This is a genomic window from Streptomyces sp. NPDC014882, from assembly GCF_043081325.1.
In the GTDB taxonomy this organism is placed as follows: domain Bacteria; phylum Actinomycetota; class Actinomycetes; order Streptomycetales; family Streptomycetaceae; genus Streptomyces.
The window spans coordinates 1-56,954 of record NZ_JBIBWL010000019.1 but is presented as its reverse complement, the minus strand read 5'-3'; the positions used below and the strand labels follow the sequence as shown (position 1 = coordinate 56,954).

Genomic DNA, 56,954 nt, shown 5'->3' with positions numbered 1-56,954 from the left:
CGTGCTGCTCGCCGTGCTGGCGCCGTTGCAGGGTTGGCTGCTGCCGGGGCTGCGGGAATCTGTGCCTTCGATGGACGGCATGTGAGCATCTGCGGCAAGCTGGAGGCAAGAGGCCGCCTCGCGATCCGCGTGCGGGCTCGGGAAGCGCGGTCTCGCCACTCCGACAGAACTCCCTCGGGCTCGAGGGGAGGGAAGCGAGATGACGGAACAAGTCACCACCGGGACCCGCTGGCATCTGAGCGGCGACTGGTTCGACGTGTGCAAGTGCGCCATACCGTGCCCTTGCACGTTCGCGCAGCCCCCGACCTACGGCGACTGCGAGGGCGTGCTGGTCTGGCACATCCGTGAGGGCGACTACGGCGACATACAGCTCGACGATCTCAACGTCCTGATGCTCGGCTCCTTCGAGGGCAACCCGTGGGCCGGCACACACACCGACCCCTACGCCGCGGTCTTCCTCGACGAACGCGCAGATGACCAGCAGCGTGCCGCACTCGGGACCGTCTTCGGCGGTGAGGCGGGCGGCTGGCCGGCACGGTTCGGGGAGATGTTCCGGCCCGAGATGCGCGGCATGGACGTCGCTCCGATCCGGGTGGAGATCGACGAGGACCTCGCCACCTGGCGCGCCGAGATCCCCGGCCGGGTCACGGCTACCGCCGAGGCACTCACCGGCCCCACGACACCGACGGGCGCACGCGTCCAGGTCCACAACGCCCCCGGCGCCGAGGTCGGACCGGGCCAGATCGCCACCTGGGGCCGGGCCACCACCGACCGCGCCGACGCGTTCGGCTTCTCCTGGGAACGCTCGGGAAAGTCGAGCAAGTACTTCCCCTTCAACTGGACGGGACCCGACTGACCGCGAGGACGAGAGAGCGCCGGTAGCAAGATCCGGAAACAGCGGTCCCAGCACCGCACCTGAGATGACGATCACGTACCCGACAGCCGCGGGCGGTGTGCCGTGTGATCCAGCGGCTTGGTCTGCTGCTGGCGCTCGAGCCCGTCTCCCGCCCGTCCGATGCGGCGGACCGGTTGTGGATCGTGGACGGCACCCTGGTCCCGGTCCGCGACCGGCATGTCTGTTCATCGTCACGCACCTACCGGTTCTCCGCGAACGTGCAGGTCATCGTCGATGCCGACACCCGCCTTGTGATCGCCGCCGCCCGCCCGGTGCCGGGCACCACCGCGGACGCGCACGCTTGGCGGGCCTCGGGGTCGGCCGAGCACTGCCAGGGCGTCACCGTCCTGGGTGACGGCGCCTACCTCAACTGCCAGATGGTGGTGCCGCACCGCAAACGCCCGCACCGGCCTCTGCTGCCGGGTGAGGAAGCCGACAATGCCGCCCACCGCAAGGTGCGTGCGCGGGTGGAGCATGTGAGCGGCCGGATGAAGAACGACAAGATCCTCCGCGACTGCCGGCAGCGCGGCGACCGCCTTCATCACGCGGTCCAGGCCGTCGCCCTCATGCACAACCTCGCGCTCGCGTCATGACCAGAAGACTGCCTCCACGGGCCCTGACCTGCCCGCACACGGCCTTGTGCAACACCCTTTACTGATCGTTCCAGAATGAGACGCTCGGCTGGAGAGGTGCGCGCTGCGACGATGCGAACTCGGCCCTGTTCTCGTACGGCTGCGGCGAACGAACATGTAGCGCTGGGTGATCGCCCTGGTGCTCGTTACGGCCAGGGCGGTGCCCGGCCCGCGCAGCCCGGGGCGATGGGGCATCGTCCAGAAGGTGACGCAGCGGTTCTCGGTGTGGGCAGTCGGAGCGTTTCGCTCAAGGCGCGCGCCGTCGGTGTGCGGCGGTGCAGGGGCGCAGGGCGTGGCCCTGTCGAGGCCCGTGTCGTCAGGCGGGCGTGCCGGCCGTGAGCTGGTTCATGATGTCGGCCAGGTTGTAGTGGGCCCGCTTCTCGATGATCTTCCCGTCCTTGAACGTGAACAGGTTGAACATGGAAAATCTCGCGCATCCACATTATGCAGACCTGCCGCCCTTCGGCGGCCGGGCGCTACGCCCGGCCGGGCAGTGGTCGGACCTCTGATCAACGTCTCCGACGGCACCCTCGGACCCGGTGACACCACCCCCCCCAGGTCATCCCACCGACAGGGGGCAACAGCCATGCCGGGCCCGGAGGCCGGCGGCCCTCTTGCAGGACCGCGAAAAAGATGACGGGGGGAGTCGTCTTGCGCGTCCGCCACACGCGGCGCCGACCGCCGGAGGCCGGAGCCCGATGTGTTTCCACCACCGCACTTGACCTGGAGTGCGCACCAGATCCGAGGATGGCGGGCATGGACATCAACATCACCGGCCCCCAGCTCGTCCTCGGCACGATGGACTTCGGCACCCGCGTCGGCCCGGACGAAGCTTTCGCGATCCTCGACTCCTTCGTCGCCGTAGGGGGTGTCTGGCTCGATACCGCGAACTGCTACTCCTTCTGGGCCGATTCGAGCGGCGTCGGCGGCGCCAGCGAGCGCGTCATCGGCGCGTGGCTCCGCGCCCGCCCCGGCGCGCGCGATGCGGTACGGATCGCGACGAAGGTCCGACAGAATCCGCTCGTCCCGCACTCCTGGCCACAGAGCGCCGAAGGACTTTCCGCCCGCGCCGTACAAACCGGCGTCGAGGAGAGCCTGGGGCGTCTCGGAGTCGATCACGTCGATCTCCTCTGGGCCCACGCCGAGGACCGCACCGTGCCGCTGGAGGAGACGGTCGGTGCCTTCGGCGCGCTGGTCGCGAAGGGAGCGGCTCTGCGGGTCGGGGCGGCCAATCATGCCGCCTGGCGCGTCGAACGCGCTCGGTCGCTCGCCCGGGAGCAGGGCGTAGAACCGTGGACGGCCCTGCAACTGCGCCACTCACTGGTCCAGCCGCGCCCGCTCACCCCTCTCGCGGAGGCCGGCCATCGCCTGCTCGCCGACGAGGACCTGGACTTCGCGCATTCGGAGGGGCTCGCCGTGTGGTCGTACACCTCGCTGATGTGGGGTTCCTACGTGCGCGCGGGCAAGTCGCTTCCGCAGACTTATGATCATCCCGGTACTGCTCGGGTGCTCTCGATCCTGGACGACATAGCCGGCGAGCTGTCGGCCACGAAGAACCAGGTCGTCCTCGCATGGCTGATGCGGCAGGGGATCGACCCCATCGTCGGTGCGAGCCGGGTGGAGCAGATCGAGGAGGCACTCGCCGCACGCCGTGTGCAGCTCGACGACGAGCACCTGGCGCGCTTCGCCGAAGCGCGGTAGCAGCGGTCAGAAAAGGAACCCCAGTGACTACCCTCCTCACTCCGGCAGCAGTTGCCGACCGCACCGGCGTCTCCCTCGACACTCTGCGCTACTACGAGCGCGAAGGGCTGATCGGCCCGATCCAACGCTCCCTCGGCGGACGCAGGCAGTACACCGAGGACGACGTCTTCTGGATCGGTCTGGTCACGTGCTTTCGTGAGGCCGGCCTCGGCATCGCGGACCTGCGGGGATTCGTCGCCATCCTGCGCGCCGACCATTCTGCGCAGGACCGGGTCGCCTTCCTCCGTGAGCGCCGTGCCGCCCTGGAGCAGCGAGTCGCGGCGCTGTCCCGGGCCATGGAGGTCCTCGACGACAAAATCGCCTACTACAGCTGAGCGCAGAGGGCCCCGCTCAGCTCAACCCCTGCCCACCGCACATCGCCCACCATCCCGAACCCCCTCGCTGTCTGAGTCAGGCAACGGCACAACGTTCGTGCCCTGACTCAGGTCAGCCCAGTTCCGTGACGCCCACGCCGAGCAGCTGGGCCGAAGCGATCGACAACGGACCACCCCGCAGGTGACAACAAGCCTGCCTACGTGACAACTATCGTGCCTCGGCTCAGCAAAGGCTGTCCTACCTTCAAGAGGCAGGCTTGCTCCGGTCATTCGTAGGATCGGAGGGCCCCGGGGCTTCGGGTACGGCTGTAAAGGTTGAGCCGCTGGATGGCTTACGGGACTTGGCCGCCCGGAGCCCCGTGACGACCCGACCGCTGATGGGGAGACGCGATTCGATCGCTGCTTGAGGACTCGCCGCTCGCCTCAGAGGCGGTCATCACGGATGTGCGCCATCTGCTGTCACACGGTGAGGAGGCGTTGGCGTTCGACACCATGTGCTCGTGGATCTACGAGGATGCTCTCCCCATCACCCGGCAGTACTACGCGACCCTGGTAGCTATGGCCGATGAGAGGGACACGCCGGCTTCTGTTCGGCGCCTTGACGAGCTACTGATGGACTGAAGTGGCGCTGTCACATTATTGGATGTGTGGGTCTCTGACCGCGTATCGGGGGCGTGGGGAGGGCCGGGTTTCGAGCCGGTGCTCAAGCCTTGGCGGGCTGGCCGGCGGCGCCGGTGATCTGATCCCAGATCGCGAAGCGGATGGCCATCTCGGATCGGTAGCCGGGGGCGCTCATCAGGTGGCGGCGGGGTCGGAAGTGGGGTGGGATGCCGCTGAACGCGGACAGGGTGCCGCTTGTCCCCGGGCCGGGGCTGGCGGCGGCGCAGGCCGTTGGCGTAGGACTGCCCGAACTTCGCGCACCAGCGGCGGATCGTCTCGTGGGCCACCATCACGCCGCGCTCGAGCATCAGCTCCTCGACCTCGCGGAAGCTGAGCGGGAAGCGGAAGTACAGCCACACGCAGTGCGCGATCACTTCGACCGGGTACCGGTGCCCCTTGTACGACGGCGGTGCGCTGCCCACGGACGACCCCTCCCGGCACGACCGACCAGAAGATCATCCCACCCGGTCAGCCAACGTGACAGCGCCGGATTTCCTGTACCCCACCTACTCACACCCGTAGGCGTCCCAGACGATGGTGAGGATGCCTCGCCATCGAGGTCTCTGCCCTCGGCGGCGGCCAGTTGGATGGCGGGGAGGTCAGCCAGGCTGTCCAGGTCGTTGATGACCTGTTCGAAGGTGGTGCGGCCCTGGGCAATGTCTCCGGCGGCCCTGAAAGCGGCGCCGACCGGCCGACCACGACCCTCGGCTGACCGCTAGCGCAGTTCCTGTCCCGCCGCCCAGCCCGGAGCGTCGAGGTTGATGGGCGAGTCGCCGACGAATTGGGCGAGCTGCGTTTCCAGCTCGGCGAGTTCGGCGGCGCCCAGACGCACTTCCCAGCGGGCCCGCACCTCGTCGAAGATCGCCGTGCTCTCGGTGATCAGCCCGATCCCGTGATCGGTGATCCGGATGTTCTTGCGGCGGATGTCGGCGGGGTCGGTCTCGGTGGTGACGTACCCGCGTTCGACGAGCGCGGCGATCGTCTTCGCCGCGGCCTGCTTGGTGATGGCGAGTCTGCGGGCCAAGTCCGAGGCGCTGTCGGCGCCGGCTCGGATGGCCCGGATCGCGTACTCGTGCGACGGCCGGGCGTCGGGGTATCCCCGGGCCGCCAGCTCCCGGACCACTTCGTCCACCAGATTGCGATAGCTGCCCAGGAGCAGCAGGGCGAGATCGGCGCCGGATCGTGAGGACATGACCACAGTCTAGATCTTCCCTTGACTTGGACAACCAGGTTGACCAACACTGGAGTCAACCTGGTTGTCTATTTCGGGAGTCATCGCATGACCAGCTCTTTCGTGAACGCCTCACCCGCCGTGGCGGGCGTCACGCACCACACCGCCGAGGTCAACGGCACCACGTTGCATTACGTCTCGGCGGGCGACACCGGCTCCCCGATCCTGTTGGTGCACGGGTGGCCGGAGTCCTGGTGGGCCTTCCGCGACGTCATCCCGCTGCTCGCCGCCACCCACCGGGTGTTCGCCGTCGACCTGCGCGGCTTCGGCGACTCCGGCATCGCCGACGGCGACCACGACTTGGCCACCATGGCGGAGGACCTGCACCGGCTGGTCGCCCACCTCGGCGTCGGGCCCGTGCACGTGACCTGCCAGGACATCAGCGGCGGGCCGGTCTTCGCGTTCGCGGCCACGCACCCCGGCGACGTCCTCAGCTTCACCGGCGTCGAGACCACCCTTCCGGGGTACGGCTGGGAGATGCTGGCCGACGTGAGGAACGGCGGCTCCTGGCACGTGGGATTCCTGGCCGCCCCGGGAATTCCGGAGCTGTTCCTGGCCGGCCGCGAGCGAGTGATGCTCGACTGGGCCGTCTCGGTGATGACGATGGTGCCGGGCGGGGTCACCGAGGCCGACCTCGGTGAGTTCGCCCGCACCTACGCGCGGCCGGGCGGCTGGCTCGGCACCGAGGGGCTCTACCGTTCCTCTCTGACCGGCGGCGACCGGATGCGGGCACTGGCCGAGTCGCGGCCGCTGACCGTTCCCGTGCTCGCCGTCGACGGCATCAACGCCCCCTTCACCGAGCGGACGATGCGCCAGGTCGCCGGCGACGTCACCGCGGTCACGATCCCGGCCGTCGGGCATTTCGTCGCGCAGGAGGCGCCCGCCGCCTTCGCCACCGCGGTCGGCGACTTCGTCGACCACGTCGACCGGAGCCGCTGAACGGCCGAGTCCCTGCTCCACCACCCTCCGTGCCCTCTCCGGCCTGCCGCTGACGCGGCCTCGAGCCGGGGCAGCGCCGTTGCCTCCCGGATTCGTGCTGCCGAGGTGGGCAACTCCCACGCCGACACCGCGTGTTCCCACCGCGGATACGCCGTCCGCTCGATCGACGCTGCGAAACCACCACCCGACCATCAACCGGACAAAGGCCCCCGCGCGGCGACGACTCTAACCTCGCGCTTTCACGATGTGGGGTTGCCCGAGGCTTGATCAAATAAGCGGAGAGTGCTCCTGACCTGCAACGGTGGGACTTGTCTAGGGTCCTGTTGGCTGCACGGAAAGAAGCACTCTCCAGGTGAAGAAGCGTATCGGGTCGTATCCGCACGTCCGCATCGCGGGCGGCGGCCGGGCGGTGGTTTCGCAGGCCGTGCATGCTGCTGGTCGAGACCGTCCGCAAGGCCGGCCCGGACACCGCGATATCCGCGGCGCCGTCCCCGTGGCGGAAGGCCCGGACGGTGCACGATCCGGGCAAGATCCTGCTGGACGTGGCCCTCGCGGTCGCGCTGGGCGGGGACTGCCTCGCGGATGTCGCCATGCTGCGCTGTGAGCCGGCCGTCTTCGGGCCGGTGGCCTCCGACCCGACGGTCTCCCGCTCGATCGACACCCTCGCCGCCTCCGGCGAGAAGGCCATCCAGGCCATCCGGTCCGCACGCTCCGAGGTGCGCAACCGGGTCTGGTCGCTGGCAGGCAAGCACACCCCGGACGCCGACGGTCAGGTCACGGTCGACCTCGACGGCGTCCTGGTGATCGCGCACTCCGACAAGGAGGACGCGGCCGCGACCTGGAAGAAGACCTATGGGCATCGTCCTCTGACGGCCTTCGTCGACCACGGCCCGGGCGGAACCGGAGAGCCGGTCGCCGCCCTCCTGCGGCCGGGGAACGCGGGATCGAACACGGCCGCCGACCACATCACCACCACCCAACTCGCCCTGGCCCAACTGCCCAAGCGCTACCGGCGAGGACGGCAGACGCTGATCCGCACGGACTCCGCCGGCGGCACCCACGACTTCCTCGCCTGGCTCGCCAGGCGAGGACGCCGGCTGTCCTAGTCGGTCGGCATGACGGTCACCGAAGTGATCCACGAACACGTGCTGAAGGTCCCCGCCCAGGCCTGGACGGCGGCCGTCGAGACCAACGGTGAGGTCCGTGACGGGGCCTGGGTCGCCGAGCTCACCGGCGGCCTGCTGGACGGCTGGCCGAAGGGGATGCGGCTGATCGTCCGCAAGGAACGGCCCCACCCCGGCGCCCAGTTGAGGATCACCGACGCGGACGGCATGCGAATCACCAGCTTCGCCACCAACCTCCTGACCGGCCGATCGCCGAGTTCGAACTCCGTCACCGGCTGCGGGCCCGGGCCGAGGACCGCATCCGCGCCGCCCGGGCCACCGGCCTGCGCAACCTGCCCCTGCACCACACCGCGCAGAACAAGGTCTGGCTGGAGATCGTCCAGATCGCGCTTGACCTGCTGGCCTGGATGCCCATGCTCGCCCTGACCGACCAGGCCCGCCTCTGGGAGTCCCGCCGACTGCGGTTCCGCCTGTTCTCCGCGGCCGCCCAGCTCGTCACCACCGGCCGACGCCGCATCCTCCGCCTCGCCCGCCACTGGCCCTGGACCGGCGAGATCACCGCCGCCCTTGAACGGCTTGCGCTCCTGCCGAACCCCGGCTGAGCAGAGGATTCGCCTGTCCCTACAAGAAGAGGAACCAGCCCGGAGCAGTGGGGCCCGCCGTCCACCCGAGGCGACACTCGGGCCCTCGGAATGCCCGCCATCAGCCACCGAAAGCGAAACGGTCCACCGACTCCGTCGGCAGACCGTCAAGAAAGATCGAGGCTAATGCTGTCGGCGAACGATGGCGAATGACGACTGGCTGCTCGTCCCCTTACTGACCCCGTGCAATCCGGGACCTGAAGCGCACGAAACCGACCCGATCCACCGGCGGCCGACAGCGTCTTCCAGCTTTGAACTGCACTACCTCACCGACCGGGCCATGGATTGTTCTTGGCCAACACCGGTGTCCACCCCGGGGCAGCCGGTCTGGTCAGCGGCCTGGTGGACTCCACCCGCCATGCCGGCGGTAGCGTCGGTCTGGCTGTCCTCGTCTCCGTCGCGGCGGCAACCCCAGGGACCGGACCAGCCGGTGCGGGTGACAGCGGCGGCTATGACGCCGCCTTGCCGGTCGCTGTGGCCACCGCCACGGTCGGCGCGCTCGTCGCTGTGCTCATCGTCCCTCGCCGAGAGACACCGCCGACGACGTGACGCCGAGGGCTGAGCGTAAAGCCGCGAGGCCGTGACCCGAAACCGCAACGGCGCTGACCAACCCGACGATGCATTCCGCGTGATCCAGGCGGCGTGCTCATGGACAGAAGTACTTTTTATACCCCCATAGTTCGAGGCTGGCTCGCTGCTGTGCACGGATGGAGAGTTGTACTGCGGGTTCACGGTGAACCCGCGGGAGGGAACACCAATGTCTGAGCAGACGACGACGAACCAGTCCTTGAATGCGCAGCTGCGTGAGCGGATGGTTGCGTGGCGGGGCGCGTTCGTGTCGAAGGACGTCGATGCGATCATGTCCTTCTACGCGCCGGAGGGTTTCACCGCTTTCGATCTGATGCCGCCGTTCGAGTTCTCCGGCGGGGAGATGTGGCGGCAGAACTGGGTGACGTTCTACGACTCGTTCGATGGCCCGATCGGCCTGGAGATCGCCGACCTGATCATCCACGCCCAGGCAGAACTTGCGATCGCACGCTGTGCGGTACGAATGTCGGGCATCATGTACGGCAACCCGATCGATGCGTGGACGCGCACGACCAACTGCTTCCAGCTCATCGACGGACAGTGGCTGATGATCCACGACCACGTCTCCTGGCCGGTCGACTTCACGACCGGCATGGCCCTCATGAACCTCACCCCCGTCGGGGCGCGGTCATGAGCCCGGAGACGACCGCGGCAGGAACACCGCGAGTGACCGGTGCCGAGGCGGAGGAGATCCTTGATCGCATCGCAGCGTCGTTCGTGAACCCGCTGCGGTCACCGATCCTGTGGACCCCGGCCGATGCGGGCCTCGAGTTCGAGTCCGTCACGTTCCCCTCGGCGGACGGTGTCCCGTTGGAGGGGTGGTTCATTCACGCCGACAGCGACCGGCTCGTGATCGCGAACCATCCCATGGGGTTCAGCCGTGCCGGCCAGCCCACCAGCAGGGAGCCGTGGCAGTCGATCTGGGGTCCGAGCGGGAACACGATGGATGTCAACTTCATCCCCGACTACAAGATCCTCCACGACGCCGGATACAACGTCCTGACCTACGACCTGCGCAACTTTGGTCTCAGCGGCGCCGCCAACGGCGGTTCCGTCACATCGGGGCTCTTGGAGGCCCGCGACGTCATCGGCTCGGTCCGTTACGCCAAGCAGCGGTCCGATACGGCGGCGATGCGAACGGCGCTGTTCAGCCGGTGTCTGGGCGCGAACTCCACTCTGGGCGCCATGCGCGACGCTCCGGAGGAGTTTGCGCACCTCAAGGGCCTCGTGGCATGCCAGCCGGTCTCGGACCCGGTGATCATGAGCAAGCTGCTCGACATCGTCGGCGTCGGCCGCGATCGCCTGGCGGACCTGGATGAGAGGGTGATACGCGGCACCTCCGTGACGTTCGGCGCACGGCCAGGCACCGCATGGACCCGGTACGTGACCGTGCCGACGTACCTGTACGCGGTGCGCCACGACTCGCTGACCGAGCCTGAGGACATCGAGACCGGGTTCGAGGCACTGGGCACCAAGGACAAGACCCTGTACTGGGTCGAGGACAGCACGAGGCGGTGGGACGGCTACCTGGAGTTCCAGCGCCGCCCGCAGCCGATCCTGGACTGGCTCGACGCGCACATCGACGGATGATCTCGCGTGCGGGCGGCATGACAGCATGGAGGCACGATGAGTGATTTCCGTGTCAACGAGCTCGGCGCGTTCCTGCGGGCACGCCGAGAACAGCTCGCACCCGACGAGCTGCCCGGGGGTGCGCGCCCGTCCAGGCGCCGCACCCCCGGGGTTCGCCGTTCGGAAGTCGCCGCCCTGGCCAATATCAGCGTCGAGTGGGTGACCCGCCTGGAACAAGGACGAGGCGGGTCACCCTCAGCCGCAGTGCTGGAGGCCATCTGCGATGCCCTCCAGCTGCGCCCCGAGGAGAAAGAGCACGCCTTCCTCCTCGCCTACGGCAGTATCGGCCACCCCGTCGACGACCCTGACGCGGCCGGCCGAGCCCGGCTGCAGCGACTTGTCGATCAGCTGGCCCCGTGGCCGGCGTTCGTGAAGTCGCCGTGTTGGGACGTGCTCGTCTGGAACACCGACGCTGCCCGGGTGCTCAGCGACTACGCGGCCCTGAGCCCTGAGGACCGTAATGTGCTGCGCATTCTGTTCCTGGACCGCGAATCACGGACACGGATCACGGGCTGGCGCATCGAGGCAGAGCTGGCCGTGGCGACCTTCCGTGCCGAGCTCGCCCGCTGGGAAAGCCACACCCCGCGCGCGATGACACTGATCGAAGACCTCACGGCCGCGTCGATCGAGTTCCAGCAGATCTGGGAGCTCAATACCGTCGGACATCTCGGCGACCGAGAGAAGACGTTCCTCCTCCGAGACGGCACCCAGACCACAATGCATTACGAGTCGTTGAGCCTGGACGCCTACCGTGGACTGAGCCTCGTCACATACGCGCCGCTCTCAGCGATCAATTAGACGGTGTCCTATGTGGTGAGGCGGACGAGTCGTTTGTAGCAGCAGAGGGTGGCGGTGAGTCCGAGAAAGACCAGGTGGTTGCGGGGGTCGCGTTCGTAGCGAGGGCTCAAGCGGCGGTAGCCGGACAGCCAGGACATCGTGCGTTCGATGACCCAGCGGCGGCGGCCCAGTCGTTCGCTGGACTCGATGCCTTTGCGTGCGATGCGCACGCCGATGCGTTTACCTCGCAGTCATTTCCGCAGGTGGGGGATGTCGTACGCCTTGTCCGCGTGCAGCCGTTGGAGCACGGGGGCGAGCAGGGGGACGGCGACCAGGGCGGGCAGGGCGCTGGTGCGCAGGGCGAGGATCGCGAAGGAGTTACCGGCGATACTCGGCGGTCCGGCGATGGCCACCGCCGTATAGAGGGCGACGAAGGCGGACATCAGGGCGACGGTGGACAGAGGTACACGGCGCTCAGCCGAGGCCGGCGCAGCAGCCGTGGCATCGCCGCGAATGCCTGAAGCAGCCCGCCGCCGGTGCCGTGGCGCGGGGTGGGCCGCAGCACTCGGCGTACCGGAATCAGGCTCAGGGCCATCAGGGCGGCACCGCCCCAGAAGACCGCGCGCCAGCCGAGCCCGGCCGATACGGCCTGAGCGCCGGTCTGCATGACGACGGCAGCGGCGAGCATGCCGCTGGTGACGCAGGTGAGGGCAGTGCCGCGGCGCTGCGGCCCGATGTGGTGGACGACGTAGGAGAGCGCGGAGGGTGCGAAGGTCGCGGCGGTCAGTCCCTGCAGGCTGCGCAGGGCGATGGCGGTGGGGAGGGTGGGGGCGGCGCTGACCGCGGCGGTGGATACCGTGGCGGCCACGAGTCCTGCGGTGATCACGGCGCGTGGTCCGTAGCGGTCGGAGAGCGGACCGGAGACGAGGAATCCGGCGGCGTAGGCGAAGCCGAACGCGGTCGCCGTCCAGGTGGCCTGTTCCGGTGTGGTGCCGAGCGCGGTGGCCATGGGGTGCAGCAGCGCCAGGACGGTGTACATCTGGCCGACCATCAGGACGCCGAGCGCGGTCAGCAGGAGGGTGGTCGGGGCGGCCGGGGCCCAGCCCGGCGGTTGGGCGGACGGGCTGCTCTTGGCCGCGTGCCTGGGGATTGTGGTGGGGTGGGACATGGGAACTCCCGAAGGGGGCGTCTGGTGGCGGCCCCGTGTGTTTGCGCGCGACGCGATCGGCCGATGGCACCGCCGGGGGCAATGGGTTCCCCCGGCCGACGTGCGGCCGGCCGGGGGACGATGAAGGGGGATGCTCAGGCAGTCGGGGTGTTCAGCACGTACTCGCGCGAGGCGTGGACCTCGCTGCGCAGGGCGGACAGGTCGACGTCGAGGACGTGGCCGTTCCACTTGCGGGGCTCGCCGTTGATGAGGACGGCGCTGATGTTGCGGGAGTCGGAGCCCAGTACGACGGTGCCGATCGGGTCGTTGAGCGGCATGTTGTTGAGGTCCTCGGCCTGGATGACCAGCAGGTCGGCCTTCTTGCCCGGGGTGAGCGAGCCGGTGACGGCGGCCAGGCCGTTGGTGTGGGCGCCCTGGAGGGTGGCGAAGTCCAGGACGTCGTGGGTGGTGATGCGCTGGGGTTGCTGGTCGGTGCCGTAGGCGGCGTTGACGGCGCGCATCCGCTGGATGGCGTGCAGGGACCGCATCTGCGTGAACATGTCGCTTGCCAGGGCGACTTCGACGTCGATGCTCAGTCCGGGGCGGATGCCGACGGACAGGGCCTCGTCGACGGCGGGGATCGCGGTCTCCAGGCCGATCTGGGCGTCGGAGGTGGGGGCCAGTGCCACGGTGGTGCCGGTTTCCCCCATCGCCTTCCACGCCTCGGGGGTCAGTCCGGTGGAGTGGATGAGGGTGACGTCGGGGCTGAGGATGCCGTCCTCGGCCCAGCGCAGGATTGCCTCGGAGGAGGACGTGCCGAAGACGGCGTCCACGCTCACTCCGATGCCCAGGTCCTTGGCGACGCGGGCAAGTTCGGGACCGTAGGCGAGCGCCGGTCCGGCGATCTCGTCGGTGGCGAGCGTCGCCAGGCGCAGGGTCAGCCGCTGGTCGTCGCTGCTGAAGTACTGGTCCTTGACGCGGGCCAGGTCGCCGGGCCACTGGCGGTCCCAGTCGCCGAAGTGCGGGCCCATGGAGGCGTGCACGCCGCGGATGCCGGTGTCGACGAGGGCCTCGATGGCAGCGTCGGAGTGCTCGCGGGTGCGGGAGTTGTGGGAGAAGTCGAGCATGGTCGTGATGCCGCTGTCGATCGCGGTGAGGGCGGCCAGCTTGGTGCCGATGTACATGTCCTCGGGCCGGTAGACCGTGGCATAGCCGGCCAGGGTGGCCATGACGTAGCCGCCGAGGTCGTCGACGTCCGGCATGATCCGGCGCAGCTGGGCCTCCCAGGCATGGCGGTGGGTGTCGACGAAGCCGGGGCTGAGGATGGTGCCGGTGGCGTCGACGACCACGGCGTCACCCGCGTCGAGGTCACGGCCGACGGCGGTGATGGTGTCACCCTCGACGAGGAGGTCGCCGCCCTCGATGACGCCGAGGTCGGGGTCCATGGTGACGATGGTCGCGCCGGTGAACAGGATGCGCCGCTGACCGGCGGGGCGGCGCCGGAGCTCTTCGAGGGCGGCGGCGCTGGTGGTGTCGTCGACGTTCATGAGAGGTCTTCTTTCCGTACGGCGGACAGGGCTGGAAGAAGGGGCCGTCCGCGGGAGAGGGGTGGGAGGGGTGGGTCGCCGGGGCGTCCGAGGACAGGCGGGGTGCGTCGCTCGCCGGGGGCGGCCGAGGCTGTTCGAACACCAGCCTCGGCCGCGCCCGCTACGGCAACCAGGTCGCGGTTTCCCCAGGTGTCGCGCACCAGGATCGGGACTGTGGGGGCGCCGATGGGCGCAGAGGTCAGCCCAGCTTCATGACGTAGCCCGCGTGGTGCAGTTCGTCGCCCTGGAACTCTCCGTAGGCCCAGAAGCCGAGGTCGTCGAGGTAGTCGATGCGGTCACCGTCGATCCAGAAACGGCCCTGGTAGGCGTGCGGGCGACCGCCCCGCGTCTCGTCGTAGCGGCCGTCGGCGGTGAGCTCCTGGTGCAGGAAGTCGTTCCTGTCGATCCAGACGCCGACCCGCGGGCTGCCGGTCAGGTCCGGTGCGGCCGGGATGTCCGCCTCGGGGGCGGTGGCCCGGCCGGGGACGTCGGTGCCGGCCCACAGGACGGGCCGGCCGGCCGCGACCAGCGCGCGGACCTGCTCCGGCCGGGTCATGAGGGTGGCTACCGCGCTCGGCACGTCGGTGGCGAGTTCGTCGGGCACCACCAGGAAGTCGGTGGTGTTGCCCGGGGTCAGCGTCGCGACGTACTCGGAGCGGTGGCCACGGCCGCCGACCAGCGCCACGGTGTCCACGACGGCGGGGACGATGGTCGTGCCCGTGCAGTCGACGACGATGGCGTTGTCGTCGCCCGCCGCGGTGATGATGTCCGGGCCGACGCCCACGAGCAGAGAGCCGACGAACAGGAGGTCGGCGCCGGTCATGGTCCCGATCAGCGGGTCCATCGTCACGATCCGGGCGTTGGTGAACAGGACGGGACGGCCACCGTCGTTCGAGACGATCTTGTCGAGGGCCTTCGGGTTCCAGCTCACGGTGTCGGGGATGGTCATGGTGCTCCTCAGGGAGTTCGGCTCATCGGTCTGCCCGATGTACGAAGCGAGCGCCGGTGCAGGTGGGCGGCAGCCGCTCGGCAGCCACAGCAGCTGCGTGACCATCAGGTTCGTCGCGCTGCGGAATCGGAACCAGGCCGCCGTATCCCCAGGTGAGCGGCACCCATGATCGGCCCCGCTGCTCGTGACAGGGGCCCGGGAGACTCGCCTGTGTCGACATCCTGAGCTTGCCGCGCCGTTCCCTCGCGATCGTGGGTGCGCCGCCCCCAGGAAGCCCGCACCTGGGGAGACGGCGGCCTGGTTGCCATCGGCCGCCGGCTCAACCATGGAGCCATGACCAGCAACGACACGCCCCGCGCACCTCACCCGTACGTCGGGATGTGGGCGACCGCGGACGGATTCATTCGCCAGGAACTGCTGCCGAACGGCCGCTACGACGAGGCCCGCGGAAACCGGCAGAGCGCCTATACCGGCCGCTACACCGTCACCGGTAACCACATCGACTACGTCGACGACATCGGCTTCACCGCCACCGGCGACATCCGCGACGGCATTCTCTTCCACGAGCATCTGGTGCTCTACCGCGAGGGCGACGAGCGCGCCCGGCAGTGAGGCCAAACAGAGATTCCGGCTCGGAACCGCCGGGAAGGGTCCGTCAGCTTGCCGGCGGACCCTTCTCGTGCAAGATCGAACCATCAGAGGGGCGTGCCATCCCGGCCGTATCCGGCGCGGTGGGCGGTGTCATCGGCTCGCGCAGGTGGCAGGGCCGTCTCTCCTTGATGCTCGTGGGCCCGTTTCGTACCCGCGTCACATAGGAAGTCAGCTGTCGCTGAGAGCCCGGCCGGATTCTCCCTGCACCACATGTACGGATTTCCCTCGGCCGGAGCGGGACCGGAGTTCGACGAAGGCAGCCGCGGCGGCACCGGCCGGCTCGGCCTGGTAGACGACCAGCTGCTGGTGCGGGGCACCGTTGACGGTGAACGCCGAGAACCGGATCTCCAGAGCGCCGACCTCGGGGTGTGCGAGGTTCTTCGCCTGCTGGGTCTTGCCCCTCACCTCGTGCCTTGCCCACAGTTCGGCGAATTCGGGACTCTTCGCGCAGAGCGTGCCGACGACTTCGGTGATCCGCGGGGAATCGGGGTCGTATCCGTAGGCGGCGCGCAGTTCGGCCACGCAGGAGTTCGCGGCCTTGTCCCAGTCCTGGTAGAACGTGGGCCCGGCCGGGTCCAGGAAGATCATGCGGGCCAGGTTGTCGAACCGCTGGAATCCGCTGTGCAGGGCCGCGGCGAGCGCGTTGTGCGCCAGGATGTCCAGGGCCGGTCCCAGGATGAAGGCGGGGGTTTCGGGCCAGCTGTCGATCAGCTGCAGAAGCTGAGGGCTGATCCCGGCGTGACCGGCGGGAACGCCGCGGCGCTCCTGGGGCGCCCGGGTGAGTCTGCGCAGGTGGTCGTGTGCCTCGTCGTCGAGGTGGAGGGCGGCGGCGATCGCGTCGATCACCTGGGGCGACGGGCTGGTCTCCCGGCCCTGTTCCAGGCGCATGTAGTAGTCGGAGCTCACGCCCGCGAGCAGGGCGACCTCCTCGCGGCGCAGCCCCGGCACCCGCCTGCGCCCGTGCTCCGGCAGGCCCACGTCCTGCGGCTTGAGGGCTTCGCGCCGTGCTCTGAGGAAGTCTCCCAAAGGAGTGCCGTCGCTCATGACCCCAACCTAGCGGAGGGGAATGCCGGCCGACGGGGACGGGACGTCCAGGCGTCCGGCCATGCCGCACCCGCGGGGTCGGCCGTCCACGGGATTCGGGCCGCGGGGCCCGGTCCGAGCCATCGCACACCGAGGAAACGCGGGACTGGGCTGGGCCACTCACCGCCGTGAGCGTGCATCAGTCGGAGACGGCGCCCGTCGCCATGTCCTGTGTGGGCACGGGGCCGGCACTGAGCGAGCCGAGCGGGGCGAGGGCGTCGGCGGAGGTGCTGCCCGGTTCGGCTTGGTAGACGACGAGGTGCTGGGCGGGGGCACTGTTGACGGTGAAGGACTCGTGGTGCAGTTCCAGGTCGCCGACCTGGGCGTGGTGGAGGAGCTTGGCCTCGCGGGTCTTGCCGCGCACGTCGTGGCGCGCCCACAGGACGGGGAAGTCGGCGCTCTTCACGGACAGTTCGCCTACCACCTGGCTCAGCCGTGGGTCCTCGGGGTCGATACCGGCCGCCCGCCGCAGTGTGGCCACGGTCGGCTCGGCGGCCCGGTCCCAGTCGCGGTAGAAGTGCCGCGCGGCCGGGTCCAGGAACGTCATGCGCAGCAGGTTGTCGGAGTGGGTGAAGCCGGAGTGGAGGGCGCTTGCGAGCCGGTTGCGGGCCAGGATGTCCAATGCGGGGCCCAGGACGAAGGCGGGCGTGTCGCTCCACGTGTCGAGGAGTCGCCGCAGGTGCGGGGCGACGCGTTCGACGCGCGGCGCGCGGCGCGTACGGCGGGGGGTCGGGGTGGCCACGCGATACAGGTGGGCCACCGCATCGTCGTCCAGTTGCAGAGCCCGCGCGACGGCCTCGAGTATCTGCTGCGACGGGTGCCGTTCGCGTCCCTGTTCCAGGCGCATGTAGTAGTCGGTGCTCACCCCGGCGAGCGTGGCTACCTCCTCACGGCGCAGACCGGGCACCCTGCGACGACCGGAGGTGGGAATGCCCACGTCTTCGGGGCGCAGTCGGGCACGCCGTGCGCGGAGGAACCTCCTAGGGCCTGTGTGATGTCGTGATCACGCGGTGGTCTTGAGCAGGTCGTCGATCCATATCATGGAGGCTCGGAGGTGGAGGCCGGCGAGGTAGCTTTCGGGTGACTTGTCGTAGCGGGTGGTGATGCCTCGCCAGGCTTTCAGCTTGTTGATCAGGCGTTCGACGGTGTTGCGTTCCTTGTAGAGGTCGGCGTCGTGGCTGACGGGCCGCCCGCCCCGGCTGCCTCTCTTCTCGCGGTGTGCGGCTTGGTCCTTCTTCTCCGGGATAGCTGCTTTGATGTGGTGTTTTCGCAGGTAGTGGCGGTTTCCGCGTGATGAGTAGGCCTTGTCACCGGCGACTGCGCCAGGTCTGGTGCGGGGACGGCCGACCGGCAGAGGAACTCGCATTTTCTCGAGCACGGGGATGAACTGCGGACTGTCCGCGGCCTGCCCGGCGGTCAAGACGAAGGCCAGCGGACGGCATCTGCGATCCGCCGCGAGATGAATCTTGCTGGTGAGGCCGCCCCGGGACCGGCCGAGCAGGGCTTGCTTCAGGCGGAGCTTGCGTCGGCGCCGGATGCGCCGGCGTTCGTCCTGTCCGCTCTGTTCCTCCGCGCCACCCCTTTTTGTCGGGCTGTCTCCTGCTCCTGCGCGGCTTCCTCCAGGGCCGACATGAGGTGCTTGCTGACGCGGAGCCCCGCGGCGTCGTGGTGGGCGCGGACCGTGGTGGAGTCCACGCTGACCAGCGACAAGTCTGTTTGCTCCGCGTGGGCTGCCTGAGCGATCAGGCCTTCCAGCAGGGCGGTGAACACACCGGCGTCTCGCCAGACGCGGAAACGTCCGTAGACGGTGGCTCATGGGCCGAACTCGGCAGGCATCTCCCGCCACTGACCGCTGGAGCGGAACCGCCAGATCACCCCCTCGAACTGTTCCCGCAAACGCTCCGGATACGGGCCGTACCTACCGATCGGCAGATACGGCTCGATGAACTTCCACTGGGCATGGGTGAGTTGCCTACGCGTCACGACCACAGTCCTACCGGCTTCCACCCCGCAAAGAGCACAGAACCCGGCAACTGATCACAACCTCACACAGGCCCTAAGTGCGTACACTTCGCCCCGGCGGGAGGAAGCTGCTGTCGGTCCTGGCTGTGCTCCTGCTCCGGTAGGCGCCCAAGGACGCCGAACTTCTGGTTTCGCGGCATGAGGACGCGGTGCTGCGTCGACAACTCGCGGGTCTGGTGCGCTACGAGCCGGCGAGCAGGGATTCCAGTCGCACGATCCTCTTGGACAGCGCCTGCTGGGAGATGGCGAACGTCTTGGCCGCCCGCCCGAAGTGCAGTTCCTCGGCGGTGCGCACGGGTGAGGACTGGCGCACCGTACTGGCGGAGACGGTCGGCACGTCCGGGGTCTGATGTCAGGCGCACGGTCCGGACACCTCGCCGGGCGCTCGGACCGTGCGGCGGCCCTTACCACCTGATGAAGCCGCCGCAGACAGGGCAGAACCCGACGAAGCGCCACTGAGTCCTCACACCCGGCCGGGCGGCGCCGCCACCGACGAACGGTCCACAAGGTGGGTGCGCAGGGTGTGCGTCTCTCGGCGGGGTTCGGCTCCCGCGAGGACGTCGAGCAGCACCTCGGCGGCCGTGGACCCGAGGCGGTGCACCGGCTGCTCGATCATGGTCAGCGGCGGCACCATGACTGCGGCCCAGGCGCTGTCGTCGAACCCGATCAGGGACACATCACCGGGGCACGACAACCCCCGTGCGCGGATGGTCCGCAGCGCACCGGTGACGCCGTCGGTCTCGGTGCAGAACAGTGCGGTGACGCGGTCGGGGAGGTCGAGCATCCGGGCAACCTCCCGGGCCGCCCGCTCCTCCACCTTCGGCCCGACCATCACCAGTTCGGGGTCGAAGGGGATGCCCGCGTCGTCGAGCGCGTCGAGGTATCCACGCAGGCGCTCCCCGTCGGTCCACAGATTGCGGGACGCGGCGGCAATCAGTCCCCGGCGGGTCGCGGGAGCCTTGTCCACCGGCGGGCCCCAGATGAATCCGATACGCCGGTGCCCGGCCGCGATGAGCTTCTCCACCGCTTCGCGGGCCGCGTCCCGGTTGTCGATGACGACGGCGTCCAGATCGAGCGAGGGCACCGCACGGTCGACGAGGACCACCGGGATTCCGCGGTCGAGGGCTGTGCGGATGTGGCCCACCGAGGAGCGGTCGACCGCCGCCGACGCGACGATCATGCCGTCGACGCGCTTGTCGACGAGGAGGTTGGCCGCTGCCACCTCCTCGTCGAGCCTCTCGTACGTACTGACGACCAATGTGTCGAATCCGCGGGCGCGGGAAGTGTCGCAGATGCCGCGTACGACACCCGCGAAGAACGGGTTGCCGATGTCCGCGACGATGACTCCGAGGGTATGGGTCACTCCTGTCGACATGCTGCGGGCCAGCGCGTTCGCGCGATAGCCGAGTTTCTCGGCCGCGGCGAGTACCCGTTCCTTCAGCTCCGGGCTGACGTATCCGTATTCGCCGAGCGTGCGGGCGGCGGTTGCCCGGCCGACACCGGCCTCTGCGGCCACCTCGGAGATCGTCGGGGACGTCGATGGGCGGGGCCGCTCTCCTGGCATCGCTCGGTACCTCGCTTCTCGTGATCGACGGCTGTCCACATGCTAGGCACAGCCGGTGGGCCGGCCGCGGCCGAATGCCGCCTCGGTGAAACACTGGTCGTGGGCGGCGTCCGCGCCGTCGCGCAGCGCGCGTTCCATCTGGTGGCGGTCGGGTGGGGTCGGTCTCCGCCATCCTGCGCGCAGCAGTGAGACCACGAAACCGGCGAGGAAGGCGTCACCGCAGCCCATCGTGTCGACGAGGGGTGCCCCGTTGTCCAGGGGGCGGGCGGGCGCCGCTACGGTCGCGTGGCCGTCGTGGGCGACGGCGCCCTCGGCGCCTCGGGTGGCGAGGGCGAGTCCGGCGCCGCGCCGCACCGCCTCGACCAGCAGGTCGCGGGTGGCCGTCTCGTTCAGGTGGGAGCAGGACAGCAGCACGAGGTCGGCGTACGGGCAGACCCGGTCCAGGTAGTCGGGTGTGCGGTACTCCTCTTCGCTGGACAGGTCAAAGGTCGTGAGCGTGTCGAGACGGGCGAGCTTGGGCAGTTCGCTCTCGCTGCCCGAGTACACGCTGGAGTGCACTAGGTCGAAGGAGGACACGTAGGCGAGCAGACCTCTGTCGAGGACCAGCGGCTCGCGCACGGTGACGCCGCCTCCGTTCCAGCCGAGGAAGACACGGTCGCCGGAGTCGACCCGCAGGGTGGACACGCCGCTCTCGCCGTCGCGCACGGCGCAGTGATCGACGGCCACCCCGGTGTCCGCGATGGCCTCGCGCAGGAAACGGCCGAGGGTGTCGTCGCCGAACACACCAAGGTACGCCGCTTCCAAACCGAGGCGTTTGGCGTAGACGGCCACGTTCACGCTGTTGCCGCCCGGGTAGTCGACGCCGCGGTCGACGAACCGGTCGACGATGTTGTCGCCGAAGCCGAGGACTCTCATGGGTTCTCCTGTGCGCTGGCCCGGCGCGCCAGGGGGCGCGGGGCACGGACGGGCGCCCGGCACCGGACTCGGTGCCGGGCGGCGGGTGCGGACTGCGGACCGTGTGTGGGCGAGACGACGGCCGTGCGCCGCAGTTCTCGGGCGGGACGGGGGACCGCGCCGGACCGGCCGCTGCCGCCGGAGTCGTTCCCGGTGAGGCAGCGGCCGGCTGCATGGCTTAGTAGTCCATGACGCGGTAGTAGCGGCGCAGGTCGAGCGAGTGCCCGCGCACCCGCTCCAGGTGCTTGCTGACCCGGCCCATGACGGTGTCGAGCACCAGCGGTGCGAGCAGGCCGCGGAACTCCGGGCTGATGCCGGGCAGCGGGTAGTCGCGGGTGTCGAAGACGGTCACGTCACGGGAGATGCGCTTGGCGAAGGCTTCGACCCGGTCGGTGAGGGCGCGGGTCTCGTCCTCGCCTTGGAACACGAGCACGCTCGTGTCCTCTTCGATGAGTTCCAGGGAGCCGTGGAAGAACTCGGCGCTGTGCACGCGGGTGGTGCGCAGCCACTGCATCTCCTCGAGGATGCACATGGAGTACAGGTAGGTGAACCCCCACAGGTTTCCGCCGCCGACCAGGAAGTGGTAGTCCGTGTCTTTGTGGGCCTCGGCGAAGGCGGCGGCCGTCGGCTCGGCCTGCTGTGCCACGCCAAGCAGGATGCCGGGCAGTCCGGCGAGTTCGTCGGCGAGCTTCTCGTACCCCTCGAACTCGCCCCGGCGCGCGAGCAGCCGCCCCACGAGCAGCAGCATCTGCGGGTCGAAGGGCCAGGCCTTCGGTTCGGAGACGAGGGCCACGTCCACGCTCCGGGCGATGGGGGACTCGGCGTAGCCCGTGAACCCGACGGTGCGAACCCCCTTCGCCTTGCAGTACTCGATGGCCCGGAGGCTGTCCTCGGTGGTGCCCGACACCGAGGTGAAGACGGCGATCGAGCGCTCGCCGAGCGTCGCCTCTGCTCCGGTGACCAGCTCCGCCGCGATGACGGCGTGGACGGGCAGCTTCGAGGTGCGGCGGGCGAGCTGTTCGTACGGCCACATCTGGGCGTAGGTTCCGCCGGCGCCGACGAGGAAGAGGTTGTCGAAGCCGTCGTCCGTGAGACGGTCGGCGAGTTCCTCGATCCGGGGGCGCAGGGCCACCGTGCTCGCCAGCTGGGAGAGGAATTCCGGCTCGTCGAATCCGAGCATCTTCGCGTCCTTTCGGGAACGGGTGCGGCCGGCGGCGCTGAGCGACCTGATACCGGTATCACGCGGGCCACACGCTGACACAGCGCATCGACGGCGTCAACAGCGGTGAGGCGTCCACCGCTATGCGTCGGCCTCGAAAGTCGGCTCTGAAGTGCTAATTCATTGATCCGCACGGGCAGGGAAGCGGTCACCCGGCGGCACACCCGCGCACCTTCCCGAAGAAGATCTTCGCTCTGGCTCTGGTACCGGTATCAGATTCTCTGTACAGTCGCCGCACGCCAGCGGCCGTCCCCCGGACACCCCGCAGCGGATCCGACGCGCCCGCGCCTTCGGCGGGCCTTCCCATCGACGAAAGGACGCCCATGCGCGCACGTGCACTGACACGGTCCGCGGCACTCCTCGGGGCTTCGGCACTCGTCCTCACCGGCTGCTTCGCCGGACCGGCGAAGGGCCCCACGGCCGACGTAACCGCGAAGCCGGAGCACTCCGGCACCCTGAGTGTCCTCACCAAGTTCGCGGGCAAGCCCTTGGAGCCCTACTTCGAGGACCTCGCCGCCGCGTACGAGCGCAAGCACCCGAAGGTGAACGTCGAACTGATCCAGGAGACCGACCAGAGCATCAAGGACAAGACCAAGACGCTCACCGCATCGGACGCCCTGCCCGACATCTACTTCACCTGGACGGGCAACTGGGCGGAGAACTTCATCCGCGGAGGCCGCGCGGCGGACCTCACCAAGGTGATCGGCCCCGGCACCACATGGGGCAAAACCTTCAGTGAGTCGGCGCTGTCGGCGTTCGCCCACGACGGTCGCTACTACGGCGTCCCGCTGTACAACAACGGCAAGTTCATGGGCTACAACAAGTCTGCCTTCGACAAGGCCGGCATCGACGTGCCGAAGACCTTCGAAGAGCTGATCGCCGCCTGCCCGGATCTGCGCGAGGCCGGCTACGAGCCCATCGCTTTCGGCAACAAGGATGGCTGGCCCGCCCTGCACTACCTCCAGCAGCTCTTCGCCCACAACGTGCCGACCGACGTCCGCGAGGCCGACTACGCCCCGGAGACCGCCACCTGGAACGACCCGGGCTACCTGCTCGCCCTCAAGCAGTTCAAGACCCTGGTGTCCGGCTGCACCGACACCGGACGCGGCACCAACGGTGTCCTCTACACCTCGGCACAGGAGGCGTTCGGGCAGGGCAAGGCCGCCATGTACTACCAGGAGATCCTGGAATTCGACAACACCAGCTCCGGCGGCATGCTCAAGCCCGGGGCCCTGGGCATCTTCCCGCTGCCCGCCGCCGCCGAGGCCAAGGGGGACCCGAAGGTCGTCGAGGGCGCACCCGAGGGGTACTTCGTCAACGCCCGGTCTCCGCGTGCGGCTCTCGCCGTCGATTTCATGAAATTCGTGACGCGCACCGCGCACGCGAAAACCCTGTCCGCGCCGCCCTACGGCCAGCCGAGCACCGTAGTCGGCGCGGTGACGCCGCAGACGTCCAGCAAGGCCGTCCAGGAGGGGATCGACCTGGTCAACAAGGCCCCACGGCTCGCCGGCTGGCTGGACATGGTCACCGCACCGGAGGTCGCCGACGCGTGGCTGGCCGGCGGCGAGGCCCTCATCAGCGGCAGCAAGTCGCCCGAGCAGGTCATGGACAGCGTGCGCCGGGCCTCCGACTCCGCCAAGTGACCTGCGCGGGCTGAAGGGAAATCAATCCGGTGCGTACTCTGTACCGAAGAGCAGCCGGGCTCGCGTGGACCGTACCGGCCCTCGTCCTGCTCGCGGTCTTCGTCTACCTCCCACTCGTCCAGAACTTCGGCTACTCCACGCTGACCTGGGACATCTACAGCGGCAGCCAACAGTTCGTCGGCCTGGACAACTATCGCGATCTGTTCGCCGACCCGGTCTTCTGGACCTCCTTCACCAACAACCTCTGGTATGCCCTGCTGTCGGTCGTCTTCCAGGTCTTCGGTGCCCTCCTGCTCGCCGCACTCGTCGAAAGCATCCGCAGTACGCGGTGGCAGCGCGCCCTCCGGACGATCTACTTCATCCCCTCCGCGATCTCACTGACCGTCGCGGGACTGCTCTTCTACTTCATCTACGAGCCCAACCTCGGCCTGCTCAACCACGCCCTGGAGGCGGTCGCGCCCGGCACGTTCGACCACGCCTGGCTGGGCCAGGAGAGCACCGCCATGACGGCGGTCATCGCGATGAGCCAGTGGCAGGGCTTCGGCTACTCGACGCTGCTGTTCGCCGTCGCCATCCAGCGAATCCCCGCAGAGCTCCACGAAGCGGCCGCCCTGGACGGCGCCGGACCCATCCGCCGCTTCTTCCAGGTGACGCTCCCGCTCGTGCGGGAGATGACCGGACTCATGCTCCTGGTCACCGTGTCGGGCGCCTTCCAGGTGTTCAACGAGGTCATGGTGATGACCAGCGGCGGACCCGACAACTCGACCCACGTGCTCGGCACGTGGCTGTACCGCAACGGATTCGTACGCAACGACTTCGGCCACGCCGCGGCCATCGGCACCATCATCTTCGTGATCACCCTCACGATCGCGATGGCACAGCTGTGGTTCACCCGAAGAAGAAGGGTGGAATGGTGAGCCGTCTCGGCTTCCTCGGCGTCATCGCACGCCTGTTCATGTGGGCCTTCCTGCTGAGTCTCGCGGTCGTGGTGCTCTATCCGCTGCTGTGGATGATCCTGAACGGCTTCAAGACCAACGCTGAACTCTTCGGCAACCCCTTCGCGCTCCCCACCGATCTGAGCTTCGGCAACTACCGCGACGCGTGGAACCGCGGCGTCAGCGACTACCTCGCGGCCAGTGTCCTGGTCACAGTCACGTCCACAGTGGCGACCGTCTTCATCAGCGCCTGGGCGGCGTACGGACTGACACGGGTAGACATCCCGCTCAACAAGGTGCTCACCGCCGCCATCCTGGGCGGCCTCATGCTCACCCCGACCGTCGCCCTGGTCCCGCTCGTGCGCATGTTCCAGACGATCGGCCTGTACAACAGCTTCTGGGCACTGCTCATCCTCTACACGGCCTTCCGCATCCCCTTCACCACCTTCCTCATCCGCGCCTACATGATCGACCTGCCGCGCGAGGTGGACGAGGCGGCACAGATCGACGGGGCCGGCCGCTGGACCGCGTTCTGGCGGATCATCCTGCCGATGTGCAAGCCCATCATCACGTCCACCGTCCTGCTGCATGTGCTCTTCGCCTGGAACGAGTACCTGTTCGCCATGGTGTTCACCAACGGCAATGACATGCAGACCCTGCCGGTCGGCCTGACGAGCCTGATGAGCAAGCACGGCACGGACTTTCCCGTCGTGTTCGCCGGCATGGTGATCGCCGCGCTCCCCGTCGTACTCCTGTTCCTCTTCGGCCAGCGCTACATCGTCAAAGGTCTGGCCGACGGCATCGGCAAGTGAACGCCCCCGGCAAGAATGGAGAACCCCACGCCGATTGCCCACCCGCCGCGGCCGACCGGATCCAATCTTGAACATCAGTCAGCCGGCGAGCATGTCCTTCTGCTCGCTCTACGGTCATGCCCTGCGTATGCGTATGCGTATGCGTATGCGGGTGAGAACCGGCTGTGACTCAACGGTCGGCGGGGACAAGGGGGCGGGTGGTGGCGGGCGTGTCCGTCTTGCAGACTGTGCCGTCGGCGGGGTGGGTGCCGTGGAGGAGTGCAGCGTCAACTGCTTTGTTGACGCATGAGTTGATGCCGTAGGAGCCGTGTCCGACTCCTTCACGGGTGAGCAGGACCGCGGAGTCCAGGGTCCGGGTCGTGTTCTCGGCCCAGTGGTGGGGGGTGACGGGGTCCAGCCGACCTGCGACCACCAGTGCCGGGGGCGCACCGGAGCCGGTGAGCGGCTTGGTGACGCGGTCCTTGTTCGGCGCGGGCCACCGGGCGCAGTTCAGGGCGGAGTAGGCGGCCCGGACCCCGATCCGCTTCGCCTCGGCAGTGGCCTTGGCGGCTGCGGCCTTGTGCGCGGCGATGCCGGACGGGGTCTTCCAATCGGCGCAGCGTACCGCTGTGTGGGTCTCGAACATCGCGGTAGGGACGGGGAAGGGGGAGACCGTGACGCTGCTCCACATGGTGTGCAAGGCAGCACCGTTGCCCTTCTGCGCGGCCAGCAGCGCCGAGGTCAGCAAGGGCCAGGCGTTCTGGTCGCCGGCCAGGGCCCGGGTGGTCTCCAGGGCCATGGCGCCGTCGAGCTCGCCCCCCGGGGTGACGCCCTCGACGGGGGCGACCTTCAGCGGCGTTGCTTCCAGCGTCTCGATCAGTGTGTCGAACGCCGCCTGCGGGTCTCCCGCGCCGAACGGACACACTGCGGTCCCTTCGGAGCGGCAGGTCTCGAACCAGGCGTTGAGGGTTCGTTCGCTCGCCACGGCGACGTCGTGTTGGAAGGGGAGGGAGTCGCCGAACCACTGGTTGGTGTCGACGGGCGCGTCGAGCACCATCTGGCGAACGCGGTGAGGGAACAGGGTGGCGTACATCGGGCCGACCACGGTGCCGTAGGACAAGCCGTAGTACGTGATCTTGTCCTCGCCGAGCGCGGAGCGCACCTGGTCGATGTCGCGGGCCACGTTGTCGGTGGACAGGCTGGCGAGGAACTTCTTGCTCTGGTGCTTGACGCAGCCGTCGGTGAACGCGACGGCATCGGCCAGCAGCCGCGGCAGGGGTTTGCCCCCGGGGACGGAAGGGTCGAATTCGGTGCCGGCGGCGTCGGCTCGCTGCTCGTCGGTCAGGCAGCGGACGGCCTGCGATGCGCCGACGCCGCGCGGGTCCATCGCGATGACGTCGAATCCGGCGAGCACCGCGGGCGAGAAGGCGCCGGGAGTGCCGGCTGTCCTGGGCAGGTTGCGCAGTGTTTCGGTGGCGGAGACTCCGGGTCCGCCCGGGTTGAAGATCAGGCTGCCGATGCGGTGGTCGGGATCAGTGGCCCGGTGCCGCATGACCGCGAGCGGAATCTGAGCGCCCTCGGGGTCGGTGTATTCCTGCGGCACCTTGATCGTGGCGCATTCCAGGTTCTTTCCGCACGCGCTCCAAGCGAGCGGGGCCGGGGAGGGGACCGGGGGCGACGTGCCCGCTGCGGACATGCTGCGCGGCCCCGGGGCGCCGGACGAACACCCCGTCAGGACCATGAGGGCTGCGGCGAACGCCGCCCCGTACCGGGCGGCGGTCCGTCGCCTCAACTGGATCATGAGGATCTTCCTTTCGTCCTACGTGTGTCATTCCATGCAGCCCGGCCATGCCGGTCGCGCGAGAGGCCGGCCGAAGAGGGCTGACGTGGTCGCGCCTTCCTCGCTTCGGGGGGTCAGCGACCGGCCGCGTCGAGCAGGGAGGAGTAGCGCAGGCGGAGCGCGCGCTCCATGCTCGCCAGAACGGCCCCGCCCCCCAGCGTGAGGTTCAGCCAGATCGGCAGGTGTATCGGCGCTTCGAACGTTCCGACCCGCTGTGTGACGGGAGGAATGTGAGAGAGGGGTTCAGCGAGCTGCAACAGGTTCAGGCCCACACCGATGACAAGCAGCAGCACCGATCCGATGGCGATCGCCCGGCTCAGTCCCGGACGGCGGGCACCGAAGCGCGCCCGCCGTCCCTCCGCCGAGGCCGGATCGGGCGTGAGCTGCCGCGGCTGTCCGCCCGAGGGGCGGTAGTGGCAGCGCTTGATGCCGTAGCTGCTCATCGCCACCTCGATGACGCCTCCGTCGACAGGGAAGACCGCGGGCAGTTTCGACTCGGCCACGTGCCTGCCGTCCAGGAAGAGATGCGCCCGGATCTTGCCGCTGTCCAACCGCGCCCAGTGCCGTACGTCGACGGCGTGCAGGCGGTCGTGCCCGCCGGCACCGGGAAGCCGTAGCCAGAACAGGGAGCGCAGGGGGAGCTGCCACCAGCGGAACCGCTGCAGCTCCCTGCCGTCTCCCGGCTTGAGGTGCCTCGATGCCGCCCACCGCTTCAACGCCATGCTCCGCCCCTTCGTGCATCAGCCGCACCCTCACTAGTACAGCGTGTTAGGGAAGACGCTAGCACGCTGTACTAGTACGGCGTGCTAGTAGAGTGAAGGGCGTTGGGAGAGGCGAAGGAGAGCGGGGCATGGACACACGCGAGAAGATCCTCAAGGCCGCTGCGGAGATGATCGCCGAGGACGTAGCCGCGAAGCTGAGCGTGCGAGCGGTCGCCGCGCGTGCGGGAGTGAGCACCGGCTCGCTGAGGTTCCACTTCCCCACCCAGCGCGCCCTGCAGGACAGCTTGCTCGCGCGGATCTACGAACACCTGCTGCCCGGCGACCCGATCCGGGACCGGGCCCTGCCGCCCCGCGAACGGCTGCTGAACTGCCTGCGGCAGGTTCTCGCACTGACCGGCACCAACGAAGAAGCGCGAACCGCATGGGGCGCGACGTACAAGACGTTCATCGAACCCGAGCCGACCGAATCGGTACGCGCCGCGTACCTCGGCCATGAGCGGGAGGCGGAGCGCCGGGTCGAACACTGGCTGACCGTGCTTGCCGAGGAAGGCGTACTGCCCCCGGGAGACCACACCCGCAACGTCAGGTTCCTTCTCACCATCCTCAACGGACTCTCGGTCGAACGCGCCCTGCCGACCCGTGAATCCGTCCTCATCGCCGAGACCGAGACCCTCAACGCCGCCGTCGACCACGTCCTCTCCACCGGCCCCGCGCCACCTGCCGGGCCGACTCGGCCGTGACCGAACCAACCGCCCTCTGCAGCGGTTCCACCCGACGGTGAGGGGCGCGAGGGCACAGTGAGCATGCCCTCCTTGTGCAGACCGGGGCGGTCGGCGGCGTCCCGCTTGGTGAGTACGCGGCCAGCCGCGGAGTCCTCGACGACGACCGCAACGACCAGCGCGGCGAGGACCTCGGCAATGATGTTCCCGCTGGCGGACCTAGGCAGTGTCTTCAAAGGGTTCTGGTGGGGATCATGTCGGTATGGTGCGTCGTCATGAGCTGACGCATGTGGAGTGGGAAGCGTTGTCCGGGTTGTTGCCGCAGTCGTCTTGGGGGCGGCCGCGGCTGGACGACCGGCGGGTGCTGAATGGGATCGTGTGGAAGCTGCGGACGGGGTCGGCGTGGCGTGATGTGCCGGAGCGGTACGGGTCCTGGACGCTGTACACACGTTTTCGCAGGTGGGCTCTGGACGGGACCTTCACGCGGATGTCGGCCGCGGTCCAGGCGGAGAAGGACGCCGCCGGTGACATCGACTGGCTGGTGTCGGTGGACTCCACGGTCGCTCGGGCCCACCAGCATGCCGCCGGCGCCCGAAAAAGAGGCGGAGTCGGGGGACGAAGTATGTGATCACGCCCTCGGGCGATCCCGAGGCGGACTGACCACGAAGATCCACCTCGCCTGCGACGGTCGCGGCCGGCCGCTCGGCTTCGTCCTCACCGGCGGCAACGCCGCCGACTGCACCCGCTTCGAGGACGTCATGGACACCATCCGGGTCCGCAGAGCCGGGCCCGGACGACCCCGAACCCGCCCGGACCACGTCTTGGACGACAAGGGCTACCGCTCCCGCAAGATACGCGCCTACCTGCGCAAACGCGGGATCGGCCACACCATGCCCGAACGCCGCGACCAGCGGGCCAACCGAACCCGCAAACGCCGCGACGGAGGCAGACCGCGCGCCTTCGACAAGCAGCTCTACAAGAAGCGCAACGTCGTCGAACGCTGCTTCAACCGCCTCAAGCAGTACCACGCGATCGCCACTCGCTATGACAAAACCCGAGAGTCCTACCAGGCGGCCGTCACCATCGCATCCCTCCTCCTTTGGCTCAACCCTCTTTGAAGACACCGCCTAACGGGCGACCTGCGCTGGTCTCACTTTGAGTTCGATCGGGGCGGGCAGCGCGCTGGCGATACGATCCTGAGCTGGGCGTCGTTCTTCAACACGGGAGAGCTCGCGGGCGCTTCCTGGGACATCACTCCCGCCGAGGTCTGGCACCACTGGTAGATCGCTCTTGGCGCTGGGCCCTGAGGAAGGCGCGCCTCATCGGGTGAGTCGGCGGTAGCAGATGAGGGCGCTGGCGATGCCGACGAAGGCGAGGAAGTGTTCGGCCGTGCGCTTGTAGCGGCGGTGCAGACGGTGGCAGCCATTCAGCCAGGACATCGTGCGCTCGACCACCCAGCGATGCCGGCCCAGACGACCGGACGGCTCGGTGCCGCGGCCGGCGATGCGTGGCACGATCTGTCGACGGCGCAACCAGCCGCGCAGGTGGTCGAAGTCGTAGCCCTTGTCGGCGTACTTGACCACGTCGAACTTCATGCTTATGGATCTTGGTGGTGGCCTGCTGTCGCGCCTTGTGTCTTGTTGCACACCCTGCTGGGTCTGTCGGCTTCTTCGGTTATGGACACGAGTCGCCTGCCGGGCCGAGCCCTCTTCGCCCGTGCTGGAAATCGGTTGGCGGGAGGGGCGGGCGACCGGGCTACAGTCGCGCATGACAACGTACGGCCTCGGCCCCACCCAGCTCTATGCCCCCTTCGAGCGGCTGCTCCACGGCAAGGGTGTGGAGTCCGCGATCGGGTCCGGAGGGGCCGAGGACTGGATCCGGCTCGACAGCCGCGTCCATTGGGCCACCTACAGCCACGTGTTCCGCGGCTGGAAGTCGACCTCCTGGATACGTGTCGGCTTCTGGTCGGTGAACACGCGGGAGATCGCGGACTGGCGTCGGGCCCCGTACTGGCAGGAGGGCCTTGGCGGGACCGGAGCCCCGTCCTGGAGCCTGCCGCCCACCGAGTCCGAGATCGCTCTGTGCCTGTGTCACGGGGATCCCCGCGTTCGTGCGGCGGCGCTGGCGCTCGATGAGTCGGCGGAACTGCCCGTCTCCGTTCTGCCGCTCGTTCTGATCCGGAGCGCGGACACCGATGAACGTGTGCGGACCCTCGCCCGCGCCGTTCTCGAACGTGCGCTCGGCGACTCCGGCAAGGCATTGCCGCGTCAACTGGCCTCCCTGGCCGTCCTGGTGGGGATGCGGAGGTGGTACGGGGCCTGGGCGCGGGAGGCCGTCCTGGGGCGCCTCGGCGCACTGCCCGACGACACGCTCACCTACCTCCTGACGAACGGCCGGGAGTCCCGGCTCGCCGGCCTGGAGGCGGCCACCATGTACGGGGTGCCGGCCATGGAGCAGGCCTGGGCGCTGGCCGAGCAGGACCGCGACGAGGGCGTGCGTGCGCTGGGCGTGCGCACCGCGATACGTCTCGCGCTCGCCTCCGGGCAGCAGGCGGTCCTGGACGACGCCAAGGCCCGGTTCTTCGCCCACCTCGACAACGACCGCGCCTACGGTCTTCGCCTCAACACCTTCGCCACCGCCGTGGAGACCGGCTTCCTCCACGTCGACGACCTCGCCACTCTCGCCGCCACCCACCGGTACCGGAAGATCCGGCGCCACGCCTGCGCGGCCGTCCTCGCCCACCCGGAAGGGGACGTGGTCCTCGACCGCCTGCTCTCCGCCCGGGACACCTTCGTGCGCTCCGCCGCCGTGGGACGACTGCGCCATGCCGGCCGCGGCCACGAACTGCCCCGGTACCTGACGGACCTCTCCGCAGGCGTGCGCGCGAGGGCATGCCGAGAACTCCGGACGCAGGGGTACGACCTCCGCGCGCACTACCAGGCACTGTGCGCCGCCCCGGCCACCGTCGTCCCGGCCGCGGTCCTCGGCCTCGCCGAGCAGGAGCACCCCGAGGACGCAGCCCTGCTGCACCCCCTCCTCCGTCACCCGCACGCCGGGATCCGCGCCCGCGCCCTGTCCGCGCTGCGCATGCTCGGTGCCTTGCCCGACGACGCGCTCCCGCCGTTCGCCGATGACCCCGACCCCGGCGTCCGCGGCACCGCCCTCAGCGCGCTCCGCGGCACCCCCTGCCTCCTGCGGGATCTGCTCGGCAGCCCGCGGGAGGACGTGCGGGCGCGGGTGGAGGTCCTCCTGGAACACAACCGGATTTACCGGCAGGGCGCCTGCCGGTGACGGCCCTCTCCGCCACCGGCGGCGAGGCGGTCACGATGAGCGAAGCTCCTGCCCGAGCCCCGCCCCGACCCCCAATAGCCCTCCCCGATCCGCCCGGCTTCCTACGACACCGGTCCCAGTGCCGGGGACTCCCTTCCCCTGTGGCTGAGACAGACAAGCTCAGTAGCCGCCTGCGGACATCATTTTGAAACGATCAGTAAGCCACCGCACCCTCGCCCAGCAGGCTCCCGGCTACTCGCACGCCACCTATGGAGCCGTCCTGCGCGGCGCCCGCCCGCTGCGCGCGAAAGTTCTCCACCAGATCCTCATCGGCTGCGGCGTCCACTCGCTGAGCAGCCAGGAGGCATGGTTCGAGACGCTCAGCCGCTTCTACCCGAACGAAGGCGTGCAGGACGGCAAGCTGCTCAGCCGCGTGGACCAGCGCCACCGCTACGCCGGCGACCTCGGCCTGAAGATGCTCAAGGCCGTCCTCGAGCGGCTGGAACGCGGCCGCAGCCTGCTGGTCGCCGGTGCTGTGTCCTTACAGCAGCGTCAACGCCCTGCGGAGCGCGTTCGAGGACATGCTGACGCTGCTGATGACCTCCTTCCACTGGTCGGATGTCCCACTGCCGGCCAAACTCGGCATCGCGTTCGGCCAGGTGGTCCGCCGGCTCAGCAACAACTCGGTGCCCAACCCGGCAGCCATCGAGGCCCTCGTGCCCCTTAGGGTCTGTCGTCAAATGATCTTCGATCGGGGATCATGGCCGGGTGATACGTCGCCATGAACTGTCCGACGCCGAATGGGCCTTCGTGGAACCGCTGCTGCCCCGGTCCGAGCGGGCCCGCCTTGCCGCCGGCGCCTTGGCCGCCCGGGTCCGTGCCGCGCGGCGAGCGGAGCGCCTGGGCTCCCGCTCCCGCCCGTACGCCGTCGCGGTGCCCGCCGCCTCGAGGTCGCACCCGCGGCCGTTCCGCGCCGGCCGGGAGGACGGCCGCTTCTCGGAGCCGGAGGCCGGAGTCGACGCGGTGGAGCAGACCCGCCAGACCCTCGAAGCCGCCGCCGCACAGGTGGCCGCCACGCTCCAGGACAGCCGGCGGGCACGCGAAGCCGCCCACAGCCTCCGCCCGCAGCCCACCCCGGCGACGGCCCCGCAGCCGCACACCCAGCAACCCGGCACACACCGGGCCGAACCACAGGAGGAGTCACGTGAACACCCCGGAAGACCAGCCCAACCCCGACGAGCCCTCGCCCGCGCCCGTGCCGCCCGCAAGCAAGATCACGACCTACGGCTGGAAGTAGGAGGGCCTGTTGCGAAAGTGGACGGTAGGGCACAAGAGGGCCGTGGAATGCCGGGGACGTTACGGAAGTTGATCACAGCATGACTCAAGGACCAGCGCCTCGCTCCCTGTCCAATGAAGCCCTCTCCGATCTACTCGCCAGGCAGCAGTTCGGGACCCTCGCCACTGTCAAGCAAAGCGGCCATCCGCACCTGACCACGATGCTCTACAGCTGGGACCCCGAGGCCCGCATCGTGAGGCTGTCCACCACGGCCGACCGCATCAAGGTCAAGCACCTGCAGCGCAACCCGCGCGCGGCGCTGCATGTGCAGGGTGACGACGTCTGGTCGTTCGCCGTCGCCGAGGGCGCGGCGGAGGCTTCCGAGATCACTACGGTTCCAGGCGACGCGGTCGGGCGGGAGCTGCTCGCGATGATCCCGACGGCCGCGAAGCCGGAGGACGAAGATGCGTTCCTCAAGCAGTTGGTCGCCGAGCGCAGGATCGTCATTCGGTTGAGGGTGGAGCGGCTATACGGTACGGCCTTGGATATCAACGGCTAAGGGCTCGCAGAGAATCAAGGTGTTGCTTCCCGCGATGCGGATCGTTGTTGTGGTATGAGCGTCTCCGGCAAGGTTCGCAGTCAACTCGCTGTGAGATTCCAGGTGTTGTTCCCGCGCCTCGACGAGCGGCAGCGACGGCTGATGATGGGGGCCGAGGCCCGGATCCTGGGCCACAGCGGTATCCGGGCGGTCCCGCGGGCGGCCCGGGTCAGCGAGACGACGGTCCGCAAGGGCGTGGACGAGCTGGAGGCCGGCGAGGAACCCCTGGGCCGGGTGCGCAGGATGGTGGTGGCCGGAAGAGGTCCGCGGATCTTGATCCGGGGTTGCGGCCCGCGCTGCTGGCCCTGGTGGAACCCGACGAACGGGGTGATCCGATGCCGCCCGCGTCCGCCACCTCACCATCGCCCTCGCCCCCCAGCACGCGGCCCGTCTCTTCGACGCCCACGACACCGGCGCCAGCGAGCAGCAGCTGCGTGACATCGCCGCTGAAGGCCTGGGTGAGATGTACTTCCGCGACGGGGCCGCCGCGCCCACGGCCTCGAGGTTCAGTTCACCGACGTCGAGCACCTGGAGTTCGACCTATAACCACTGGCTGCGACTTTTCAGATTCGTGCCAGTTGTGACTGAGCACTTCAGTGGGCGAGTTTCGCCACGTATTGCGCTCAGGCTGCAACGCCCTGCCCAATGTTGTGTCGTGTGGGATGATCGGCCGCATGATCGAAGCTCCAGCACGCAAGGGCGGCCTCCGCTCCGCCCGATGACGTGGCCGGACGAGGCCGTGGCCGACGGCACCGCCACGACGCCCGCCCACCCTTCCCGTATCGCGCTCTTCGAGGCGATACGCGCCGACCGCACCGGCCCCGTCGCCACTCGGCTGCTCCGGCTCGCCCACGCCGACACCCCCTTCGTGCGCCGGGAGGCCTTGGACCTCCTCCACAGCCTGGCCCGCGAACGGCCCTGGCCAGAGGCCGTCAACGCTGCAGTGGCCCGGCTCAGTGACCCCGACGAGGAAGTGCGGCGCCGAGCCGCGTGCCTCTTCGGCTACCGCGGGCAGCCCGGCCTGGTTCTCGCAGCCCTCGGCGAACTCGCCGATCCTGTCGTGCGCACCATCCTGGCCAGGGCGCTTGGCCCGGCCGCCGCCCACCTGACGGACAATGACCTCGCGTCGGTCCGCTTCCTCGCCCACCTGGAGACACTGCGGGCAGCGCCACCCACGCGATGGAACCCCCTGGACGCCGCACTCCTCGACGACGTCCGGGATGCCGCGCACCACCTGGAGGACATCGGGCACATCTGGGGCCGGGTCCTGTACAGACTGAGGCGCGAGCACGACACATACGCCCTCGTGGCCCGCCTCCTTGCCGACCCCGGCTCCCGGGACATCGGCGCCGACCTGGCCCGCGAGGCTTGCCACGACTGGCGGGTGGCCCCGGTCAGGCTGCTGCCGCTGCTCGTCCAGCACCGCGGCCAGAGGGTCACCCCGGCTCTTGGTGCGGCCCTCACGACAGCCTCGATCTCCGAGGCGGCGATGCGGACGCACGAAGTTCTCCTCGCCGAAGTCCCCTTCACACCGTCCCCGAGGACCCGCCGGATCCCGTCCACCGCGACGGTCTACGACAGTGCACCCGCCGCCGCGCTCCTTGCGGCCAAGCCTGTGGGCATCGCCCGCCTCGCTCACGCCCCCGAGATCTTCGAGGCCTTGCTGGACGCCGGCCCGCTGACCTTCCGGCAGGCGGCACAGCTGTACAACCTGACCTTCCGTCGCCCTGGCCGCTCACAGGCGGAGTGCGCCCCGCTGTGGCTGCGACACGCCGGTCCTTCCGCACTGTCCCGGCTGCTCGCCCTCATGACACCGCACCTGGCCGACTACGCGGTCGGCGAGTACTACCTGACGGGTCTCGCCCGGATGGGCGGCCACGCACGCCCTGCGTTGCCGGCCGTGACGGCGCTGATCGACAGGCGTACCCGCATCCCCGCCAACGACTCCACCCGCGACGCCGAGATGAGACTGGACGAAAGCCTTCTGGCCACCGCTCTCAGCACCCGCCTCGCCATCCTCGCGGGCGCCGTTCCGCAGCCTCCTGCCCCGCCGTCTCCCCAATAGCCGCCAGCTCAAGTCCTTCACCCGCCAAGTGAAACGCTCAGTCACACGTGGCCCGCTCCGGTCCGGCGCCCGCGGGCGCCTACAGCTCGAACTCGAGGTGTTCGATGTCGGCGAGTTCCACTTCGAGACCGTGGGCGCGGCGGCCGTTGTCGCGGAAGTAGACCTCGCCCAGGGCCTCAGCGGCGATCTGACGGAGCTGGTCTTCGCCGGCGCCGGTTTCCTGGGCCCGGAAGAGGCGTGCGGCATGCTGCGGGGGCAGGGCGAGGGTGAGGTGCCGGATACGGGCGTCGTCGGTGCTGCCGGGAGCGGCGGTGAACCCGGACCGGGCACGGGTGTCGATCATGAGGCCCTGGCTGGTGGCCGCGGCCTGCTTCGCCTTGGCCCGGACCTGCGGCTGCCAACGCGTGCGCACTTCGTGTGCGAGGCGGTCGGCGAGCTCCGGCCGAGGGCGCCTGATCTGGTTCTTCATATAGCGCTCCACGGTGCGTTGGCTGATGCCGAGCAGCTCGGCGACCGGTTTCGTCCTGCCGCCGTGCTGCTTGACCAGGTAGCGCATCTGCGCCCCGGCAGACTTAGGGATCGGGCGTGTGAACGCGCCCTGCACCGCCTTGTCGAGTTCCTCCGCGACCGTGACCATCACCCTTGCCTCCTATTCCCCGGTGTCCTTGGCGCTGACCTCGCCGGTCTTGATGTAGCGGGCGAGGTTGGCGACATGCCCGCCGTCGGCGGCGAGCTGCTCGAGCACGTCCGCACCCCACAGCACGCTCTGCGTCCCCTCGTGCTTGACCATCCCCGGCGACACCCCCAGCCGGAAGCTGCCGGGCACCGTCTTGCCGTCGGCGCCGTAGGGCAGCACGTCCAGCGGGCCGGGCCCGTCGGCGGCGTAGACGGCGCAATCGGACAGGACTGCGACCGGATACCGGCCGGTGGCCGCGGCCAGGGCGACCATCTTGCGGTGCATGTTGATGCGGGCCCGGGAGATGACGGTGGCGCGGATGTCCGGGCGCCAGGTCGGGCGGGCCAGAGCGGGCCAGGCCTGCCCCGGCTTCCAGCCGCCGCCGCGCGCCTTCTCCTGCAACTTGCCGATGCCACCCTTCACGGTCATCTTCACCGCGTCCACCACGATCCCCAGCTCCGGATCACGGCTCTTGTAGCCGTCCATCGCCGCCAGGAACTCGGCCGGGGACAGCTTCTCGCCCACGCCGAGGTCCGCCATGGTGGCGACGTAGGCGTCACGCAGCCGCCTGTACCAGCCGTCCAGGAACCGGCCGCTCTCCCGGCGCACCCATGCCTCGGCGGGCGCGACGTCGTAGCCCAGCTCGACCGCGTACGCCACCGTCGGGGTGGCGTACCAAGCCGGCCCGGCCGGGCGCTCACCGCTCGGCGTGAAGGGGCTGGGCAGCAAGCTGCCGTCGAGGTCGCGCCACTGCTTGCCCACCTTCACCCGCGACAGATCCACATGGGAGAGGTCGACCAGCCAGGAACCGGGCACCGCCGCATCGAAGACCGGACCGGTGACGTGGACGGGCGGCGTGGCCAGGCCGACGACGGCGCCGTTGGCGGCCGCGCCGAAGGCGAGGTTCACATCCAGGCCGACCAGGCAGCGCTTCATGCACTCGGCATCGGTCAGATCCCGCGCCCAGTCGTAGGCCTCCTCGAACAGCCTCTCGCCTGGTCCGCGCACGTGGAAGCGGGGCAGATGGGCCAGGACCGGGTGTCCGTCGGTCGCCTCGCACGGCGCGGGGTCCATCGGCTCGGTGCCCAGGGAGCCGGGCCGGTGCTCGCGGTGCCGCTTGCCAGTCTCGTCCGGCTCGCTCGCGCGGGTCGGCGGGTTGAGCGCCGTCATCAGCTGCAGCCCCGTCACCGCGGTGGAGCCCACTGGGGTCGCCACCCGGGCCGCGTACACGCCCAGTACCCGGGCCAGCTCCGCCGGCTCCAGACTGGCGGCGTGCCCCCAGGCGCGGTCGTCCAGGGCGTGCCACGAGGGCAGGCACAGTTGTACACACTGGCGGCGGCCGCCCTGGACGGGGCGGTAGATCCGCGCCCATGGCCCCAGCCCCCGCCGGGTGAGCTGCCAGTCGGCCCGCTGAAGCTGCTTGATGGCCTTGTGCCCCTCCGGCAGCCGCCAGGCGAGCCGCTCGGCCTCGGACAACCGCCCGGGCAGACCGAACCGTTCGCACGCCGCCTCGGTGAGCACCAGCAGCGGATCGGCGTCCTTGCCCGACCCGTGCAGCTTCTGCGCCCCCACCCGGGCCTCGGTCAGCGTCCACTCCACCAGCGCGGGCAGCGACCTGGCGGGCACGTCCATGATCAGGCCGCCGACGCCGTAGCCGGTCACCTGCTTCTCGGTGTCGGCGTCGAGGACCAGCAGCGGACCGTGCGCGTACGCGCCGCCGGGTGCAGGGGTGTTCGCCGGGGCGGCCTTCCTCGCAGGGGGGCGCCGCGAGCTCTGCGGCGCCCGTTCGGCACGCGGCAGCGACACCGCGGCCGGTGCGGCGTGCGGGACAGGCGCTGGGGGAGCGGCGGGGGGTTCCTCTGCCTCCGCCGCGGCCGTAGCTTCCGCCGCCCCGCCCGCGGGCCCAGCCTGCGCTGCGGGCGCTGCGGTGGTGGATGTCTGCGGCGCCGCGGTGTCCGTGTCCTCCTGCGGGGCGCCGGTGCTCTCGGGGGCGGGGTAGAGCGTGGCGAGCTGCTTCAGCAGGCGCGCGTACGCCTCCCGCTCCGGCGGCCGCGGCTCGGTCCGGCCCGACTCCCAGGCGCCGACGGTCGCCCGCCGCACGCCCAGAGCGGCGGCCACCTCGTCCAGGGTGAGCGCGTGCGCCTGCCGCAGCCGCCTGCGCTCAGCCGGCGGCGGCAGCGGGGAGCGGGACGCGACCAGCGCGTCGACCGCGTCGAACAACTCGGACATGGGACACCTCCATCCCTCACCCTACCCCCAAAGCGCACCTATCACGTACGAAAAGCGTACTGATCGCGTACATTTGGCATATGGGCGGTGTTCGGGCTGATAGCGTCCAGTCAGCGGACCTGGACGACGAGCCAGCGGCCTGTAGCGCACGTGTGCTTGTGCCGTGTCTGTTCCGGGCGGTAGCGGGTCGAAGTGGCGCGAGCGCATGCGACGTGTTCGAGGGGGAGCGGTGGCGGCAGGTGACGGCTGGGCGGGTATGGGCTGGGACTGGACGGATGCCGACGGCATCCGCCGACGCCTGGAGCAAGGAGCCGATCCGGAGAGCTGGAACGGAAGCAGGCCCCTGCACCGGGCAGCGGTGTTCGGCTCCCCGGAGGATGTGACGGAACTGGCCCGCCGGGTTGCTGATGTGGACGCGCTGGAGAACGGGGTGACGGCACCGTGGGAAGCCGTCCTGTCCCGCAAGCCGGCCAACGCACGGGCGCTCGCCGCCGCCGGGGCCGACCCCTGGCGACCGTCGCTCGGCGGCTGGTCGCCGGGGCGGCTGAGCCTGGCCGGACCGACGCCCGAGCTGTTCCCGGTACCGGAAGGAGTGTCCCTGAGCGACACCGAGCGGGCGGCAGCGCAGGAGGCCCATCGCCTCACCACGGCATTGGGCGAGTTCTACTACGACGGCACGGGCCTGGCCTGCATCGCGGGCATCGACGCGGCCCAGGCGGTGCGCCGTCTTCAGGCGACCCCGGTGGCGGACGGCGAACTCATCGACGAGCTGCTGGAGGATCCCTACGCGTACGACATGGACGACAGCCTGCACATCGTCGGCGTGACATCCGTGCCGGGCGGCTGCGTGGCCACCCAGCCCTGGGGATACGCGCCGCAGATGCCGGGCGTGCTGACCCGGTTGTCCGCCGGCACTCTGTGCTATGGCCTCTACGCCAATCCCAAGAGCGGCAACCAGGGCAGCATCGCCCGGCACGGAATCATCGAGGGCTCAGACCTGCACCCTGGCGGAGGACCGGACGAGGACGACACTGCCGAGCAGGTGCTGGCCTCCTACCTTTACCAGCACGACGCCGTCGCCTACGCCTGCGCCTTCGCAGGCCTGCGTCCGACCGACAGGCGCGCCGTGACCGGACCGCCCGATGTGTGGGTCGAACTGCCGCGCCGCGAATACTGGAGCCACTGACTCGAAAGAAGAGCTGACATGACTGTGGTGGAACTGCCGCGCCCCGGCCGCCCCGAGCCCGTGCGGCTCTTTCCCGACCAGGCCGAGGCGGTCAAGCGGCTGGCCGGGCACCTGCGGCGCGCCGGGACGCGGGGTCTGTTCGTGTCGGCGACGGGCACCGGCAAGACGCTGGTGTCGATCCGGGTGGCTGACGAACTCGGCGCGCGGCTGGTGCTGTTCGTGGTGCCCACCCTGGATCTGGCGGCGCAGACGGCCTTGGCCTGGCGCCGCGACGGTCACGGCGAGCACATGGTGATCGTCTCCTCCCTGGACACCAGCGGCCGGGACGACCTGGTCGCGGCCCGGGTCATGTCGACCACGAACCCGCACGCGCTGGGCGGGTTGATGTCGGTGGTGGGGGAGGGTGAGGACCAGATCCGTGCGCTGACGGTGATCTGCACCTACGACTCCCTGGACAAGATCGAGCAGACCCAGCGCACGGGGTACGCGGTGCCGCCGTTCGACCTGGCGATCATGGACGAGGCGCACCGGATCGCGGGCCGCTCGGACAAGAAGTGGGCGATCGTCAACGACGCGCAGCGCATCCGCGCGGACCGCCGCCTCTACATGACCGCCACCCCGCGCATTTTCGCCGCGCCGGAGCTGGCGGAGTCCGCCGACCTCACCCGCCCGCGCCGCCGGCGCCCGCAGAGGCCGGAGCTGGATGCGTTCGCCAACTCCATGGACAACGAGGCCGTCTACGGCAAGAAGGTCGTGGAATACCCCCTCGCAACGGCCGTGGCGGACGGCCGGGCCGCGGACTACCGCATCGTGGTGCCCACCCTCACCGACACCGACCTGCGCCGCCGCCTGAACCTGCCCGCCCCCGGCACCACAACCCCTGGCACCGCCGTGGCCCGGGAGGCGAACGACGACGGTGCACTGCGCACCACCGCCCTGCACCTGTCCGTCCTGCGCGCCATGACCGAGCACAACCTGAAGAAGGTGCTGGTCTACTTCAACCTCGTCTCCGACGCCCGCCGCTTCACCCGCGAACTGCCCCACACCCTGCGCCTGCTGGCCCGCACCGACCCCGGCCTCGTCCCGGACATCACCCCCAAGCTGTTCTTCGCCCACGGCGAGCACACCCCCGCCCAGCGCGCCGACATCTTCGCCGCCTTCGCCGCCGCCGACACCGCGATCCTCGCCAACTCGCGTCTGATCGCCGAAGGCGTCGACATCCCCAGCGTCGACGCCATCGTCTTCGCCGACCCCACCCGCAGCGTCATCCGCTGCGTCCAGGCCCTCGGCCGCGCCCTGCGCCTGGACGTCTCCGGCAAAACCGCCTCCCTGATCGTCCCCGTCTACATCCCGCCCGGCACGGACGGCGAGAACATCCTGGGCACCGCGTACGAGCCGGTGTGGGCGATCGCCTGCGCGCTGGCCAGCCACGACCACCGCATCCTCGAACGCCTCCCCGACAAGGCCAACCGCCTCCCCAGGGAGACCAGCGACGTCATCGCGCGCCGCTGGCACTTCGACTTCACCGTCCACCCCGAACGCATCGCCCAAGCGATGGACCTGGCCGCCTTCGACCCCCGCGACCCGGCCGTCTCCCGCTCCCGCCGCCTCGGGCTCGCCGCCGCACAGTCCTACCGCGACCAATACGGCCACCTCGACGTCCCCGCCGACTACACCGACTACACCGGCTACCGGCTCGGCACCTTCATCACCACCATGCGCGACGCACACACCGCCGGCCGCCTCGACGCGGACTGGATGGCCGAACTCGACGCGCTGGGCATGATCTGGGACAAGCACGAAGCCGCCTGGCGCTCCCGCCTGGCCGCGGCCGCCGAATACCACCACACGCACGGCCACCTCGCCGCCCCCGCCACCACTCCCGTCGGCGCCTGGCTCGCCGAACAGCGCCACCTCGCCTCCAAGAACCAGCTCGATCAGACCCGCACCGACGCACTGACCGCCCTCGCCGCCGACTGGCGCCTGCCCCACGGCCCGGACTGGCACCGCAAATACCACCTGCTGCGCGCCCACCTCGCCGACGGCGCCGACCCCGCCACACTCACCCGCGACACCCTCCTGGCTGGCGTGAAGATCGGCTCCTGGCTGCACCGCCAGATCACCACCTGGCACACCCTCGCCCCCGGCCAGCAGCAGATGATGACCGCCCTCAGCCTGACCCCCGAAACCAACCCCCTCACCTCTGCCCGCCGCGCCCGCCGCACCTTCGAAGAGACCGTCCAGCTCCTGGAACTCTTCCTCCACCGCGAAGGCCGTGCCCCCGCCGCCCGCGAGACGATCCGCGTCGACGGCGACACCGTCAGAATCGGCACCTGGCTCGCCAAGGCCCGCACCAAGCACCGCACCGGGCAGCTCCCCGACCACCACGTACGCCTGGTCGACGCCCTCTTCGACGGAGACTGGACCGACGAGAACGCTGCTCCAGCGGCCCTTGTGTAGTTCCGGCCCGATGCGCTCAGCCGTGGCCACGCCGCTCCGTCGCTCACGCCGCAGCGTCCGGCGTGCCTTCCGGCGCGGTCAGCGGCGCAACGGGCAGGATGCATGATCGTGGACACTGCCACGGCGCAACCGGCCCTTCCGCCCTTCACGTGCCCCGCTTGGTGCGACTGGAAGCACCAAGCAGACACAGGTGTCACGTCTCTCGAGGACGTTGTGCACATGGCGATGGGGCCGGGCCTTGCCGTGCCCCGGCATGGCCGGGCGGGCTGGCTGGAGTTCATGCTGACCCTGACATCCGGCGCATGTCCCAACGGCGCACCGGAGCCGCCTCACATCGAGGTCGAGGTGACCGGCGAGGACGGCCGGCTGTCCAGCCGGAACGACGTCGCGGGACTCATTCACGAGCTGCGAGCGATGACAGCAACTCTGGAGACATGGATGGAGCATCTTCCCGGGTGAGGCAGGCCCCCTCGGCGTTGCCGGCCCGGCCGCGCCCGCCCGCGGCCCCCTCCTGGCCGGTCGTGACCACCCGGGCCAGCGGCGGCCAAGACCGGGGCCCCTCAAGCGCCGGGCTGGGCCAACTGGATGCTGATCACGAGCGCCTGGTCGCCCCGCCCTCTTCGACGGGCACTGGAAGGGGGCCGCCGTTCCGGCGGCGGGCCCTCCATTTTGGTAACAGCTGTTACCGTGACGGTATGGCGAAGACACAACTGGGCGCGCGCGTGGATGAGGACGTTGCCGAACTCGCGAAGAAGCGCGCCGCCGACCTGGGACTGAGCATCGGGGACTACCTCGCCCGGCTGGTACAGGACGATGCCAGCGGCCTGCGCGCCCGAGCGGTGGACGCGGCCGCCCGCTTCCTGGCCGAACACTAGGCCGTCTTCGACGAGGCCGAACAAGCCCAGCAGACACCCCGGGGAGCACGCGCGGCCTGATGGACCTGCACATCGACGTTCCCTGGATCCTGCAAGTCGCCGAGGCCGCCGGCGCGGACGACCCGGCCCCCGACGACTACGGCGTCCCCGTCTCGGCGGTCGCCCGCCACCGGGCCGAGATTTTCGAGCAGCCCGTCTACGGCGGCCCCTACGCCAAAGCCGCCGCCCTGGTGCACACACTGGGCCGGTGCCGCTGGCTGGAGCGCTCCAACATGGCCGTCGCCGCCGCGTCCGGCGTCATGTACCTCGAAGCCGCCGGCATTTCGGTCAAGCCTGGCCGTGAGGACGCCATCGCTCTGAAGGACCTGCTCCTTGACCCCGCCTGCACCACGGGGAAGATCGCCGCTCTGCTGCGGACCTGGCCCACCACCACCTGACGCCAAGGCCCGCCACCGCTTCCCAGGGCCAGGTCGCGGCAGCCGGCCGCTCGCGCAGGCGCGGGGGAGACAGGCCGCCCACGGACGGGCAGGACAGTGAACTGCACGGCTCCTCCGGAAGACACCTCGGCCTGCGGCCGGGCGCGTCCGAAACGGAGAACGCAACCGCCCTCGTGCGAGCGGCGCTGCTCCCGGCGAAGCAGCGCCGGGCAAGCTGCCGCTAGGGCCTGTCCGATGGGTCGTATGAGCTGATCAGGCGGGCGGCCTACGGTTCGCTGGAACGAAGGGGGCCGCATGGCACGCGACACAGCTGAAGCAGAGACGGGGATGAAGGGGATCACGTTTCCTGCCTGGCACGGAAAGCACTACGTGACGCTGGCTGAGCTACTGGTTCGCCTCGGCAGCTTCGGCCTGGACCTGACGTGGCGCATAAAGTTCGACGAGATCGTTGATCCTCGCTGTGTCGAGATAGAGAGACGGTCCGCCGACACCGGCATGGACACGTTGACCTTGTTGTCGCTGACGACCCCCTTTCTCCAGTTGATCGATGCCGAAGCACGTGGGTTCGCCGAGGACAAACTGGCGATCGTCCTGACCGAGTTCGACAGTTCCTCGTGGGACGTCAGGGCTGTTGACGAGCGGGTACTTAGCGAACTTCGCCACCACTACCCGGGTACCGAGGATCTCTGGACGGGGCACTTCATTCCGGACGCAGCCATAGGCGGATCGCCGCCACGGTGACCGTTCCGTGGAAGACGTACGCCCGTTTGTCGAAGCGCGTGGCGACGGCTCGGAAGTTCTTGAGCCGGTTGATAGTCCGCTCGACTTCGTTGCGGCGGCGGTAGATCGCCTTGTCGAACCCTGTGGGCCGGCCGCCTTGGCTGCCACGACGTCGACGGTTGGCCCGCTGGTCCCTCGGCTCGGGGATCGTGTGCTTGATCTGACGTCTGCGCAGGTGACGCCGGTTGCGGCGTGACGAGTAGGCCTTATCGCCCCCGACATGGTCGGGCCGAGTGCGCGGTCGTCCACCAGCCTGTCGGGGCACGCGGATCTCTTCCAGGACGGGAATCATCTGCGGTGCATCCCCCCACTGGCCGGGCGTGATGACAAACCCGAGCGGGCGGCACCCGCCTTCCCCGGCAAGGTGGATCTTGCTTGTGAGCCCGCCTCGCGAGCGTCCCAGAGCCTCATCGGGACGGTGACGCGCCGGGCTCCTGCGCCGACCCGGGATCTTGGGGGCGCGGGTGGAGGCGCCGGCCGCGTGCTGATGAGCGCGGCAGGTCGTGGAATCGACGCTGACCATGCTCCAGTCGATCCGGCCCTCGGTATCGGCGTCGGCCTGGACGGCCCCCAGGATCCTCTCCCACGTCCCGTCCTCCGACCACCTGCGATGACGGTCGTGGACCGTCTTCCAACTACCGAAGCAGGGAGGCAGGTCCCGCCAGGGGAGGCCGGTCCGCTGCCGGAACAGAATCCCGTTGATTACCCGACGGTGGCATTGCCAGCGTCCACCCCGCCCGCGATTTGCCGGCAAGTGCGGCTCCAGCCGAGCCCACTCTTCATCCGAAAGATCTCCCCGCCCCATGCCCCACGGAACGAGTTCCCAACAGGAGCGTCACACGACCCATCGGACAGCCCCTAGCCGCCGTCGACGGGCTGTGCGGCGCCCCACCGCCGAGGAGAAGGTCTCCTCGATGCGCGAACAGCAACGAGCCGAGCGTGCGGGAGGTGGCCGACCAACTGGCTTTCGAGGTCGCCGACGGCCCGAGGCGGATCATCCCGCCCGATGCCCGCGGACCGACTATCCGCCACGCTGTGCTGGAGGATTTCGCCACCTCGCTGCGCCTCAGCGAACGCCGGGGCGGCCAGCTCAAGGCCTCACCACGGGGCGGGGGAGCGAGTCTGTCCTACCAGCTGCGAGGCGGTCGCCGGCCGGGCGGCGCGCGGCCGCTCAAAGCGTGAGCACCGGTCGCGTGGAGAAGCTTTCGTACATGTCCTCTCCGTCCGGTCCGTACACGAACTCGGCCATGCCGGGGTTGCGGTTGGCGGTCGCCAGGGGGAGCCAGGCCAGCAGGTGGCCGTAGCCGCCGCACACCGACTCGCCCCCGTCGCCGCCGTGGACCGATGTGACATCGCTGGTCAGCTCGGCGCGGTAGGTGTCGTAGGCGATGTGCAGGCCGAAGGCGTTCAGCTTGTTGTGCGGGCCGGTGTCGTCTCCGTAGGGGATGCGGTCGAGGGGGCAGTCGTCGCCCCACCGGAACAGGGTGTCCGACCCGACACCGCAGGCGTGCTCCCACTCGTCGGAGCTCGGCAACCGCAGACCACGGACGGAGAGGGCAGCAGGCATGTCGGCCGGAGGTTCGGTCAGGTTCTCGTCCTCCACAGCCATGAGGACGGTGTCCAGGTGAACGCTGCGGCGGGCGCTGAGGATCCGCTCGAGGTGGGTCCCCAGATCGGGCCCGTAACCGTAGCCCTGCTCCAGGCTCTCCGCGTAGTCAGCGGCCTGCTGCGCGGTCGGCTTCCAGGTGTCGGCGTCGAAGCCCAGGGACACCCGGCCTCCGGGTATCAGGGCGAACTCCTGACCGTCCCGCTCGACCCGGACGCGGTGCAGCGGGGCACCGAGGTGTTCCGTGGCCTCGACGAGAGATACCCGGCCGCCCACGTGGTCAGCGGCATTCTGGGCGATCCGCCGGGCGGTGACCTCGTCGAAGGTCCGCCACAGGTCGAGAGTGAGATCAGCGAGCGACATGGCCGGCAGTGTGGCACGCGGCACTGACACCGGAGCGGAGAGACGGCCCCAGTCGCGCCGCCCGCTGCTGCGAGTGCAGCGCCGCCCAGGGCACCGAGCAACCCATAGATCGCGTCCTGCATTCCCCCGCCTTCAGTCGCGACACACCCTGCGGCAGCGACTGTTCAGTCGCCAAGTCAAACGATCCCCCACCATGCGGCACGATGCCCACGCTTCAGCCGACCGTGGCCGACTCGCAACGCTGTGGAGGATCGAACAGCACCGCGCGGCGGTGCCTCCCGAAGTCGTGAACATCTGCTGTCCGATCTCGCAAACAACGCCACGATGTGGACATGGGCGACGACAACATCTGCATCGGCTTGAGCCGACCGCTGGAAGTGGCTTTGGACAGCGATGGTGGCGCTGTCTGCAGTGGCCGCGTCGACCCCTCTCGGTATGTCTCCCTGCTGGGCAACGGTAGTTGCTTTCGAAAGGTTGCGCCAAACGCAAGTTCGAGTGAAAAAGCGTGGATAGCCTGACTTGATCATGTGGCGGGGCGTGCGGCTGACGCGCTGCCCAGCGGACGTGAGAGCCGCTTGTCGTACTCTTCGCCGCCGGGGCCGATCACCTTATGGGGTGGCCCCAGTTTGTCATTCGCGCCCCGGCGTGCCGGGGGTCCGGCCCGGCCCTGTGCGAGAGTCCCAACTCCCTTCCTGACATCCCCAAACCGCCTGGCCCAGCTGGTGGGAGTCCCATTTCTTCTTCCTCTGACGCTCACGGCAGCCCTGGGGTGGTTAGGCGGTACGGCTCCATGCTTCTGCATACGGAGGGCGGTGTACGGAAGGTTCCGTGTACTGAATGTGACCGCCAGTGCGCTCCTTGTGAGGGCACCGGTGCGACACGCGACACGGCCTGGGTGAATGAGGCAAGCCCTACATCTAGTGGTTGGATGCCTTCAGCAGCCCACAAGTTGTGTTCCCCCGGGCCGTCGTATCCGGGGAAGGACCTTATGCTTGGGGCCAGTTCCTTCCGGAGGTCTCACCTCAGTTGTTCGCCTCGGTCTGAGGCGAAGCTTCCGAGTCTGACTTGGGAGTCCCTGCTGGGGCCGAAGGGAGGGATGAACGGATGACCGAGGAGGGATCTTCTGGTGATCGTTGCACGCAGTGCGGCCGCCGTCTGTCGAAGCGACAGGCGTGGGTCGACTGGGCGCCTGTGATCGCCAAGGTTGTCTGGGGACTGCTGCAGTACCTCTGGTTCTGACCAGGGGAGGGACGGCCGGATGGTGGGCGCTCACGCAGTGAGCCCGACCGCGATCCAGACGGCCGGGCTCGTGACTGCGGCACCTCGGGGGCCCGATTGCTGGGGTAGGAGCCAGCGTCGGGCCTTCGGGGGCTCCCAGTCCTTTTACAGGTCTGTGAGGATCCCTTCGGGTCCGGGGTGGTCCCCTGGTGTCTCTTGCATCGTAGGACATCTCCATGGCTTAGCAATGCACCGCGGTATGCCGCTGTGTCTGGACGATACCCTGGCTGCTGTGGGAAGGCTGGCGCCCGGCTGTGTTCGTATGGGGTGCGGGCCTCGGTGACGGTGCGCCGCCCGGCTGTGCTGACCGCCGCCGTGCTCGCCCGTCAGCTGTGCGGTGATGCCGCGTCGGCAGTCGCCGGCCTGCTGGGGTTCCTCGAGCCAGACTTCCGAGGAGCTGCGCTCGCGGTGGTGGCAAGTCGTGCAGAGCTGTGCCGGCGGTCTGTTCGGGTTGGCGGGGTGCTGGATTCTGCGGACTACGCCCTCACGCGCGACCGAGGACACGTCGACTGGACCCGGCCGGTGACCGTGGGCTGCGGGTTCTGCCGTACACACACAGATCACCAGCAGCGACATCTTGGACCGCGACACCGAGCATGCCTGCTCCCGGTGCGGAACCCGCACCGCCTGTCCGGCAGACGCCGATCGGGTCATCTGCTGGGGCTGCGGCCTCAACGAACCCGGAGCCGCTTCCGTGGGAGCCCGTGCCACCTACCGGCAGGACGTTGAGCGCGGCGCCGATCAGTGGGCCACCGCCCGTGTCCGCGTCGCCAAAGAGGACGCACGAGCCCGTGGGGCACTGCCCGGCTGGGCCTCGTAGCTCTCCGCCGTTCACAGCCGCCCGAGCACACTGGCACCCGGCCCGAAAAATCTGCCTCAATGTCAGTGGCGGCGGCCACACTTGATCCATGACGCTCGATCGTGCCGATGCGGCACCGCCGCTGCTGATCCCATCCGGATCGGCGATCAACCCGATGGTGCTGGACCGGCCGATGCTGCTGCCCATCCTCGATGCCAACGCCCTCCTGGCCGAAGCCTGCGCACTGGCCAAGAACAACGGCCGATGCAACAGCGTTACCGCGCTAGCCGCGACCCGCCGTGCCACCCCGTACATTGCCGCGCACGTTCCTGGCGAGGTCGACGAACACCTCCCCAAGATGGCAGCCCACTTTGAGGTGCCCGAACGCCAGGCGCGGCACGTGCTCAACCGGCAGATCCTGCCCGCCCTGCGGGTGGTCGACCTGGAGATCCGCGATCACCTGTCGCCGCGGACCCGGCACATCCTGCACGTTGACCCGGACATGCCGCGCAAGTACAGAGGCGATCCGGATGACGCACCCACGATGGCGCTCGCGGAGTTCCTCGGACCGTGCGTCATCGTCACCCAGGACAACGTCTTCCACCACTTCGGGTTCGCCGTCATCGACTGGATTCCGGTCGTCCAGAGCATGATGCGCGTCGCAGGTCTGGAGGCCACCGCTGCGAACGCGCTGACCGTCATCGACTGGGCATTGCGACTGTCCGGCGCAGGCGCTCACCGCCTGGTCGTCCTCGCCGGACGCCACCCGCTGCTCGCGACGGCCGCTGTGGCCGGGCTGCTGGGGTGGTGCTACCGAAACGGCTACCTGACCCGCGACAACTGGCGGCAGCGCCTTGCGCGGGCCGGGAAGGCGACGGTGCCCCTGCTGGAGCTGGCCGACGCGGCGATGATCGAGTACCGGGCGCTCAGCGACTCGCTCCTGGTGGTGGAGCCCTCGGCCTATCCCACCCGCGAGCAACTGGCCGCCCGTTACCTCGCGCGCTGCGGACGGCCCATGACGCCCGGCGAGCTGCGAGACATGCTCGCCCGGCGCGGCCACATCATCTCCGCCGCACAGCTGAAGCGGGACATGCAGACTCACAGCGCGTTCGTTCGCGCTCCCAGCGACCTGTGGACCATCGGCCGTCCAGTGCAGCAGCAGACCTGACCCGGGCACGCCCAAGACGCAGCCGCAGCACCGCCCGGCGGGACAGCTCTCGAAACCGGGACGTCACTGCCCGGGACAGAAGAGACCGAACACGGCTGCACGCCTCTGCTGGGCCGGACGGAGGGCAAGCGCGGCGATCCGAGGTGGCTGGCCTTCGCCTGCCGCTACGGCTTCGACCCCCGCCGCCCGGTGCAGTGGGAGGTGGAGGCACTGGAGCTGGCCGAACTCCGGCACTTGGTCCTCGCCGTCGTTGACCCGTACATCGACCGCGACGTCCTCGCCCGGCAGATCGCCCGCGAGGAAGTACAACGCCGCGCCCTGGCCGCCTTTCTGGACGGCTGGGACGCGGCGGGCGGGGAAGCACCCTCGTATTGCGCGTCGGCCGGGGTCGCGGCGCCCGTGCCGCCTCAGGGCGACGATGATGTCAGGAGGGGAAGATGCCGGAGCTGGTGGCGTCCGCATTGAGGATTCTTGACAGCGGGCAGCCCCATGCTGCACCCGGTGTGTCAGGTCCATAGAGCGTGAGCCCGCACGCCTTGAAGAACGCCTGTCTGCTGGTCGCATCCTCGCCTTCCTGGGGGACCAGGGCCAGGAAGGTATTGCCGGCTTCCTGACTCCGGCGGGCGATCTCGATGAGGAGTGCCCGGCCGACCCCGCTGCGACGAGCGGTATCCCCGACGGCCATGGTCAAGATGAAGGTCTGCTCGCCAGGATGCGCTTCCCGGCGTTCGTCATGTCCGAAGTCGCAGTGCAGCTTGAACTCGGCGACCCCCACGACGGAGCCGTGGAGTTCAGCCACAATGACGTCTATGCCCTCGGGCTCGTAGAACCTGCCGTTCCCCAGATCGTTCGCAAACAGCAGCTCCTCAACCATCGAGTAGTCGGCCTGGGTGATGTCACGAATGAGCGGCATGTATGGAGTATTCCGCGAGCTGTCCAGGCCGCGTGCACGCAGCTGGCTGCCGCGTACGAGGGCTGGATCGGTCCTGCTGGGGCGTGAGCGGAACCCCGACTATATTTCTTGACGACGTCCACGGCTGGTTCAGCCCGACGGGAACAAGCTAGCCCTCCGCCTAGTGTTCCGAGTCGAGTTCCTGGCGCAGGTCCAGGAAGCAGCGCAGCCGCACGCCCGGCTCGCCGGGCTCCCGGGTTGTACGATCCGCCGGCACGATCTCCCAGCGCGCAGCGAGCGATCCGCTCGCGGGTGCCGATCACCCGGAACCCGGGCACGCGAGGGCGGAGGCATCGTCCCGGCGAGTCAGGTCAGATCGGCTTGCGGGCCGTCTTTGCCAGCTGCGTCGATCGGTTTCCTCAGCACGATCGGGAGGATCGGCTTGGAACCGGGGATGTTGATGCGGATGCGGGTGGTGAGCGCGGTAAAGGTCCGCGGTGGGACACCTGCCGGAGGAACGGGCGGATTTCCAGCAGACTCTTTCACTGGGCCGATCCGTGAAGTGAACCATCCTTCCTGTGTGGCGCTGCCGTTCTGCCAGATGCCGCAGGCCAGTCTCAGGTACGTTGCCTCCTCTCGCATGCCCAATTGGTCCAAGCGCTCTACAGTCGTCTGCACCTGCTGCACGGGCTTGCTCCTTGCGCCGTTCAGGATCAGCACGGTGTCTGCCCATCCGTCGGCGAGCGATCCGAGAATGAGGGGCAGCATTGAGCTCTCCCGCGTCTTCCCGGCCATCAGCAGTAGCTGAGAGGCCCAAGCGTGATGGCCTGCTGTCCGCAGGTACCTCAAGCACTGCCACAGCGACCGCATCGGTCGTTCGGCCGCAATTTCGGTCATCGCTGCCTGAGCGTCTCCTGGAGGCATGTGGGAGAGGGTGGCGACAAGAGCGGCGAGTTCCTGCATGGTGGCCGCGCTATGTAGATCGTGAAAGTTGTCCGCGGCGTTGTCGCTGGATGAAAGGTTGTCTGGGGGATTGTCCAGGACAACTTCATAGACCCGCTCGTCTGGGGCCGGGTCCTGGTGGAGGTCGTCGGTGATGCGTCGCAGTACCTGGTCGTCCTGGTCATTGACAGCCACAGCCTGGGCGAGGGCCTGGTCGATGTCGTCACCGACGGGATCGGCCACCAAGGTGGCAGGCGAGGGTTCGTCGGCCGAGGCATCATGTCCGCCTTCTGTGGCTTCCTCGGCTGTGCCGGTTCGTAGACGGTCGAGTTCGTCGTTGAGCTGGTCGACTTGCTCCTGAACCCGTGCAGCGAGTTCCTCGGCCTGACGCTGTTTCTCCTTGGCCCGCTCAAGTTCCTGCTGAGCGCGCTGTTCCTGCTCCTGTGCGCGGGCGAGCTGCCGCTGTGTCTGCAGGAGGACTTCGGGATCTGCTTGCGCGGCCCGGAGCTGGTCTCGTTCACTGGCCAGGTCGGTGATCCGCCGCTCTAGCGTGCTGACCATGGAAAGGAGGACCATCACGAGCTTCGCCGAGTTCCCCGCGGCCTCCCGCAATTCGTTCTGCTGTTCCAAGGATCGGGTGAGCCGACCATAGATCTCCACCTGTTCCGCACGAGTCTGGGCGAGTTCCAGAGCAGAAGCGGGCGAAGGCGGCGGGGTGGCAGGTGAGGGATGGGCCGCGGCCTTCAACAGGGCCCGGGATTCAGCCAGCTGCCGCTGACGCAGCCGTAATTCCGGGACCGTTGCACTGATCAACGCGGCCACGAACTCGTCCTTGGGCACATTCCCGGCCAAGTATTCGCTAATCCGGCTCTTGGAATGGTGGATCTCGCTGGCCAGCGTACTCAGGGTCTTGCCGCTGGCGTCGACCTGTTTCCGCAGGAACTCGGCGAGTGCCCTCGCTTCGGTGCTCTCGGCCCGAATCGGCCCCCAGGGCCTACCTGCCCGACCCGCCATGCATCCCCCACTGCTGTACCCGGGACATGGTTGTCCGCTCCCGTCCCGGGACAACACTGCCGTTGTCTGGACTTTACCTGCGTCAAAGCTCCGGACGGGCGTGAACTATCCACTCACGGCAGCACAGTTACCTCACCACCTCGTGGACCTGAGCCTTGACCTCTCCAAGGAGGCTTTCCGTGCTGCCACCCTGGCTCCCCTCACCGCGCATGCTGGGCGCGCTCCAGCGTGTTCTGCTTGTCACGCTCCTCACCCCCGCCGTGCTCATCGCTCTCACCGCAGCGGTCCCGGCCTTGATCTTGCTGCCGTTCTTCCCAGGAGGAACCGACCGCGCCATCAAACTACTCACCGCACACACCCGGTACCTGAGCGCTCTGTTGGCGAACAGTAAATCCGACCCGTAAGGCCCGGTCAGAGTTGTGGAGCGTTTGACCACAGTGGGACCTCGCGTCGTCCGGCTCAAAGGCCGGATGGCGGCGGCCCCGCCCACTGCATGCCCAGCGCTGCCAGCTCGGCGAGCTGCTCCGCGGTGAGCCTGTCGCGCCTGGCGCGGGTGTTCGAGACCCATACGCCCAGCTTCACTGTCACCGGCTCCGCCTCGCCGTCGACCGCGATCTCGATGGTTGCGCCGCGTGGTACCGGCCGGTGGGCGCCTTCTTGCTCTACCCACTGAGTGAGGGCTGCCAAGCCCCGCTGGAACGCCGCCTGCGCCTTGCTTGGGCCCTTCGTCGTGCGCGCGGCCGCCGGGGCGGGAGTCGGGGCCTCAGCGGGCGTCACGCCCAGCTTCGCCAGCCGCTTCTGCTGCTCGGTCGACAGCTGCGCCCAAGTAGCCGGCTGGGACTGCCGCTGGAGCCACCGTCCGATGTCATCGCCCTCGAACAGCACGCCGGGCTGGATCTTGGGCAGGCTGCCGTCGGCGTCGACCAGGTCGCGGAGCACGGCGTAATGGCGCTGCCAGTGCAGTGGCCACGGGCAGTTCCAGTCCTCATCGATCGCGGCCAGCTGCTGGGCGCGCTCCGCGGCCCGCTGCTGGTCCTTGCCGAGACCGCCCTTCCGCCTGAGGTTGGCCATGTGCTGGCCGACCGGAACCAGGCCCTCGGCTTCGCTCTCGCCCCACACCTGGTCCTGGCGGGGAGCGAGGTGACCCGTGGCCCGCCGGTAGGAGCGCAGCGCGGCGAGTTTGGACTCCCACGCCTCTTCGCCGGGTTCCCAGACCATCCCGGCCTCCGGCGCGTCCAGCAGCGCCCTGCGCCGTTCCTCCAGCTCCCCGGCCCGCAGCGCCTTGCGCTGCTGGTGGACCCATCGTCCAAGCGGAAACGCCTTCGTCGCCCCGACCTCGACCTCGACGTCGTAGGGAACGGCGTGGAGGCCCGTAATCTCGTTCTCCCTGCGCCAACGGAGCAGTGCCTGGTAGCCCTCCAGCCAGACCAGCGACTCGGGCCGGTAGACCCGGGTACGGAGGAAGGCCGCGATGGTCGCGGCGCCGCGAGGGCTGGAGAAGTGGAGCAGAGCGGCTTCGGCAGCAGCCTGGGTGTCGTCGTGCTCCTGGTCCTCGCCCTGGCCGCCGGCCCCGATGATCCGTCCTTCTTCGTCGCGCTGGATGTGGACCTTGCGTTTGCCGCTGGTGAGGGGGCGGGAGGCGAGCTGTTCGACGAGTCGTTCATCGTGGGAGCGCAGGCCCTGGAGCACCGCCACGAGCGGCCTGAAGCTCGCGGAGGCGACCATGTCCGTCGGGTCCTCACCGGACTCCAGGAACACCGGCACGATGATCCTGGCCACTTTCGTGCTGCCGTCTTTGTTGAGTCGGAGTGCGCGGCCGATGTTCTGGACGATCTCGACCTGGGAGCCGCGGGTGTCGGCGAAGCAGACGGCCTCGACTCCACGTTCGCCGGTGATGTCGACGCCTTCCCCGAGGACGCGGCAGCTTGCCAGGAAGGCCCGGTGTACCCGCCGCCCGGTGGCGTCGAGCCCATTGGCGAACTGCTGCAGGACTTCGCGTCGTTCGGTCACGAGGTGGTCGCCGCACAGCCACGCCGACCACACCCGGTCCGGCGGGACGTGCCGGCCGGCCTCGAGCTCGTAGAACCCGGCGTCGATCGATGACGCGGGCAGCCGGCCCGCAGCGGCCAGGTCCTCGTCCGTGACATCACCTGCATACAGTTCGGCTGCGGTCTGGGGCAGCTTCTCCGCGAACGCGGCGGCTTCCTCGACCTTCTGGTGGAACGTCATGACCGTACGCAGGTTGTACGCCGCGGCGTGCTCCAGGAGCGCGGTCTGCAGGAGCGCCAGGCGCCGGCCCCGCCGGGCTTCTTCCGACTCCCCGAGAACCGGCGAAGGATCGCGGATCTCCAGCACGTCGATCTCGAATCCAGCGAGGATCTCGCGCTCGATCGCCTCGGAGAGACCGAGCTCGGCGAGCCACGCGCCATACGTGCCCTCCGGGTCGTCGGCCATGGTCGCGATTTCCACCTCCTGGCTGCCCGAGCCCTTTCGCGGCTGGGGAGCGGCCAGGATGCGCGGGGTGGCGGTGAGGTAGAGGCGGAAGTCGGCAGGGATCCGCTGGTTGTCGTGGACCGCGGCCCAGGGTCGACCAAGATCACCAGCGGTCCCGTGGGCCTCATCGACGATGGCGAGGTCGAAGCCTGCCATCTGCTGGCCGTACAGACGCTCCCCGCCCGCCAGAGCGGCCTCCAGCGGCCCGCGCACCTTCCGCTGGCCCGTCGTGCCCTCCGGGTCGTCACGGTCCACGAGGGAGGCGTACGTGGCGAACACGACGACCGGCCCCTCCCCGGCCCACAGCGCGAGCTGGATCGGGTTCGTGGTGGTGCGCACCCCCAGCTCACTCAGCACCGCATCGTTCTCCAGCGAGCACACCGCGACCATCGGCGCCTGATGGCCCACCAGCCGCCACGCCCGGGCGGTCTGCACGAGCAGGTCCAGAGTCGGCACGGTCACAAGGACCCGCCCGCCCCGGAAGCACTCCAGCGCACACGCAGCAGCCATGATCGTTTTACCGGACCCGGTCGCTGACACGATCGTGCCACGGGCACCCTGAGGCGGCACAGATGACCTTGCAGGAAATCCGACCCATTTTCGGAAACTCGACTTCTGGTCTACCTGGTGTTCTTTGAGCTGAATCACAGACCTCCCCTTACCTCTCCAATATCGGCAATGATGAAGACCCAGTAGAACGTCAGATGTGATTACGATGGAGGATGGCACGAACAGCCGCTTCGAACTCGCGCACCGCCAAGCCGTGTTCATCGCGAGCCGCGACCCAGGCCGAATCCTGCCCGTATGAATCCCGAAGCCGGTAGTACGCATCCATCAGACGGGAAGCCTGAGAGCGGAGTTGCTCACTACCAGGAGTCATGAAGAACTGAGTCGTCACTTCATAGCGGAGCGGATCTGCGACGGCCAGATCTGACACCGCTACACCAGCTGTAGAGGCGTCAATTATCTGCCCACACAGCCGGTTGTACATAGAGGAGAGTCGCGCACTTACTTCTACGAGTCGATTCACTTCTTCTTTGCGCTTTTCGACTCTGCGTCGAATGAAATCACCTAAGAGAACTAGAGTTCCACCGAGAATTGCTCCAAGCAGTGTCAGCACACTCTGCACTTCATCACTCCGCAACGTAGGACCCCACGTGGTTCTGCCAACACTACATGCTGCATCACGCAACGTGTGCGATACGCTGGAACCCACGCGAACGAGCACCTCCCACAATCAGCCAAGTCCACCCCAGCCACCCCCCACCCTTGCTGCCCGGGCCGTAGGCCCGCTGGCCGACCCGCGCAGCGGGGCCGGCCTCTTGGGCGCACCGCGCCCCAGGTGACCGGAGCGCAGCGGAGGCCACCCATGGGGCCACAGGCCCCACAGCTCCGGGAGCGCAGCGGACGGAGCGTCACCAGCCCGGCGCAGCCGGGCAGCAGCGCGAACGCGGAGCGGGAGCGCAACACCCGGGCGCAGCCCGGGTGTTCGCTTGCCCATCGCGCAGCGATGGGGTACCCGCTCCGCGGG

At 69.1% G+C, this 56,954-nt stretch carries 46 protein-coding genes and 11 pseudogenes (1 of these 57 running past the window's edge); 32 read left to right on the top strand and 25 right to left on the bottom strand.

The window, feature by feature from the left end; translation table 11 throughout:
- From ACF09K_RS31335 to ACF09K_RS31310, 6 genes and pseudogenes are all read left to right on the top strand, one after another.
- Positions 1–85, top strand: the 3' end of a protein-coding gene (locus tag ACF09K_RS31335; RefSeq protein ID WP_392248700.1) for a DUF2182 domain-containing protein. It extends 764 nt beyond the left edge of the window; 85 of the gene's 849 nt are visible here — the last part of the coding sequence; the start codon falls outside the window, past its left edge; its stop codon occupies positions 83–85.
- Between the two features lie 114 nt (positions 86–199).
- The gene (locus ACF09K_RS31330; RefSeq protein WP_392248699.1) at positions 200–856 is read left to right on the top strand and encodes a DUF1326 domain-containing protein; all 657 of its coding nucleotides are present in this window, start codon (positions 200–202) and stop codon (positions 854–856) included.
- Between the two features lie 86 nt (positions 857–942).
- Positions 943–1,488, top strand: a pseudogene (locus ACF09K_RS31325) (transposase family protein); the annotation flags it as partial.
- A 786-nt stretch (positions 1,489–2,274) separates the two neighbouring features.
- Positions 2,275–3,228: an aldo/keto reductase gene (locus ACF09K_RS31320; protein WP_392248698.1), complete on the top strand. Its 954-nt coding sequence runs from the start codon at positions 2,275–2,277 to the stop codon at positions 3,226–3,228.
- Positions 3,229–3,251: 23 nt separating this feature from the next.
- Positions 3,252–3,602, top strand: coding sequence for a MerR family transcriptional regulator (locus ACF09K_RS31315; RefSeq protein ID WP_392248697.1), 351 nt, complete (start codon positions 3,252–3,254; stop codon positions 3,600–3,602).
- Positions 3,603–4,046: 444 nt separating this feature from the next.
- Positions 4,047–4,223, top strand: a complete 177-nt coding sequence (locus tag ACF09K_RS31310) for a MafI family immunity protein (protein WP_392248696.1) — start codon at positions 4,047–4,049, stop codon at positions 4,221–4,223.
- Positions 4,224–4,305: 82 nt separating this feature from the next.
- On the opposite strand, the pseudogene ACF09K_RS31305 reads toward ACF09K_RS31310, so the two are convergent.
- Together ACF09K_RS31305 and ACF09K_RS31300 are read right to left on the bottom strand one after the other, a co-directional pair.
- A pseudogene (locus ACF09K_RS31305) lies at positions 4,306–4,684 on the bottom strand (hypothetical protein).
- Positions 4,685–4,977: 293 nt separating this feature from the next.
- Positions 4,978–5,454, bottom strand: coding sequence for a MarR family winged helix-turn-helix transcriptional regulator (locus ACF09K_RS31300; RefSeq protein WP_392248695.1), 477 nt, complete (start codon positions 5,452–5,454; stop codon positions 4,978–4,980).
- 87 nt (positions 5,455–5,541) lie between these two features.
- On the opposite strand from ACF09K_RS31300, the gene ACF09K_RS31295 reads away from it, so the two are divergent.
- The 6 genes and pseudogenes from ACF09K_RS31295 to ACF09K_RS31270 all read left to right on the top strand — a co-directional run bounded on the left by ACF09K_RS31295 (position 5,542) and on the right by ACF09K_RS31270 (position 11,212).
- The gene (locus ACF09K_RS31295; RefSeq protein WP_392248694.1) at positions 5,542–6,432 is read left to right on the top strand and encodes an alpha/beta fold hydrolase; all 891 of its coding nucleotides are present in this window, start codon (positions 5,542–5,544) and stop codon (positions 6,430–6,432) included.
- 352 nt (positions 6,433–6,784) lie between these two features.
- Positions 6,785–8,158: pseudogene (locus tag ACF09K_RS31290) on the top strand (IS1380 family transposase).
- Positions 8,159–8,488: 330 nt separating this feature from the next.
- Entirely contained in the window at positions 8,489–8,746 is a 258-nt protein-coding gene (locus ACF09K_RS31285) for a hypothetical protein (RefSeq protein ID WP_392248693.1), read from the top strand.
- A gap of 208 nt (positions 8,747–8,954) precedes the next feature.
- Entirely contained in the window at positions 8,955–9,419 is a 465-nt protein-coding gene (locus ACF09K_RS31280) for a YybH family protein (RefSeq protein WP_392248692.1), read from the top strand.
- 32 nt (positions 9,420–9,451) lie between these two features.
- Positions 9,452–10,375 carry an alpha/beta hydrolase family protein gene (locus ACF09K_RS31275; RefSeq protein WP_392248691.1) on the top strand — a complete coding sequence of 308 codons (924 nt, stop codon included), beginning with the start codon at positions 9,452–9,454 and terminating at the stop codon, positions 10,373–10,375.
- 36 nt (positions 10,376–10,411) lie between these two features.
- Positions 10,412–11,212, top strand: coding sequence for a helix-turn-helix transcriptional regulator (locus ACF09K_RS31270; RefSeq protein WP_392248690.1), 801 nt, complete (start codon positions 10,412–10,414; stop codon positions 11,210–11,212).
- Between the two features lie 8 nt (positions 11,213–11,220).
- Here ACF09K_RS31270 and ACF09K_RS31265 read toward each other — a convergent pair.
- From ACF09K_RS31265 to ACF09K_RS31250, 4 genes and pseudogenes are all read right to left on the bottom strand, one after another.
- Positions 11,221–11,493 (bottom strand): annotated as a pseudogene (locus ACF09K_RS31265) (transposase); the annotation flags it as partial.
- A 140-nt stretch (positions 11,494–11,633) separates the two neighbouring features.
- Entirely contained in the window at positions 11,634–12,359 is a 726-nt protein-coding gene (locus tag ACF09K_RS31260) for an MFS transporter (protein WP_392248689.1), read from the bottom strand.
- A gap of 134 nt (positions 12,360–12,493) precedes the next feature.
- Positions 12,494–13,885: an amidohydrolase family protein gene (locus tag ACF09K_RS31255; RefSeq protein ID WP_392248688.1), complete on the bottom strand. Its 1,392-nt coding sequence runs from the start codon at positions 13,883–13,885 to the stop codon at positions 12,494–12,496.
- A gap of 238 nt (positions 13,886–14,123) precedes the next feature.
- Positions 14,124–14,873: an Atu4866 domain-containing protein gene (locus ACF09K_RS31250; RefSeq protein WP_392248687.1), complete on the bottom strand. Its 750-nt coding sequence runs from the start codon at positions 14,871–14,873 to the stop codon at positions 14,124–14,126.
- Between the two features lie 333 nt (positions 14,874–15,206).
- Here ACF09K_RS31250 and ACF09K_RS31245 point away from each other — a divergent pair, with 333 nt between their 5' ends.
- Positions 15,207–15,485 carry an Atu4866 domain-containing protein gene (locus ACF09K_RS31245; protein WP_392248686.1) on the top strand — a complete coding sequence of 93 codons (279 nt, stop codon included), beginning with the start codon at positions 15,207–15,209 and terminating at the stop codon, positions 15,483–15,485.
- A gap of 207 nt (positions 15,486–15,692) precedes the next feature.
- Here the strand turns inward: ACF09K_RS31245 and ACF09K_RS31240 are convergent, their stop codons facing one another.
- The 7 genes and pseudogenes from ACF09K_RS31240 to ACF09K_RS31210 all read right to left on the bottom strand — a co-directional run bounded on the left by ACF09K_RS31240 (position 15,693) and on the right by ACF09K_RS31210 (position 22,327).
- Positions 15,693–16,568: a helix-turn-helix transcriptional regulator gene (locus ACF09K_RS31240; protein ID WP_392248685.1), complete on the bottom strand. Its 876-nt coding sequence runs from the start codon at positions 16,566–16,568 to the stop codon at positions 15,693–15,695.
- A 178-nt stretch (positions 16,569–16,746) separates the two neighbouring features.
- A pseudogene (locus tag ACF09K_RS31235) lies at positions 16,747–17,583 on the bottom strand (helix-turn-helix transcriptional regulator); the annotation flags it as partial.
- A gap of 27 nt (positions 17,584–17,610) precedes the next feature.
- A pseudogene (locus tag ACF09K_RS31230) lies at positions 17,611–18,590 on the bottom strand (IS5 family transposase).
- A 232-nt stretch (positions 18,591–18,822) separates the two neighbouring features.
- Positions 18,823–18,942 (bottom strand): annotated as a pseudogene (locus ACF09K_RS31225) (LysR family transcriptional regulator); the annotation flags it as partial.
- A gap of 150 nt (positions 18,943–19,092) precedes the next feature.
- On the bottom strand, positions 19,093–20,145 hold the full coding sequence (locus ACF09K_RS31220) for a LacI family DNA-binding transcriptional regulator (protein ID WP_392248684.1): 1,053 nt from the start codon (positions 20,143–20,145) through the stop codon (positions 19,093–19,095).
- A gap of 90 nt (positions 20,146–20,235) precedes the next feature.
- On the bottom strand, positions 20,236–21,108 hold the full coding sequence (locus ACF09K_RS31215; protein ID WP_392248683.1) for a PfkB family carbohydrate kinase: 873 nt from the start codon (positions 21,106–21,108) through the stop codon (positions 20,236–20,238).
- A 217-nt stretch (positions 21,109–21,325) separates the two neighbouring features.
- Positions 21,326–22,327, bottom strand: coding sequence for an SIS domain-containing protein (locus ACF09K_RS31210; RefSeq protein WP_392248682.1), 1,002 nt, complete (start codon positions 22,325–22,327; stop codon positions 21,326–21,328).
- 362 nt (positions 22,328–22,689) lie between these two features.
- Between ACF09K_RS31210 and ACF09K_RS31205 the strand changes: the two genes are divergently transcribed.
- The 3 genes from ACF09K_RS31205 to ACF09K_RS31195 are packed head-to-tail and all read left to right on the top strand — an operon-like array spanning position 22,690 to position 25,756.
- Positions 22,690–24,009 (top strand): ABC transporter substrate-binding protein, encoded by a 1,320-nt coding sequence (locus ACF09K_RS31205; RefSeq protein ID WP_392248681.1) that lies wholly within the window; start codon positions 22,690–22,692, stop codon positions 24,007–24,009.
- 29 nt (positions 24,010–24,038) lie between these two features.
- A complete protein-coding gene (locus tag ACF09K_RS31200; RefSeq protein ID WP_392248680.1) occupies positions 24,039–24,926 on the top strand; it encodes a carbohydrate ABC transporter permease in 888 nt (295 codons plus the stop codon).
- Entirely contained in the window at positions 24,920–25,756 is an 837-nt protein-coding gene (locus ACF09K_RS31195; protein ID WP_392248679.1) for a carbohydrate ABC transporter permease, read from the top strand. Before ACF09K_RS31200 ends, ACF09K_RS31195 begins: the two co-directional genes overlap by 7 nt.
- Before the next feature lie 169 nt (positions 25,757–25,925).
- Here ACF09K_RS31195 and ACF09K_RS31190 read toward each other — a convergent pair whose 3' ends face one another.
- Positions 25,926–27,536 (bottom strand): alpha/beta hydrolase, encoded by a 1,611-nt coding sequence (locus ACF09K_RS31190; protein ID WP_392248678.1) that lies wholly within the window; start codon positions 27,534–27,536, stop codon positions 25,926–25,928.
- Between the two features lie 113 nt (positions 27,537–27,649).
- Positions 27,650–28,297, bottom strand: coding sequence for a hypothetical protein (locus ACF09K_RS31185; protein WP_392248677.1), 648 nt, complete (start codon positions 28,295–28,297; stop codon positions 27,650–27,652).
- Positions 28,298–28,425: 128 nt separating this feature from the next.
- Here ACF09K_RS31185 and ACF09K_RS31180 point away from each other — a divergent pair, with 128 nt between their 5' ends.
- Together ACF09K_RS31180 and ACF09K_RS31175 are read left to right on the top strand one after the other, a co-directional pair.
- Positions 28,426–29,037: a TetR/AcrR family transcriptional regulator gene (locus tag ACF09K_RS31180; RefSeq protein ID WP_392248676.1), complete on the top strand. Its 612-nt coding sequence runs from the start codon at positions 28,426–28,428 to the stop codon at positions 29,035–29,037.
- 241 nt (positions 29,038–29,278) lie between these two features.
- A protein-coding gene (locus tag ACF09K_RS31175) for an IS5 family transposase (RefSeq protein ID WP_392248675.1) occupies positions 29,279–30,134 on the top strand; the annotation gives its coding sequence in 2 pieces (ribosomal slippage) (positions 29,279–29,643 and positions 29,642–30,134; 858 coding nt in all).
- 201 nt (positions 30,135–30,335) lie between these two features.
- Here ACF09K_RS31175 and ACF09K_RS31170 read toward each other — a convergent pair.
- Positions 30,336–30,590, bottom strand: a pseudogene (locus tag ACF09K_RS31170) (transposase); the annotation flags it as partial.
- Positions 30,591–30,783: 193 nt separating this feature from the next.
- Between ACF09K_RS31170 and ACF09K_RS31165 the strand changes: the two are divergent.
- The 6 genes and pseudogenes from ACF09K_RS31165 to ACF09K_RS31140 all read left to right on the top strand — a co-directional run bounded on the left by ACF09K_RS31165 (position 30,784) and on the right by ACF09K_RS31140 (position 36,225).
- Positions 30,784–32,307, top strand: a complete 1,524-nt coding sequence (locus ACF09K_RS31165) for a hypothetical protein (RefSeq protein WP_392248674.1) — start codon at positions 30,784–30,786, stop codon at positions 32,305–32,307.
- Positions 32,308–32,867: 560 nt separating this feature from the next.
- Positions 32,868–33,071 carry a hypothetical protein gene (locus tag ACF09K_RS31160; RefSeq protein ID WP_392248673.1) on the top strand — a complete coding sequence of 68 codons (204 nt, stop codon included), beginning with the start codon at positions 32,868–32,870 and terminating at the stop codon, positions 33,069–33,071.
- Between the two features lie 591 nt (positions 33,072–33,662).
- A complete protein-coding gene (locus ACF09K_RS31155; protein WP_392248672.1) occupies positions 33,663–34,121 on the top strand; it encodes a TIGR03618 family F420-dependent PPOX class oxidoreductase in 459 nt (152 codons plus the stop codon).
- 54 nt (positions 34,122–34,175) lie between these two features.
- A pseudogene (locus ACF09K_RS31150) lies at positions 34,176–34,525 on the top strand (ISAzo13 family transposase); the annotation flags it as partial.
- A pseudogene (gene tpg, locus ACF09K_RS31145) lies at positions 34,492–34,706 on the top strand (telomere-protecting terminal protein Tpg); the annotation flags it as partial. The pseudogenes ACF09K_RS31150 and tpg (ACF09K_RS31145), both read left to right, overlap by 34 nt.
- Before the next feature lie 172 nt (positions 34,707–34,878).
- Positions 34,879–36,225: a hypothetical protein gene (locus ACF09K_RS31140; protein WP_392248769.1), complete on the top strand. Its 1,347-nt coding sequence runs from the start codon at positions 34,879–34,881 to the stop codon at positions 36,223–36,225.
- Between the two features lie 79 nt (positions 36,226–36,304).
- Here the strand turns inward: ACF09K_RS31140 and tpg (ACF09K_RS31135) are convergent, their stop codons facing one another.
- Positions 36,305–36,862, bottom strand: a complete 558-nt coding sequence (gene tpg / locus ACF09K_RS31135; protein WP_392248764.1) for a telomere-protecting terminal protein Tpg — start codon at positions 36,860–36,862, stop codon at positions 36,305–36,307.
- 12 nt (positions 36,863–36,874) lie between these two features.
- A complete protein-coding gene (gene tap, locus ACF09K_RS31130) occupies positions 36,875–39,130 on the bottom strand; it encodes a telomere-associated protein Tap (RefSeq protein WP_392248671.1) in 2,256 nt (751 codons plus the stop codon).
- Between the two features lie 205 nt (positions 39,131–39,335).
- Here tap and ACF09K_RS31125 point away from each other — a divergent pair, with 205 nt between their 5' ends.
- The 6 genes from ACF09K_RS31125 to ACF09K_RS31100 all read left to right on the top strand — a co-directional run bounded on the left by ACF09K_RS31125 (position 39,336) and on the right by ACF09K_RS31100 (position 44,829).
- Positions 39,336–40,316: an ankyrin repeat domain-containing protein gene (locus tag ACF09K_RS31125; protein ID WP_392248670.1), complete on the top strand. Its 981-nt coding sequence runs from the start codon at positions 39,336–39,338 to the stop codon at positions 40,314–40,316.
- An 18-nt stretch (positions 40,317–40,334) separates the two neighbouring features.
- On the top strand, positions 40,335–42,776 hold the full coding sequence (locus tag ACF09K_RS31120; protein ID WP_392248669.1) for a Helicase associated domain protein: 2,442 nt from the start codon (positions 40,335–40,337) through the stop codon (positions 42,774–42,776).
- Between the two features lie 102 nt (positions 42,777–42,878).
- Positions 42,879–43,235 (top strand): DUF6907 domain-containing protein, encoded by a 357-nt coding sequence (locus ACF09K_RS31115; protein ID WP_392248668.1) that lies wholly within the window; start codon positions 42,879–42,881, stop codon positions 43,233–43,235.
- 236 nt (positions 43,236–43,471) lie between these two features.
- Positions 43,472–43,651 (top strand): hypothetical protein, encoded by a 180-nt coding sequence (locus ACF09K_RS31110; RefSeq protein WP_392248667.1) that lies wholly within the window; start codon positions 43,472–43,474, stop codon positions 43,649–43,651.
- A 59-nt stretch (positions 43,652–43,710) separates the two neighbouring features.
- A complete protein-coding gene (locus tag ACF09K_RS31105) occupies positions 43,711–44,088 on the top strand; it encodes a fic family toxin-antitoxin system, toxin component (protein ID WP_392248666.1) in 378 nt (125 codons plus the stop codon).
- A gap of 294 nt (positions 44,089–44,382) precedes the next feature.
- Positions 44,383–44,829: a hypothetical protein gene (locus tag ACF09K_RS31100; RefSeq protein WP_392248665.1), complete on the top strand. Its 447-nt coding sequence runs from the start codon at positions 44,383–44,385 to the stop codon at positions 44,827–44,829.
- On the opposite strand, the gene ACF09K_RS31095 is transcribed toward ACF09K_RS31100, so the two are convergent.
- Positions 44,789–45,673 carry an IS5 family transposase gene (locus ACF09K_RS31095; protein WP_392248664.1) on the bottom strand — a complete coding sequence of 295 codons (885 nt, stop codon included), beginning with the start codon at positions 45,671–45,673 and terminating at the stop codon, positions 44,789–44,791. The genes ACF09K_RS31100 and ACF09K_RS31095 overlap by 41 nt on opposite strands.
- A 143-nt stretch (positions 45,674–45,816) precedes the next feature.
- Between ACF09K_RS31095 and ACF09K_RS31090 the strand changes: the two genes are divergently transcribed.
- Complete coding sequence (locus ACF09K_RS31090) at positions 45,817–46,050, top strand: hypothetical protein (RefSeq protein ID WP_392248663.1); 234 nt, start codon at positions 45,817–45,819, stop codon at positions 46,048–46,050.
- Here ACF09K_RS31090 and ACF09K_RS31085 read toward each other — a convergent pair.
- Positions 46,040–46,837: a hypothetical protein gene (locus tag ACF09K_RS31085; RefSeq protein ID WP_392248662.1), complete on the bottom strand. Its 798-nt coding sequence runs from the start codon at positions 46,835–46,837 to the stop codon at positions 46,040–46,042. The two genes, ACF09K_RS31090 and ACF09K_RS31085, sit on opposite strands and share 11 nt — an antisense overlap.
- Before the next feature lie 2,186 nt (positions 46,838–49,023).
- Between ACF09K_RS31085 and ACF09K_RS31080 the strand changes: the two genes are divergently transcribed.
- Positions 49,024–50,082, top strand: coding sequence for a hypothetical protein (locus ACF09K_RS31080; protein WP_392248661.1), 1,059 nt, complete (start codon positions 49,024–49,026; stop codon positions 50,080–50,082).
- A gap of 424 nt (positions 50,083–50,506) precedes the next feature.
- On the opposite strand, the gene ACF09K_RS31075 is transcribed toward ACF09K_RS31080, so the two are convergent.
- The 5 genes and pseudogenes from ACF09K_RS31075 to ACF09K_RS31055 form a co-directional block, all read right to left on the bottom strand.
- Positions 50,507–50,995 (bottom strand): GNAT family N-acetyltransferase, encoded by a 489-nt coding sequence (locus ACF09K_RS31075; protein WP_392248660.1) that lies wholly within the window; start codon positions 50,993–50,995, stop codon positions 50,507–50,509.
- Between the two features lie 160 nt (positions 50,996–51,155).
- A pseudogene (locus tag ACF09K_RS31070) lies at positions 51,156–51,263 on the bottom strand (DUF6207 family protein); the annotation flags it as partial.
- Positions 51,264–51,340: 77 nt separating this feature from the next.
- Complete coding sequence (locus ACF09K_RS31065) at positions 51,341–52,930, bottom strand: hypothetical protein (protein ID WP_392248659.1); 1,590 nt, start codon at positions 52,928–52,930, stop codon at positions 51,341–51,343.
- A 459-nt stretch (positions 52,931–53,389) separates the two neighbouring features.
- The gene (locus ACF09K_RS31060) at positions 53,390–56,071 is read right to left on the bottom strand and encodes a Helicase associated domain protein (protein ID WP_392248658.1); all 2,682 of its coding nucleotides are present in this window, start codon (positions 56,069–56,071) and stop codon (positions 53,390–53,392) included.
- 52 nt (positions 56,072–56,123) lie between these two features.
- Complete coding sequence (locus tag ACF09K_RS31055) at positions 56,124–56,552, bottom strand: hypothetical protein (RefSeq protein WP_392248657.1); 429 nt, start codon at positions 56,550–56,552, stop codon at positions 56,124–56,126.
- Positions 56,553–56,954 lie beyond the last annotated feature (402 nt).

Excerpts from the sequence above, each read along its gene's own strand:
- ACF09K_RS31115 (WP_392248668.1), top strand. The coding sequence starts at position 42,879 with ATGATCGTGGACACTGCCACGGCGCAACCGGCCCTTCCGCCCTTCACG.
- ACF09K_RS31210 (WP_392248682.1), bottom strand. The coding sequence starts at position 22,327 with ATGCTCGGATTCGACGAGCCGGAATTCCTCTCCCAGCTGGCGAGCACG.
- ACF09K_RS31270 (WP_392248690.1), top strand. The coding sequence starts at position 10,412 with ATGAGTGATTTCCGTGTCAACGAGCTCGGCGCGTTCCTGCGGGCACGC.
- ACF09K_RS31105 (WP_392248666.1), top strand. The coding sequence starts at position 43,711 with ATGGACCTGCACATCGACGTTCCCTGGATCCTGCAAGTCGCCGAGGCC.
- ACF09K_RS31190 (WP_392248678.1), bottom strand. The coding sequence starts at position 27,536 with ATGATCCAGTTGAGGCGACGGACCGCCGCCCGGTACGGGGCGGCGTTC.
- ACF09K_RS31195 (WP_392248679.1), top strand. The coding sequence starts at position 24,920 with ATGGTGAGCCGTCTCGGCTTCCTCGGCGTCATCGCACGCCTGTTCATG.
- ACF09K_RS31165 (WP_392248674.1), top strand. The coding sequence starts at position 30,784 with ATGACAACGTACGGCCTCGGCCCCACCCAGCTCTATGCCCCCTTCGAG.
- ACF09K_RS31240 (WP_392248685.1), bottom strand. The coding sequence starts at position 16,568 with ATGAGCGACGGCACTCCTTTGGGAGACTTCCTCAGAGCACGGCGCGAA.
- ACF09K_RS31160 (WP_392248673.1), top strand. The coding sequence starts at position 32,868 with ATGCTGACGCTGCTGATGACCTCCTTCCACTGGTCGGATGTCCCACTG.
- ACF09K_RS31215 (WP_392248683.1), bottom strand. The coding sequence starts at position 21,108 with ATGAGAGTCCTCGGCTTCGGCGACAACATCGTCGACCGGTTCGTCGAC.
- ACF09K_RS31320 (WP_392248698.1), top strand. The coding sequence starts at position 2,275 with ATGGCGGGCATGGACATCAACATCACCGGCCCCCAGCTCGTCCTCGGC.
- ACF09K_RS31250 (WP_392248687.1), bottom strand. The coding sequence starts at position 14,873 with ATGACCATCCCCGACACCGTGAGCTGGAACCCGAAGGCCCTCGACAAG.
- ACF09K_RS31100 (WP_392248665.1), top strand. The coding sequence starts at position 44,383 with ATGGCACGCGACACAGCTGAAGCAGAGACGGGGATGAAGGGGATCACG.
- ACF09K_RS31300 (WP_392248695.1), bottom strand. The coding sequence starts at position 5,454 with ATGTCCTCACGATCCGGCGCCGATCTCGCCCTGCTGCTCCTGGGCAGC.
- ACF09K_RS31205 (WP_392248681.1), top strand. The coding sequence starts at position 22,690 with ATGCGCGCACGTGCACTGACACGGTCCGCGGCACTCCTCGGGGCTTCG.
- tap (WP_392248671.1), bottom strand. The coding sequence starts at position 39,130 with ATGTCCGAGTTGTTCGACGCGGTCGACGCGCTGGTCGCGTCCCGCTCC.
- ACF09K_RS31295 (WP_392248694.1), top strand. The coding sequence starts at position 5,542 with ATGACCAGCTCTTTCGTGAACGCCTCACCCGCCGTGGCGGGCGTCACG.
- ACF09K_RS31180 (WP_392248676.1), top strand. The coding sequence starts at position 28,426 with ATGGACACACGCGAGAAGATCCTCAAGGCCGCTGCGGAGATGATCGCC.
- ACF09K_RS31140 (WP_392248769.1), top strand. The coding sequence starts at position 34,879 with ATGACGTGGCCGGACGAGGCCGTGGCCGACGGCACCGCCACGACGCCC.
- ACF09K_RS31330 (WP_392248699.1), top strand. The coding sequence starts at position 200 with ATGACGGAACAAGTCACCACCGGGACCCGCTGGCATCTGAGCGGCGAC.
- ACF09K_RS31085 (WP_392248662.1), bottom strand. The coding sequence starts at position 46,837 with ATGTCGCTCGCTGATCTCACTCTCGACCTGTGGCGGACCTTCGACGAG.
- ACF09K_RS31095 (WP_392248664.1), bottom strand. The coding sequence starts at position 45,673 with ATGGGGCGGGGAGATCTTTCGGATGAAGAGTGGGCTCGGCTGGAGCCG.
- ACF09K_RS31080 (WP_392248661.1), top strand. The coding sequence starts at position 49,024 with ATGACGCTCGATCGTGCCGATGCGGCACCGCCGCTGCTGATCCCATCC.
- ACF09K_RS31280 (WP_392248692.1), top strand. The coding sequence starts at position 8,955 with ATGTCTGAGCAGACGACGACGAACCAGTCCTTGAATGCGCAGCTGCGT.
- ACF09K_RS31155 (WP_392248672.1), top strand. The coding sequence starts at position 33,663 with ATGACTCAAGGACCAGCGCCTCGCTCCCTGTCCAATGAAGCCCTCTCC.
- ACF09K_RS31075 (WP_392248660.1), bottom strand. The coding sequence starts at position 50,995 with ATGCCGCTCATTCGTGACATCACCCAGGCCGACTACTCGATGGTTGAG.
- ACF09K_RS31065 (WP_392248659.1), bottom strand. The coding sequence starts at position 52,930 with ATGGCGGGTCGGGCAGGTAGGCCCTGGGGGCCGATTCGGGCCGAGAGC.
- ACF09K_RS31110 (WP_392248667.1), top strand. The coding sequence starts at position 43,472 with ATGGCGAAGACACAACTGGGCGCGCGCGTGGATGAGGACGTTGCCGAA.
- ACF09K_RS31120 (WP_392248669.1), top strand. The coding sequence starts at position 40,335 with ATGACTGTGGTGGAACTGCCGCGCCCCGGCCGCCCCGAGCCCGTGCGG.
- ACF09K_RS31255 (WP_392248688.1), bottom strand. The coding sequence starts at position 13,885 with ATGAACGTCGACGACACCACCAGCGCCGCCGCCCTCGAAGAGCTCCGG.
- ACF09K_RS31185 (WP_392248677.1), bottom strand. The coding sequence starts at position 28,297 with ATGGCGTTGAAGCGGTGGGCGGCATCGAGGCACCTCAAGCCGGGAGAC.
- ACF09K_RS31125 (WP_392248670.1), top strand. The coding sequence starts at position 39,336 with ATGCGACGTGTTCGAGGGGGAGCGGTGGCGGCAGGTGACGGCTGGGCG.
- ACF09K_RS31260 (WP_392248689.1), bottom strand. The coding sequence starts at position 12,359 with ATGTCCCACCCCACCACAATCCCCAGGCACGCGGCCAAGAGCAGCCCG.
- tpg (WP_392248764.1), bottom strand. The coding sequence starts at position 36,862 with ATGGTCACGGTCGCGGAGGAACTCGACAAGGCGGTGCAGGGCGCGTTC.
- ACF09K_RS31245 (WP_392248686.1), top strand. The coding sequence starts at position 15,207 with ATGACCAGCAACGACACGCCCCGCGCACCTCACCCGTACGTCGGGATG.